This window comes from Pseudoduganella buxea (genome assembly GCF_009720835.1).
In the GTDB taxonomy this organism is placed as follows: Bacteria; Pseudomonadota; Gammaproteobacteria; order Burkholderiales; family Burkholderiaceae_D; genus Rugamonas; species Rugamonas buxea.
In genome coordinates this window covers 1-47,439 of the sequence record NZ_WNKZ01000043.1, presented here as the reverse complement: position 1 = coordinate 47,439, position 47,439 = coordinate 1, and the positions used below count along the sequence as shown (strand labels likewise).

Annotated in this window: 39 protein-coding genes; 24 read left to right on the top strand and 15 right to left on the bottom strand. The window is 67.4% G+C overall.

The features are described 5' to 3' along the window. On the top strand, nucleotides 1–3,187 hold a 3,187-nt coding region (locus GM672_RS28945), incomplete at its 5' end, for an exo-rhamnogalacturonan lyase family protein (protein ID WP_211517373.1). Nucleotides 3,188–3,205: 18 nt separating this feature from the next. On the opposite strand, the gene GM672_RS15555 is transcribed toward GM672_RS28945, so the two are convergent. Continuing rightward, nucleotides 3,206–4,219, bottom strand: a complete 1,014-nt coding sequence (locus GM672_RS15555; protein ID WP_155471449.1) for an AI-2E family transporter — start codon at nucleotides 4,217–4,219, stop codon at nucleotides 3,206–3,208. 29 nt (nucleotides 4,220–4,248) lie between these two features. Next, entirely contained in the window at nucleotides 4,249–5,253 is a 1,005-nt protein-coding gene (locus GM672_RS15550; RefSeq protein WP_155471448.1) for an MBL fold metallo-hydrolase, read from the bottom strand. 97 nt (nucleotides 5,254–5,350) lie between these two features. On the opposite strand from GM672_RS15550, the gene GM672_RS15545 reads away from it, so the two are divergent. The 11 genes from GM672_RS15545 to GM672_RS15495 all read left to right on the top strand — a co-directional run bounded on the left by GM672_RS15545 (nucleotide 5,351) and on the right by GM672_RS15495 (nucleotide 21,364). Continuing rightward, complete coding sequence (locus GM672_RS15545) at nucleotides 5,351–7,555, top strand: ATP-binding protein (RefSeq protein WP_155471447.1); 2,205 nt, start codon at nucleotides 5,351–5,353, stop codon at nucleotides 7,553–7,555. Between the two features lie 42 nt (nucleotides 7,556–7,597). Continuing rightward, entirely contained in the window at nucleotides 7,598–7,933 is a 336-nt protein-coding gene (locus GM672_RS15540) for a DUF5710 domain-containing protein (RefSeq protein ID WP_155471446.1), read from the top strand. 58 nt (nucleotides 7,934–7,991) lie between these two features. Continuing rightward, on the top strand, nucleotides 7,992–8,240 hold the full coding sequence (locus tag GM672_RS15535) for a DUF3297 family protein (RefSeq protein WP_155471445.1): 249 nt from the start codon (nucleotides 7,992–7,994) through the stop codon (nucleotides 8,238–8,240). A 260-nt stretch (nucleotides 8,241–8,500) separates the two neighbouring features. Next, nucleotides 8,501–11,185, top strand: coding sequence for a bifunctional diguanylate cyclase/phosphodiesterase (locus GM672_RS29750; RefSeq protein ID WP_170300088.1), 2,685 nt, complete (start codon nucleotides 8,501–8,503; stop codon nucleotides 11,183–11,185). A 136-nt stretch (nucleotides 11,186–11,321) separates the two neighbouring features. Further along, nucleotides 11,322–11,858: a gluconokinase gene (locus GM672_RS15525; RefSeq protein WP_229417755.1), complete on the top strand. Its 537-nt coding sequence runs from the start codon at nucleotides 11,322–11,324 to the stop codon at nucleotides 11,856–11,858. 80 nt (nucleotides 11,859–11,938) lie between these two features. Then, on the top strand, nucleotides 11,939–14,908 hold the full coding sequence (locus tag GM672_RS15520; RefSeq protein WP_155471443.1) for a TonB-dependent receptor plug domain-containing protein: 2,970 nt from the start codon (nucleotides 11,939–11,941) through the stop codon (nucleotides 14,906–14,908). Between the two features lie 7 nt (nucleotides 14,909–14,915). Continuing rightward, entirely contained in the window at nucleotides 14,916–15,803 is an 888-nt protein-coding gene (locus GM672_RS15515; RefSeq protein ID WP_155471442.1) for an alpha/beta hydrolase, read from the top strand. Nucleotides 15,804–15,825: 22 nt separating this feature from the next. Then, entirely contained in the window at nucleotides 15,826–16,638 is an 813-nt protein-coding gene (locus tag GM672_RS15510; RefSeq protein ID WP_155471441.1) for a ThuA domain-containing protein, read from the top strand. Nucleotides 16,639–16,796: 158 nt separating this feature from the next. After that, nucleotides 16,797–17,951 carry a UDP-galactopyranose mutase gene (glf, locus tag GM672_RS15505; protein WP_155471440.1) on the top strand — a complete coding sequence of 385 codons (1,155 nt, stop codon included), beginning with the start codon at nucleotides 16,797–16,799 and terminating at the stop codon, nucleotides 17,949–17,951. 287 nt (nucleotides 17,952–18,238) lie between these two features. After that, entirely contained in the window at nucleotides 18,239–19,381 is a 1,143-nt protein-coding gene (locus GM672_RS15500) for a sensor histidine kinase (protein ID WP_170300087.1), read from the top strand. A 78-nt stretch (nucleotides 19,382–19,459) separates the two neighbouring features. After that, nucleotides 19,460–21,364, top strand: coding sequence for a glycoside hydrolase family 2 protein (locus GM672_RS15495; RefSeq protein WP_155471438.1), 1,905 nt, complete (start codon nucleotides 19,460–19,462; stop codon nucleotides 21,362–21,364). Here GM672_RS15495 and GM672_RS15490 read toward each other — a convergent pair. Then, a complete protein-coding gene (locus GM672_RS15490) occupies nucleotides 21,331–21,801 on the bottom strand; it encodes a GFA family protein (protein ID WP_155471437.1) in 471 nt (156 codons plus the stop codon). The genes GM672_RS15495 and GM672_RS15490 overlap by 34 nt on opposite strands. A 334-nt stretch (nucleotides 21,802–22,135) precedes the next feature. Here GM672_RS15490 and GM672_RS15485 point away from each other — a divergent pair, with 334 nt between their 5' ends. Beyond that, on the top strand, nucleotides 22,136–22,915 hold the full coding sequence (locus GM672_RS15485; protein ID WP_229417754.1) for a PEP-CTERM sorting domain-containing protein: 780 nt from the start codon (nucleotides 22,136–22,138) through the stop codon (nucleotides 22,913–22,915). A gap of 143 nt (nucleotides 22,916–23,058) precedes the next feature. On the opposite strand, the gene GM672_RS15480 is transcribed toward GM672_RS15485, so the two are convergent. Both GM672_RS15480 and GM672_RS15475 read right to left on the bottom strand, forming a co-directional pair. Continuing rightward, the gene (locus tag GM672_RS15480; RefSeq protein ID WP_188916042.1) at nucleotides 23,059–24,162 is read right to left on the bottom strand and encodes an SGNH/GDSL hydrolase family protein; all 1,104 of its coding nucleotides are present in this window, start codon (nucleotides 24,160–24,162) and stop codon (nucleotides 23,059–23,061) included. A gap of 28 nt (nucleotides 24,163–24,190) precedes the next feature. After that, nucleotides 24,191–25,147, bottom strand: a complete 957-nt coding sequence (locus GM672_RS15475; RefSeq protein WP_155471436.1) for a LysR family transcriptional regulator — start codon at nucleotides 25,145–25,147, stop codon at nucleotides 24,191–24,193. Between the two features lie 91 nt (nucleotides 25,148–25,238). Here GM672_RS15475 and GM672_RS15470 point away from each other — a divergent pair, with 91 nt between their 5' ends. The 5 genes from GM672_RS15470 (at nucleotide 25,239) to GM672_RS15450 (ending at nucleotide 30,945) form a co-directional block, all read left to right on the top strand. Then, nucleotides 25,239–25,661: a PACE efflux transporter gene (locus tag GM672_RS15470; protein WP_155471435.1), complete on the top strand. Its 423-nt coding sequence runs from the start codon at nucleotides 25,239–25,241 to the stop codon at nucleotides 25,659–25,661. Between the two features lie 85 nt (nucleotides 25,662–25,746). Next, a complete protein-coding gene (locus GM672_RS15465; protein WP_155471434.1) occupies nucleotides 25,747–26,307 on the top strand; it encodes a DUF488 domain-containing protein in 561 nt (186 codons plus the stop codon). A 367-nt stretch (nucleotides 26,308–26,674) separates the two neighbouring features. Further along, nucleotides 26,675–27,883, top strand: coding sequence for a cation:proton antiporter (locus GM672_RS15460; RefSeq protein ID WP_155471433.1), 1,209 nt, complete (start codon nucleotides 26,675–26,677; stop codon nucleotides 27,881–27,883). 25 nt (nucleotides 27,884–27,908) lie between these two features. Then, a complete protein-coding gene (locus GM672_RS15455; RefSeq protein ID WP_155471432.1) occupies nucleotides 27,909–28,496 on the top strand; it encodes a DNA-binding protein in 588 nt (195 codons plus the stop codon). Between the two features lie 163 nt (nucleotides 28,497–28,659). Then, nucleotides 28,660–30,945 carry a hybrid sensor histidine kinase/response regulator gene (locus GM672_RS15450; protein WP_155471431.1) on the top strand — a complete coding sequence of 762 codons (2,286 nt, stop codon included), beginning with the start codon at nucleotides 28,660–28,662 and terminating at the stop codon, nucleotides 30,943–30,945. On the opposite strand, the gene GM672_RS15445 is transcribed toward GM672_RS15450, so the two are convergent. After that, a complete protein-coding gene (locus GM672_RS15445) occupies nucleotides 30,870–31,622 on the bottom strand; it encodes a helix-turn-helix transcriptional regulator (protein ID WP_229417753.1) in 753 nt (250 codons plus the stop codon). The two genes, GM672_RS15450 and GM672_RS15445, sit on opposite strands and share 76 nt — an antisense overlap. Before the next feature lie 112 nt (nucleotides 31,623–31,734). Between GM672_RS15445 and GM672_RS15440 the strand changes: the two genes are divergently transcribed. Then, nucleotides 31,735–32,151, top strand: coding sequence for a VOC family protein (locus tag GM672_RS15440; protein ID WP_155471429.1), 417 nt, complete (start codon nucleotides 31,735–31,737; stop codon nucleotides 32,149–32,151). Nucleotides 32,152–32,154: 3 nt separating this feature from the next. On the opposite strand, the gene GM672_RS15435 is transcribed toward GM672_RS15440, so the two are convergent. Further along, nucleotides 32,155–33,075: a LysR family transcriptional regulator gene (locus tag GM672_RS15435; RefSeq protein WP_155471428.1), complete on the bottom strand. Its 921-nt coding sequence runs from the start codon at nucleotides 33,073–33,075 to the stop codon at nucleotides 32,155–32,157. 99 nt (nucleotides 33,076–33,174) lie between these two features. On the opposite strand from GM672_RS15435, the gene GM672_RS15430 reads away from it, so the two are divergent. From GM672_RS15430 to GM672_RS15410, 5 genes are all read left to right on the top strand, one after another. Continuing rightward, entirely contained in the window at nucleotides 33,175–34,383 is a 1,209-nt protein-coding gene (locus GM672_RS15430) for an MFS transporter (RefSeq protein ID WP_155471427.1), read from the top strand. After that, nucleotides 34,380–35,381, top strand: a complete 1,002-nt coding sequence (locus tag GM672_RS15425; RefSeq protein WP_155471426.1) for an EthD domain-containing protein — start codon at nucleotides 34,380–34,382, stop codon at nucleotides 35,379–35,381. Before GM672_RS15430 ends, GM672_RS15425 begins: the two co-directional genes overlap by 4 nt. 110 nt (nucleotides 35,382–35,491) lie before the next feature. Beyond that, the gene (locus GM672_RS15420) at nucleotides 35,492–36,709 is read left to right on the top strand and encodes a YeeE/YedE family protein (RefSeq protein ID WP_155471425.1); all 1,218 of its coding nucleotides are present in this window, start codon (nucleotides 35,492–35,494) and stop codon (nucleotides 36,707–36,709) included. A 163-nt stretch (nucleotides 36,710–36,872) separates the two neighbouring features. After that, nucleotides 36,873–37,553, top strand: coding sequence for a type 1 glutamine amidotransferase domain-containing protein (locus GM672_RS15415; RefSeq protein WP_155471424.1), 681 nt, complete (start codon nucleotides 36,873–36,875; stop codon nucleotides 37,551–37,553). A gap of 46 nt (nucleotides 37,554–37,599) precedes the next feature. Then, the gene (locus tag GM672_RS15410; RefSeq protein ID WP_155471423.1) at nucleotides 37,600–38,205 is read left to right on the top strand and encodes a TetR/AcrR family transcriptional regulator; all 606 of its coding nucleotides are present in this window, start codon (nucleotides 37,600–37,602) and stop codon (nucleotides 38,203–38,205) included. Nucleotides 38,206–38,217: 12 nt separating this feature from the next. Here the strand turns inward: GM672_RS15410 and GM672_RS15405 are convergent, their stop codons facing one another. The 8 genes from GM672_RS15405 to fdx all read right to left on the bottom strand — a co-directional run bounded on the left by GM672_RS15405 (nucleotide 38,218) and on the right by fdx (nucleotide 46,935). Continuing rightward, nucleotides 38,218–39,186, bottom strand: a complete 969-nt coding sequence (locus GM672_RS15405) for an extracellular catalytic domain type 1 short-chain-length polyhydroxyalkanoate depolymerase (RefSeq protein ID WP_155471422.1) — start codon at nucleotides 39,184–39,186, stop codon at nucleotides 38,218–38,220. Between the two features lie 363 nt (nucleotides 39,187–39,549). Then, nucleotides 39,550–41,043 (bottom strand): aminotransferase class V-fold PLP-dependent enzyme, encoded by a 1,494-nt coding sequence (locus GM672_RS15400; RefSeq protein WP_170300086.1) that lies wholly within the window; start codon nucleotides 41,041–41,043, stop codon nucleotides 39,550–39,552. 133 nt (nucleotides 41,044–41,176) lie between these two features. Then, entirely contained in the window at nucleotides 41,177–41,524 is a 348-nt protein-coding gene (locus GM672_RS28380) for a hypothetical protein (RefSeq protein WP_170300085.1), read from the bottom strand. A 14-nt stretch (nucleotides 41,525–41,538) separates the two neighbouring features. Continuing rightward, nucleotides 41,539–41,793 carry a hypothetical protein gene (locus tag GM672_RS15395; RefSeq protein ID WP_170300084.1) on the bottom strand — a complete coding sequence of 85 codons (255 nt, stop codon included), beginning with the start codon at nucleotides 41,791–41,793 and terminating at the stop codon, nucleotides 41,539–41,541. 127 nt (nucleotides 41,794–41,920) lie between these two features. Next, the gene (locus GM672_RS15390; protein WP_155471419.1) at nucleotides 41,921–42,811 is read right to left on the bottom strand and encodes a JmjC domain-containing protein; all 891 of its coding nucleotides are present in this window, start codon (nucleotides 42,809–42,811) and stop codon (nucleotides 41,921–41,923) included. Between the two features lie 634 nt (nucleotides 42,812–43,445). Beyond that, a complete protein-coding gene (gene cueR, locus GM672_RS15385) occupies nucleotides 43,446–43,913 on the bottom strand; it encodes a Cu(I)-responsive transcriptional regulator (RefSeq protein ID WP_155471418.1) in 468 nt (155 codons plus the stop codon). A 13-nt stretch (nucleotides 43,914–43,926) separates the two neighbouring features. After that, nucleotides 43,927–46,434 (bottom strand): heavy metal translocating P-type ATPase, encoded by a 2,508-nt coding sequence (locus GM672_RS15380; protein WP_155471417.1) that lies wholly within the window; start codon nucleotides 46,432–46,434, stop codon nucleotides 43,927–43,929. Nucleotides 46,435–46,596: 162 nt separating this feature from the next. Next, nucleotides 46,597–46,935, bottom strand: a complete 339-nt coding sequence (gene fdx, locus GM672_RS15375) for an ISC system 2Fe-2S type ferredoxin (protein WP_155471416.1) — start codon at nucleotides 46,933–46,935, stop codon at nucleotides 46,597–46,599. Nucleotides 46,936–47,439: the final 504 nt, after the last annotated feature.

Below are 47,439 nucleotides of genomic sequence, written 5' to 3'. Positions count from 1 at the left end.
GGGCTGGCTGGACGGCACGCCGCCGCCCAGCTTCGCCGGCACCACGTGGGGCGTGCCGTGGCCGCAGGGCCAGGTGCCCGCGGATGCCGGCTTCACCTTGCAAGGTGTGGACGGCGCGGCGGCCCCGCTGCAATCGTGGCCGCTGGCCTACTGGCCGGACGGCTCGCTGAAGTGGAGCGCCCACGCGCTCGGCCCCGGCGCCGCCCGTGCCATCCCGTCGGCCCGCTATTGCCTGCTGCCCGGCCCGGCCCAGGACAAGGGCGCGGGCATGGTCACGCAGACCGGCGGCGCCGTCGTCGTCGATACGGACGCGATGCAATGCCGCATCGCTACCGGTGGGGCGCGCCTGTTCGACAGCGTGGCCCGTGCCGGGCAGCCGCTGCTGCAGGACGGCGAGCTGGTGGTGCTGACCGACGGCGGCCCCGGCGACGACGAGGCGGCGACGGCGGCGCGTCGCCGCTACCGCAGCGAGATCGCCACCGTCGCCGTCGAACAGGACGGGCCCGTACGCGCCGTCGTCAAGGTCGCGGGCACGCACCGCCATGCCGATGGCGCCACCTTGCTGCCGTTCACGATCCGCCTGTACTTCTACCGGGGCGCCTGCACCGTGCGCATCCTGCACACGCTGGTGGTCGATTTCGACCCGGCGCGCCATTTCGTGCGCGGCATCGGGCTGCGCTTCGGGGTCGCGCTCGACGGCGCGCCGCACGACCGGCACGTGCGCTTCGTCGGCGACAACGGCGGCGTGTTCGCCGAGAGCGTGCGGGGCATCACGGGCCTGCGGCGCGACCCGGGCCAAGCCGTCACGGCGGCCCAACGGGCCGGCCGGCCGCTGCCCCCCGTGTCAGCCCTGCCGGCGCCCGTCGCCAAGGGCCTGCAGTACATTCCCGCCTTTGGCGACTACCGGCTGCTGCAGGCCAGCGCCGACGGTTTCGCCATCGCCAAGCGCACCGCCGCCGGCCATGGTTGGGTGCACGCGGCCAGCGGCACGCGCGCGGCCGGCACCGGCTATGTGGGCGGCACTGCCGGCGGCGTGGCCTTCGGCGTGCGCCACTTCTGGCAAAGCCATCCTGGCCAGCTCGATATCGCCGGTGCCGCCACGAGCCGGGCCACCGTCACGCTGTGGCTGTGGGCGCCGGGCGCGCCCGCCATGGACCTGCGTTTCTACCACGACGGCCTGGGACAGGACACGCACGCGAAACAGCGCTACGCCCTGGACATCACCTACGAAGACTACGAACCGGGCTTCGGCTCGCCCGTCGGCGTGGCGCGCACGAGCGAACTGGAACTACAACTGCTGGCAGCCACGCCGTCCGACACGGACCTCGTGGCCATTGCCCGGCGCATCGCCGCGCCGCCCCGGCTGATGGCGCCGCCGGCCCGGCTGCATGCGGCCGAAGCCTTCGGTCCCTACTGGGCGCCTGCCGCCGCCACTGGCGGCGCGCGCGAACGCATCCTGCAACGGCGCCTGGGCGAACTGTTCGACTATTACCAGGGCCAGGTGGAACAGCGCCGCTGGTACGGCTTCTGGGACTTCGGCGACGTCATGCACACCTACGACGGGCCCCGGCACATGTGGCGCTACGACGTCGGCGGCTATGCCTGGGACAACTCGGAACTGAGCACCGACATCTGGCTGTGGCACTACTTCCTTCATTCCGGCCGGGCCGATGCGTTCCGGCTGGCCGAGGCGATGACGCGCCACACGGGCGAAGTCGATGTCTACCACCTGGGACAATTCGGCGGCCTGGGCACGCGCCATGGCGTGCAGCACTGGGGCGACAGCGCCAAGCAGCTGCGCATCTCCACCGCCCTGAACCGGCGCTTCCTGTACTACCTGGCGGCGGACGAACGGATCGGCGACCTGCTGGACGAACAGGTCGATGCCGTGCGACGCCTGCGCGACGTCGTCCCGGGCCGCAAGATCGGCCAGCAAGCGGCCGCCCAGCCGGACCACGCCAGCGTGGGGTTCGGCACCGACTGGGGCGCCATCGCGTCGGCCTGGTTCACGGCATGGGAGCGGCGCGGCGACGTGCGCCAGCGCGACCGGCTGCTGGCCAGCATGGCCACCATCGCGGCCCAGCCGCACGGTTTCCTGACAGGCAGCGCCGTGATGAACCTGGAGACGGGTGCCTTCCTGCCCGACACCCGGGGCCGGATCACCGTGTCGCACCTGTCGGCCGTGTTCGGGCTGACGGAAATCTGCGCCGAGCTGCTGCGCAACCTGCCGGAACCAGCCTTCCGCGACGCCTGGCTGCGCTACTGCCGGCTTTACAACGCCACGCCGGAAGAGCAGCGCGCCGCGCTGGGCCAGGACCTGGGCAAATTGAACCTGGGCCAGGGCCACGCCCGGCTGCTGGGCTTTGTCGCCGCGCAGGCGCGCGACCCGGCCCTGATGGCCCGCGCCTGGCGCCAGTTCGACGACGGCAAGGCGGGCCTGGTCGACGCCGATTTCACCATGCGCCGCGTGCGCGTGCCGCAGGTATTGCAGGACGTGGACGAGGCACCGGCGATTTCGACCAACGCCGCCGCCCAGTGGGCGTTGGGCGCCCTCGGCCTGCTGGCACTGGACCCGCTGGCCCGTGCACCCGGCCCCGTGCTGGTGCAGGACGATTTCCGTGCCTTCGATGCACGGCGCTGGCGCGTGGAGGCCGAACGCGACGCGCCGCAGGCGGCGGCCTATGTGAAGGACGGCGCCCTGCTGCTCGATGCCGGCGGCGGCCTGACCGTGTGGCTGGCACAGCCCCTGCGGGGCCATTACGAAATCGCGTTCACGCGCACGGTGCTGGAGGAAGGCGGTGCGCACGACCGGGTCTCGGACCTGAACGTGTTCTGGCAGGCGCAGACGGGCGGCAAGGCCCTGTCGGGCAAGCTGGCCGACTACGACCGCACGCCGATGTACTACGCCGGCATCGGCGGCAACGGCAACACGACGACGCGCTTCCGGCGGCTGGACGGCAGCGGCGAGCGCCGGCTGCTGCAGGAATATACGGCCGGGCCCTACCTGCTGCGGGCCAACCGGCCGTACCGCGTGCGCATCGTCGTCGATGGGGCGGGCACGCGGCTCTACGTGGACGGCGTGCAGTTCTTCGCCGGCGCCGGTGCCGTGGCCGACAGCGGCTGGTTCGGCCTGCGCACGACGCAGTCGCGCCAGCGCATCACGGACTTCGCCGTCTACCGGCTGTAACGCAGGGCGCGCGCCGGGTCAGATCAGTTCGCGCGCGCTCAGTTCCTTCTTCGCATAGGCGTAGAACACGGGCGCGGCGATGACGCCGGCAATGCCGAACAGGGTCTCGCCCACCAGCATCACCGTCAACAGCTCCCACGCGCGCGCATTGATATGCGAGCCGATGATGCGCGCGTTGAGGAAGTACTCCAGCTTGTGCACGACCACCAGGAAGGCCAGGCCCGCGATGGCCACGTGCAGCGACACGGAGAGACCCACCACCACCATCACGGTATTTGAAATGAGGTTGCCGATCACTGGCAGCAGGCCGGCGATGAACGTCACGGCCACCACGGTTTTCCCCAGCGGCAGCTGGACATCCGCCAGCGGCAGCACGACGAAGATGAAGAGGGCCGTGATGATGGTATTGATCCCGGAGATCCACACCTGGGCGAAGACGATATTGCGGAAGGAGTCGGCCAACAGTCCAAGCCGGCGCTCCAGCGCGGCGGCCAGCGGCCGGCGCGGCGGCGGCGGCAAGGTGTCGCGCAGGGAAGCCATCAGGCCGATGATCATGCCGATCAGGATGCGCGTGAGCGCCTTGCCCGCCTCGGCGCCGAAGGCCTGCGCCGTGGCGGCATGGTCGCGCAGCCAGGCCGTGACGGTGGCGCGCAGGCCTTCGGCACCGACCGGCAACCGGGCGCTGAGCCAGGCCGGGACCTGGTCGCGCGAAGAGTCGATGACGTCGGCCAGCTTGCGAAAGACATTGGTCAGGCTGTTCGCGTCGATCTTGAACAGCGCCACCATGCCCCAGATCAGGAGGCCCAGCAGCGCGATCAGGATGATGCCGATGGCCGCCGCCGCGATGGTACGTGCGCGCGCGTCGCTGATGCGCCGGCCCAGCGCCGGCGCGATCACGTGGATGAGCGAATACATCAGGAGGCCCGCGAACAGGGCGCCGAGCAGGCCCTTGACCAGCGCGAGGAAGAGAAACGCCGCGACCAGGATGTAGGACGCAATATTGCTGAGTTCTTTTTTTCTGTCGGGGGCCATGGCAGGGGATGGTTGGGGAGGCTGCGGCATTATGCCTGATGGGCGCGATCGGCCGCCACCGGCGCCACCGGCACCAGCGTGCCGTCGCGGTCCAGCCGGTAGCGCGCCAGGTCGCTCGCCAGCAGCAGATTGCCGCCGTAGTGCGCCTGTGCCTCGTCGCGCAGGGCGGCCAGGGTCAGGCCGGGCGGGCCGCCGTCGCTGTCGTCGTCCTGGTAGCGGGGGCTGAAGTGGGTCAGCACCAGGTTCGGCAGCTTAGCCTCCGCCGCGCACTGGGCCACCATGCGCGCGCTGCTGTGCTGCGGGCCCGGGCCCACTTTGGCCAGCACGGCGTCCGTGTAGGTCGCTTCGTGGACCAGCACGTCGGCCGCCGCCAGTTCCTGCGCCAGCAGCGCGGGCGTGTCGTTGTCGCCCGCGATGACGATCTTGCGCGCCTTGCGCGGTGCCTGCAGGTAGTCGGCGCCTTGCAGGATACGCCCGTCCGGCAAGGTCACCGTGTCGCCCTGCTGCAGGCGCCCCCACGCGGGGCCGGGCGGCACGCCGTCGGCGCGCAGGCGCGCCGTGTCGAGGCGCCGCTCCACCGCTGCTTCGGCAAAGCCGTACGCATACGAAGGCAAGCGGTGCGACAGGGCTGTGACGGACACGTTCACGCCCGACAGCGGCGCGCCGGCCTCGGCTTCGCCGACGCCGATGCAGTGGATCTCATAAGGCAAGTGCAGCGCGGTGGTTGCCATCACGCCTTGCAGGTAGGCGTCCAGCGGTGGCGGGCCCACCACCGTCAGCGGCTCGGTGCGATTGGCCATGCCGGCGCTGGCGAGAAGGCCCGGCAGGCCGTAACAATGGTCGCCGTGCAGGTGCGTGATGAAGACGGCGCGCAGCGCATGCAGCGACAGCGTGGTTTGCAGGATGCGGTGCTGCGTGCCTTCGCCGCAGTCGACCAGCAGCCAGCCGCCGCCGTCCAGGCGCAGCGCGACACCGGCGACGTTGCGCGTACGGGTGGGCGTGCCGGAAGACGTGCCGAGAAATTCCAGTTCCATGGTATGCAGCTTGCAAGTTTTCGATCGGGACCGACATTGTGCACCAGGCGCCGCCAAGCCGGCGCCAACCGTATAATGGGTTTTTGGAAGCTAAACCATGCGCGTGTTCCGTCCCTTCACGATTTCGCTACGCTCGCTGCTGCTGCTGCTGACGGCGCTCGGCCTGCTGCCGCTGGCGTTGCTGGGCGTATGGAGCATTCATACGGCAAGCCAGTCGCAGCAGCGCGAGCAGGAACGCGCGCTGCTTGACCTGGCGCGCGCCTTGTCCAGCGCGGCCGACGCCGAACTCGATGGCGTCGTTGCCACGTTGACGGGCATGGCCCGCACACCCGCGCTGGCCGCCGGCGACATCGCCGGCTTTTACGAAGTGGCACGCGCGCAGGCGCAGACCCAGCCCCAATGGCTGGGCGTGATCATGACCGATGCCGACGGCCGCATGCTGTTTCGGACCGGGGCGCCCTTCGGCGCCGCACCGGGGGCCATCGCCGATCCGGCCAGCCTGCGCGAAGTGCTGGCGGTGCGCCACCCGGTGGTCGGACGCGTCGCGCGGGGGCCGTCTGGCCGGGCCGCCGTGCCGGTGCGCATTCCCGTGTCCGATACCAACGGCCGGCTTTATGCGCTGACGGCGGTGATCCGGCCGGACCGGCTGCTGCGCGTGATCGAACGCCAGGTGGTGCCCGATGGCGCCGTCATTTCCATCATCGATGCGGACGGCATGCTGGTGGCCCGCTCGAGCAGGCATGCCGAGACAGTCGGTCACCCTACCAGTCCCACCCTGCGCACGCTGATACGCGCGGCCGGCCGCGAGAATGTCGGCCCCACCGTGACGCTCGAAGGCGTCCCCGTGACGTCGGCCTATACCACCTCCTCGCGCTTTGGCTGGGTCGTGGCGGTCGGCACGCCGTCCGCGCTGCTGCGTTCGGCCCGCATCGAAAGCTTCGCCACCTACGGCATCGGTCTGGTGATTTCGCTGCTGGTCTGCATCATCGCCGCCACCCTGCTGGCGGCGCGCATCGTGCGTGGCACGCGGCAGTTGCAGCTGGCCGCCGCCGCCCTGGGCGCCGGCGAAGGCGTCACGGTGCCGCCTTCGCGCATCCGCGAGCTGCGCACGATGGGCGAAGGCCTGGAGGCGGCGGCGCGCCAGCGCACGGCGCACGAACAGGAGCGCTCGACCCTGCTGGCGTCGCTGCGCGAGGCGCTCGACAAGCGCGAGCACGCTCTCGCCCAGGCGCGCGACGCCGGCCGCGCCAAGGACGAATTCCTGGCCGTGCTGGGCCACGAACTGCGCAATCCCCTCAGCCCCATCGTTGCCTCGCTCGACCTGATGGACCTGCGCGACGAGGCGGCCAACCGGCGCGAACGGGCCGTGCTGCGCCGCCAGGTGAACCACCTGCGCCGGCTGGTGGACGACCTGCTGGACGTCTCGCGCATCACGTCGGGCAAGCTGCAACTGGAGTCGCATGCCGTCAACCTGGCCGATCTCGTGCGGCAGGCGGTGGCCGCCTTCCCCACCCAGAAGATCGAGCTGACGGTGCCGCCCGCCGTGTGGGTGCAGGGCGACGACAGCCGCCTGGCCCAGGTACTGAACAACCTGCTGTCCAACGCGGCCCGCTTCGGCGGCACTGTCACCCGGGTCACGCTGGCGACCGAGGGGCGCCATGCCCGGCTGTGCGTGGCCGACAACGGTGTCGGCATGAGCCCCGAACTGCTGGCCCACGTGTTCGAGCCCTTCTTCCAGGCGCCCCAGCAGCTGGCGCGCCGCACCGGCGGCCTGGGCCTGGGGCTGGCCATCGTACGGCGCATCGTCGAGCTGCACGGCGGCCATGTGGCGGCCCACAGCGCCGGGCCGGGCCAGGGCAGCCGCTTCGACGTGATGCTGCCGCTGGGCCAGGAGGTCGCAGCGCCCGCACCGACGGAGCTGCCCGCCACGGCGCCAGGCCTGCGCGTGCTGCTGGTGGACGACAACGAGGACGCCGCCGTCACCAGCGCCGCCCTGCTCGAGGGCATCGGCCACCAGGTGCGCGTGGCGCACAGCGCGACCGAGGCGCTGGCCCTGGGCCGCCAGTATGCGCACGATGTCGCCATCCTCGATATTGGCCTGCCCGACATGGACGGCTACACGCTGGCGGCGGCCCTGCGCCGCGACGTGGCGCCGATGCGCCTGGTGGCGCTGACGGGCTACGGCCAGGCGTCGGACAAGGAACGGGCCGCGCGGGCAGGTTTCGACATGCACCTGACCAAGCCGGCCAGCGCCGACGACTTGCGCCGCGCCACCATGCCGGCCGCGCTGGTGCCGGATTAGGCCAGGGGCGCTTGCTATAATGCCCACCCCAGTTTCGACCAGATGCCGACCATGACCACCGACCTGCCGTTCGCCCCGCCCTATAAACTGAAGCTCGCCGGCGCCGACGGCGAGCGCTGGGTCGAGGTCCAGGCGGACGGCTCCCAGGTCGCCACCAGCGCGCCGGTCTGGCCTGCCGCCGGCGCGGCCTCGCCGTCGCCTTCGGCAGCGCGGCCAAAGCCGGCATCGACGCCCCAGGCGGCGGCCGTGCTGAAGGTGCCGTTCGCGGAAAAGGACGAAGCCAAGCGGCTGGGCGCGCGCTGGGACGCGGCCCGGAAGAAGTGGTATGTGCCGGCCGGCGTCGAGCTGGCGCCGTTTGCGCGCTGGATGGACGCTTGATGACGGGCTGCCGGGCGCGGGTTGTCGCCGGCGCGGTTCTGGCGGATAATTGGCGCCCATGAACGATACGACCCAACTCCCACCCCTGCCCGATCGCCTGTCGACCGACCCTCGCAGCCCCCATCACGTCGCCGCCGTGTTCGAACACGATGTCGGCATCCGCTTCAATGGCAAGGAACGCCAGGACGTGACGGAATACTGCATCAGCGAAGGCTGGATTAAAGTTCCCGCCGGCAAGACGCTGGACCGCAAGGGCCAGCCGATGCTGATCAAGCTGAAGGGCACTGTCGAGGCTTTCTACCTGTAATCCGTCGGCGGCCTCACCAGCCGCCATATCATTTCCGCCCGGGCCACCAGGAACCGGGTGCGCATCCCCCCGGCTGTTTCCAATCCACCACAATCCTCATTGCCGTCCGCCACGGCAAATGCCTGTTGCTGCGCCGAAAATTGCATTTCGCAAGCCGGCCGGGCTGTCTTTCATGGCAAAATCGAGTCGGGACATGACTCGTGATGCGGTGGCGCGCGATGCGCAGCCGGTGCCGCCGCACGCCACCGAAAGCACCTGCAATGACGGCAACCGTTCTCCGATCCTGGTCCGCAGTGCTGCGCGCCCTGCGGCCCTACCTGCTGTTCATCCTGCTGTGGCCGATGGCCGGGGCCGGCGTTGCCGCCGCCTGCTGGTTCATCCTGCTGGAAAACCTGGACAGCGAACGCACCGCCGTCGAGCAGAAGACCTTGCGCGCCACGGAGGACGCGGCGCGCAACCTGGAGCAGGCCATGAAGCGCAACCTGAGCATGGTCGACCAGGTATTGATGCTGATCCGGCTGCGCTGGCAGGCCACGGGCACGGTCCGGCTCGGCGATTTCAACAGCCTGCTCGACCCGGCCGGCCGCCCCTTGAACATCAGCATCTTCGGCAGCGATGGCAAGCTGCGCATGACCAACGCCCGCGACCTGTGGCCGCCCGGGCTGCTGGCGCGCGTGCCCACGCTGTCCTTTTTCACGACCCACCTGCTGCGCTCGGCCGACGATTTGTTCATCGGCATGCCCCAGGAGGACAGCATCGGTACCGGCAACGCCGTGCGGCTGTCGCGCAAGCTGCTCAATGCCGCCGCCGAATTCGACGGCGTGGTGGCCGTCTCCTTCGCCACCGATTCCCTGGTGGCCGATTACGACGAACTGCTGCTGGGCCAGCGCGGCTTCCTCGGCGCCGTCGACAGCGCCGGCGTGATCCGCGCCTTCAAGGTCGGCGCGCCGTTCGAACGGATGCGCGCCCTGCCCCGCTCCCTGGTGCAGGCGATGGCGGCGCCGCAGGGGAACGCCTTCATCGGCAGCGGTGACTTCAGCGACGGCAGGAACCGCTATGTCAGCTGGAAGGCGATCGACCAGTTTCCCTTGATGGTGGTGGCCGGGGCGGACCAGGAAGATGCGCTGGCCCTGTTCCGCGCGCGCGAGCGGGCCATGTACCAGACCGGCATCGGCGCCTCGTTCGCGCTGCTGCTGTTCGTACTGGCCGGCATGAGCCTGTCGGTGCGCCTGGCGATGCACCGCCACCGCGTCGACCTGGCCCAGGATGCCTACCGCAAGGCCACGGAAGCGAGCCGTGAAGGGTTCTTCATCGCCGCGCCCGTGTTCGGCCCGAACGGCAGGGTCATCGACTATATAACGGTGGACTGCAACGAACAGGGCGCGGCCATGTCGCACTCGACGCGCGAGCGCATGCTGGGGGCCCGGCTGTCGACGGTGGCCTCGACGATTCCGCTGGCGCCGGCCATGGCGCTGCTGGAACGGGCCATGGCCGGTGGCAGCGCGCAGGGCGAGATCGAGCTCGATGACGGCCAGGGCGAAGGACCGGCCCGCCAGGTCCAGGTCAACGCCGTGCGCGCGGGCGAGGTGCTGGCCATCACGGTGCGCGACGTGACGATGGAAAAAGCCCACCTGATCCAGCTCGAACGCAAGAACTTCGAGGACGTGCTGACGGCCCTGCCGAACCGGGCCTGGGTGGCCCGGCACCTGCCGCAGGCGGTGGCCCGGGCGATCGACGACGGCACGCTGGTGGCGCTGCTGTTCGTCGACCTGGACGGCTTCAAGTCCGTCAACGACACCTTCGGCCATGCCGCCGGCGACGAGCTGCTGCAGGTGGTGGCGAAACGGCTCAAAGTCGCCGTGCGGCCGGGCGACCACGTGGCCCGCATCGGCGGCGACGAATTCATCGTCATTTTGGAACACCTGCGCGACAGCGCCGAGGCGGCCCATGTGGCGGGCCGGATCGTGCAGGCCTTCCATGCCGGCATTTCCATCGGCGCCGGCACCGCCACGATCGGCACATCGATCGGCATCAGCATCTGCCCGGGCGACGCCCACGACGGCGACGCCCTGCTGCGCCATGCCGACATCGCCATGTACGAGGTCAAGACCAGCGGCAAGAACCGCTACAAGTTCTTCGATCCCGCCTTCTACGGCGTGCTGCAGCAGCGCCAGCTGCGCGAGAGCGACCTGCGCACGGCGATCCGCGACGGCCAGTTCGTCATGTATTACCAGCCACGCGTGCGCACGGCAACGATGGAAGTGTGCAGCGTCGAGGCGCTGGTGCGGTGGAACCATCCCACCGCCGGCACCCTGCAGCCCGACGCCTTCATTCCGCTGGCCGAGGAGACGGGCCTGATCGTCGCGCTGGGGGAACTGATCGTCGACGCCGTGTGCGCCCAGATCGCCGCGTGGCGCCGCGAAGGCTATCCGCCGCTGCCCGTGTCGATCAATGTGTCGAGCCGCCAGTTCAACGAACGCGACATGCATGCGCTGTTCGTCCAGGCGCTGCAGCGGCACGACGTGGCGCCCGAGTGCGTGGAAATCGAACTGACGGAATCGACCATGCTGCACGACCCCGGGCGCACGGCGCAGAACCTGCAGGCCATCCACGCGATGGGCATCAAGCTGCTGGTGGACGACTTCGGCACCGGTTACTCTTCGCTGTCGATGCTGCAGCAGCTCGACTTCGACATCCTGAAGGTCGACAAGTCGTTCACGCGCCGGCTCGGCGTGGACCGCCAGGGCGAGATCCTGTTCAGCGCCATCATCACCATGGCCCATGCACTGGGCATGAAGGTGGTGGCCGAAGGCGTCGAGCGGCGCGAACAGGTGGAACTGCTGGCGCGCCTGCAGTGCGACGAACTGCAGGGCTACTACGTTGCCCGCCCGGCCGACGCGGCCCGCGTGCGCAGCGACTGCATGCAGCGCGCCGCCTCGCTCTGAGCGTTTTTTCGTACGAAAAATACGACAGCAATTCGCCAAGCTGTCGCGTGATGCTGATAGCGCTATCTAAAACTATTTACAAAATTCGTATCTTCGTCCAGACTCGCCGTGATGATAGCGCTATCTAGGGGGCAGGATGACAGCAGCAGGGAGTTCGGAGGGGGCGGCCAGCCGGCAGCGCTGGGTGGCAATGGGCGTGTGCGGTTGCGGCAAGAGCACCGTGGGCGGCGCGCTGGCCGGGGCGCTGGGCGTGCCCTTCGTCGAGGGTGACGCCTTCCATCCTGCCGCCAACGTGGCCAAGATGTCGGCCGGCCGCGCGCTGGACGATGCCGACCGGGCAGGCTGGCTCGACGCACTGGCCGGCCAGATCGGCGCCGCGCGCGCGCAGGGCACGGGCCTGGTGCTGTCGTGTTCGGCGCTGAAGCGCCGCTACCGCGACCTGCTGCGCCAGGCCGACCCCGGCCTGCGTTTCGTGCACCTGCATGGCCCGCGCGAGCTGATCGCCGCGCGCCTGGCAGGGCGGGCCGGTCACTACATGCCGCCTGCCCTGCTGGATAGCCAGCTGCGCGACCTGGAAGCGCTGGAGCCCGGCGAGGCCGGCATCGTAGTCGATATCGCCCTGCCGGCCGGGACGCTGGTCGAACGCATCATCGCCGCTGCCGGCAGGCCTTGAAGCGGCATCACGACAATCGCAGTGCACGGCGCAGCCAACCACCAGAGGCGGCGCGCCATTCATGACCAATGGAGACAACCATGCGCATTTCGCTCAAGCTGCAAAGAACCCTGATCCAGTCCGCCGTCGCCGGCGCCTGCACCCTGCTGGCCCAATGCGCCCATGCGCAGCAAGCCGGCGGCGACCCCGGCGCCGTGGCCGGTGCTGAAACGCCGGCCAGCGGGGCTGCGCCGGAGGCCCCCACGGTGGTGCGCATCTCCGGTTCGCGCATCGCCGCGCGCGGCTTCACGCAGCCCACGCCGACCACCAGCCTGACCAGCGCGGACCTGGAAAAGGCGGCCAAGCCGAACCTGTTCAACACGCTGGCCGAGCTGCCGGCGCTGCAAGGCAGCACGGGCCGCACCACCAGCACGAACAGCACCAGCAGCGGCATCCAGGGCTTGAGTTCCCTGTCGCTGCGGGGCCTGGGCACGATCCGCACCTTGACCCTGCTGGACGGCCAGCGCGTGGTGGGCGCCAATGTCACGGGGGTCACCGACGTCAGCCAGTTCCCGCAGCTGCTGGTCAAGCGCGTCGACGTGGTGACGGGCGGCGCATCCGCGTCGTACGGCTCGGACGCCATCGGCGGCGCCGTCAACTTCATCACGGACAAGAAGTTCAAGGGCTTCAAGTTCAATGCCGAAGGGGGCCAGACCCGCTACCACGACGACGAGCACGGCACCTTGCAGGCCGCATGGGGCCGCGCCTTCGCGGGCGACCGGCTGCACGTGACGGTCAGCGGCGAGATCATGAAGGAAAACGGCATCGATTCGCCCGGCTTCGGCGAGGTGGGACCGAACGGGCGCACCTGGTTCAAGAACAGCGCCTACCAGATCCGGCCCCTGGGCCAGACGAACGACGGCCTGCCGCAGTACCGCGTCATCCATCACGCGCAGCAGTACCAGTACTCGAAGTACGGCCTGATCACGAACGGCCCGCTGCAGGGCACCGCCTTCGGCCCCGGCGGCGTGCCCTACCAGTTCCAGTACGGCTCGAACGGCGTGCCAACGGGTACGGGCGCCGTCACCGGCTGCGTCAACCCCTTTTGCGTGGGCGGCGATTTGTCCGGCAGCGTGGGCGCCGGCACCAACCTGGCGATGGACCTGAAGCGCCAGGTCGCCTACACGCGCGTGTCGTGGGACCTCGATGCCGACAACGAGATCTACTTCACGGCCAACTATGCCCAGGTCAAGTCGCACTTCTCGCCCAACCCGGGCGCGGCCAAGAACGCCAACCTGACGATCCGCTGCGACAATCCCTACCTGCCCGCGTCCATCGTGGCGGCCTGCGCCGCCAACAACATCACCAGTTTCCAGTACGGCACCGCCAACGCCATCTTCCCCGCCAATATCAACGTGCACCCGACCCGCACGCAGCGCCGCTTCGTCATCGGCGCCGACGGCCGGCTGCCCCTGTTCGGCAAGGAATGGTCGTACGACGCCTACGTCACGCGCGGCGAGAACACGACGACCATCGACGTCCATGACATCACCTTGAACGCCCGCTACAACGCCGCCATCGACGCCGTGCGCACGGCGGACGGGGGCATCGCCTGCCGCAATCCGGTGGCGGCGGCGTCGGGCTGCGTGCCCTTGAATATCATCGGCGACAATCCCGTCGACCCGGCCGCGTGGGCCTATATCGCGCCCCCCAATGGACCGCGCCAGCTCACGCGGCAAAGCCAGGACGTGGCCAGCTTCAACGTCAACGGCGAAGCCTTCGAAGGCTGGGCCGGCCCCGTGGCGCTGGCCTTCGGCGCCGAGTACCGCCGCGAGAAGTACAGCGTGCGGGGCGACGCCTATGGCGCCGGCGTCGACGCGAACTCGCCAAACGACGCGCGGTATCCGGCCGACCCCTTGCTGAACGGCCCCGTCGGCAACAACTGGTACGCGGGGAACTACCACAACGGCGACGGCAGCTACAACGTGCGCGAAGCCTACGTGGAACTGAATATCCCCGTGCTGAAGTCGGCCACGTGGGGCGAGGCGAACCTGAACGTGGCCGACCGGCAGATGAAGTACAGCACGGCCGGCAACGTCAACACGTGGAAGGTGGGCGCCACGTGGAAGACGCCCGTCGACGGCCTGCGCCTGCGCGCGGTGACGTCGAAGGACGTGCGCGCGCCCAACCTCTCCGAGCTGTATGCGGCGCCCGTCGTACTCAACAACGTCGTGCAGCACCGCGGCGACACCATCACCGTGCAGCAGCGCACCGTCGGCAACACGGCCCTGCGGCCCGAGGTGGCGCGCAATCACTCCTTCGGCATCGTGCTGTCCCAGCCCGCCTGGGCGCCCGGCTTCAGCGCGTCGATCGATTACTTCGACATCAAGGTCACGGACGTCATCTCGTCGCTGACTGCGCAGCAGGAAGTGGACCTGTGCATGGCCGGCAACCAGGAGATCTGCGCCGCGATGGTGCTCGACAGCCCGGGCAGCAATTACGTCACCTTGCAGAACTTCAACCTGGCCTCGCTGCACACGAAGGGCTTCGATATCGAGACGGCCTTCCGCGCCAACCTGGACAAGGTGAACCTGCCGGGCCGCTTCACCTTCCGCGCGCTGGCCACGCGCAACCTGCACTTCATCACCAACTCCGGCGTGGTGGGCACGATTCCGTCCGAAGGCGCCGGCGCCAACCTGGGCGGCACGCCGAAATGGAAGCTGCTGGCCCAGCAGACGTGGGAAAACGACAAGCTGAGCCTGACCCTGAGCGAGCGCTGGTTCAGCGACGGCGTCTACAGCAACGAGTTCATCGAATGCCAGACAGGCTGCCCCGTCTCGACCATCACCCGGCCGACGATCTACGACAACAGCATGAAGGGCGCCACCTACTTCGACTTCGGCGGCAACTACAACGTGACGAAGGCGCTGGCGGTCTACTTCAAGATCGACAACGTGACAGACCGCGACCCCGAACCGGCGCCGCAGGCCAACGCCAGCTTTGCCATCAATCCGACCCTGTACGACGTGGTGGGCCGCACCTACCGGGCCGGCCTGCGCTACAGCTTCTGAGCCGAAGATGGCAAACCTTCGCATGATGGCCGGCGCCCTGCTGCTCACGGTGGGCGGCGCGCTGGCCCAGCCGGCCGCGCCGCCGACGGTGACCTTGTGGCCGGACGGCGCGCCCGGCGCGGTGCGGCGTGGCGAGGCCGAGACGCTGCAGGATGTCTATGTCGGCAACGTCCACGCGCCGTCGCTGACGGTGCTGGCGGCCGACCCGCGCCACGCCAACGGCGCCGCCGTCATCGTCGTGCCGGGCGGCGGCCACCGCATGCTGGTGTTCCAGAACGAAGGCGTGGCGGCGGCGCGCTACCTGAACCGCATCGGCGTGACGGCCTTCGTGCTGAAATACCGGCTGGCGCGCGAAGCCGGGTCGACCTACACCATCGAAGGCGATGCGGCCGCGGACCTGCGCCGCGCCGTGCGCTGGGTACGGGCCCACGCGAGCGACCACGCCGTCGATCCGGGCCGGCTGGGCGTGATGGGTTTTTCGGCCGGCGGCGAACTGGTGGCCCTGGTGGCGGACAATCCGGCCCCGCCTTCGGCCGCGCGCGACGCCATCGACCGCACCGACGCCAGGCCCGACTTCCAGGTGCTGGTCTATCCCGGCCCGCTAGGGTCCCCCGCGCGCAGCCCGGCCGGCGCCCCGCCCGCCTTCCTCGTGGCCGGCTCACTTGATACCTGCTGCATGCCGCCGGCGCTGGGCCTGTACCAGCAATTGACGGCGGCCGGCGTGTCCGCCGAACTGCATCTTTACGCGGACACGGGCCACGCCTTCAACATGGGCCAGCGGGGCGAGAAGGTCGCCCTGCAGCACTGGCCCGACGTGCTGGCCGACTGGCTGGCCGATGGCGGCTGGCTGGTACCGCGAACGGCGCGCCCTCCCGGTGGCGTCACCGCCCCATGAACATCAGGACAATGGAGAACCGATGAAGCACGCCGCCGCGGCCCTGGCCGCCTGTGCCCTGCTGTGGGCGCCCGACACGCTGGCCGACAGCCAGTACAAGGTGCTGGTACTGGCCATGCCCGGCAAGTACCACTACGAATACATTCCCATCGCGCGCGATAGCCTGGAACGGCTGGCCCGGCTGCACGCGTTCGAGCTGACCTACACGCACCGGCCGGAAGCCTTCGACGGCGACCTGGCCCGTTACGCCGCCGTGATGTTCCTGAACACGCCGGGGGAAGAACTCAATGCCGCCCAGCGCGCGAAATTCGAAGCATATATGCGAAGCGGCGGCAATGCCATCGTCGTGCACCGCGCCGCCATCACGGCGCCCGGCGCGTGGCCGTGGTACGAGAAGATGGTGGGCCGCACCGTCGGCGTGCACCCGATGCTGCAGACGGGCGTCGTCACGGTAGTGGACCGGGGCTTTCCCGCCACGTTCGGACTACCCGAGCGGTGGATCTGGAGCGACGAGTTCTACGTCACCACCAATCCCCACGCCATCGCCGTCGAACCGGTATTGAACGTGGACGAGCGCAGCTATGACCCGACCAGGATCTGGCCCGGCCAGGTGGCACGCGGCATGGGCCGCGACCATCCCGTCGCGTGGCATCACCGATACGAGGGCGGCCGCGTCTTCGTCACCACCCTGGGCCACAACGCCGAAATGTACCGCGACCCGCAATACCTGTCGCATCTGATGGGCGGAATATATTGGGCGACGAGCGGGGTAACAAGCAGGGCCACAAGCGGCGTCATAAGCGGCCCCGGCCAGAGTGGCGGGGGCGCCAAATAACATCTTTTGCTCTACCGCTACTGAACGTCACTTTATCGCGCCACATGGTACGCTTGCCCCAGACGTGTACCGCATTGCCGCTGGCGGCCGTACACATTCGGGGAAGCGTATGCAGCACTCATGACGCACGCAACATCAACTTATAACGAGCAGGCACGATGAATAAAAACGTTGCAATTATTGGAGCCGGTTTCTCCGGCGCGGTGATCGCCAATCAGCTTGCCAAGGCAGGCTACCAGGTCGAAGTGTTCGAATCGCGCTCACACGTGGCCGGCAATTGCCATTCCGAACGCGACAAGGAAACCGACGTGATGGTCCACGTATACGGACCGCATATCTTCCATACCGATAATGAGCGGGTCTGGGCCTTCGTCAACGAATTCGGCAAGTTCAATTCGTACACGAACCGGGTCAAGGCCATCACGAACGGCCGCGTCTATACGCTGCCGATCAACCTGCTGACGATCAACCAGTTCTTCGGCAAGACCTTCCGCCCTGCAGAGGCGCAGGAATTCCTCGCTTCGCTGGGCGACAAGACGATCGAGAACCCCCTCACCTTCGAAGACCAGGCCTTGCGCTTCGTCGGCCGTGAACTGTATGAAGCCTTCTTCAAGACTTATACCGTCAAGCAGTGGGGGCTGGAGCCGACCCAGCTGCCGGCCAGCATCCTGAAACGCCTGCCGGTGCGCTTCAACTACGACGACAATTATTTCAGCCACAAATACCAGGGCATGCCGGCGGACGGCTACACGTCCATCGTCGAGAAAATGCTCGACGTGCCGGGCGTTACGGTGCACCTCAACACGGTATTCGATCCCGCCTTGAAGGGCGATTATGCCCACGTGTTCTACAGCGGCCCCATCGACGCCTGGTTCAATCACCAGGAAGGCCGCCTGCCGTATCGCACCCTGGACTTCGAAGTGCTGCGCGAAACGGGCGATTACCAGGGCAATGCCGTCATCAATTATTGCGATAACGCGCAGCCTTATACCCGCATTACCGAGCACAAGCATTTCTCGCCGTGGGAAAAGCACGAAGGCACCGTTTGCTATGTCGAGTACTCGCGCCAGTGCACGGAAAAGGATATTCCGTATTATCCGATCCGCCTGGCCAACGACAAGGTGCAGCTGGAACGCTACCTGCAACTGGCCCAGAACGAAACGAATGTGACGTTCGTCGGCCGCCTCGGCACCTACCGCTACCTCGACATGGACGTAACGATCGGCGAAGCGCTGGACGCGGCCGAAAAGTTCCTCGCCTGCGCCAGCGAAAACAGCCCGATGCCGGCCTTCGTCGTCAACCCGCTGGGCTGATCGCCCTGTCGTGCCGGGGCGGCCCAGCATGCCGCCGCCCCGTTTTAGTCCGGTTCAACCGGCCGCCTGCCCCCAGCAGGCGCTTCCCCGCCCCGGGGGATGACCGACGCATAGCCGACCGACGTCAGATAATCAGCAACTGACGGCCCGATATGTGTAATATGCGTTCGGCAACCAGCCGTTCGCCCTGCCCCCGCGACGGCCTCCAGCGCTATTCGAGCGCACAGCTTCGCAGTTCCCGGCCCAAGCATCGCCGCGGAAAGCCGGGCTTCAGTGAGGAATATCGCATGACACTGGCTTCAGACCAGAACCCGGACGAACTCGGTCTATCGAGCACGTCGCGTCAATTCATGGGCATTCGCGAAGACGTGATGGCGCGCTGGGAACGCGAGACCCGCGCGCGTGTCGAGGGGGCGCAAACGCTGCTCAGCCCCGTGCTGACCAATATGCTGCCGGCCTTCCTCGACAATATCGCCGAGGCCCTGAGCCCGAACCATCCGCGCCAGAGCGGCACCAGCAACAACAGCGCCGCCGCCGCGCACGGCGGCGAACGTGCGCGCATGACACGCTTCGGTCCGGACCAGATCGTCCACGAATACCAGATCCTGCGCGAGTGCATCGCCTTCGTGGCGGCGGGCCGGGTCGCCCTGACGCACGCCGACTGGGCCATCATCGACCTGTCGATCAACGCGGCCGTGCGCGATGCCGTGCGCGAATTCGCGTCGATCCAGGAAGAACTGCGGCGCAAGCTGGCAGCCGCGCTGTCGCACGATATGCGCACGCCGCTGGGCGTGGTGCTGAACGGCGCGGAGCTGGTCGGCGTGGCGCCCGACCTGGAGGTGGCGCGCCGCGCAGCCGGCAAGATCGCCGCCAGCGCCGAACGCCTGGGCCAGATGATGGCCGAGCTGCTCGACGCGCTGATCTTCCAGGGCGGTCCGCGCCTGGCGCTGTCGCTGTCACGCTTCGATATCGCCGACCTGATGCACGAGGTCTGCCAGGAATACAGCCAGAAGGCGGGCGTGCGCTTCGAGGCCGGCGGCGAGTCCGTGCCCGGCTACTGGTGCCGCAGTTCGATGCGCCGCGCGCTGGAGAACCTCGTCAACAACGCCATTCGCTACGGCGACGGCGAAAGCGTGCGGCTGCAGGCCAGGCAAGCGCATGGGCGCCTGATGCTGACGGTGCATAACGCCGGCGCGCCCATTCCGCCGGAGCAGCACGGGCGCATCTTCGAATACCTGCCCCGCGCGGGCGGCACGGCGTCCGGCGGCGGCTGGGGCATCGGCCTGCCCTTCGTCAGGAGCGTGGCCGAGAACCACGGCGGCAGCGCGGCCGTGGACAGCTCGCGCGAAACGGGCACCACCTTCATCATCGACGTGCCGGTCGATTGCCGCCCCTTCGCGGGCGACACCCCAGGCGCGGGCCAGGCGTAAGCACTCAACAACATGATCGCCGGCGCCACGGGTGCCGGCCTATACTCGGACCGATGCCATTTTGGTCCCTGTCCGATCATGAAAAACCCCGCGTTCCAGGTGTCGATCCTTGCCGGCTGGGCCATTGCCTGCCTGTGCGCCGCGCAGGAAGCGCCCTCGCCCGCGTCCGGCCCCGCGCCTGTCCCCGCACCATTGCGCCCGGCCTTCCTGCTGACCGCCGCCGTGCACCGCGATGGCGAAGAGCTGTCCGGTCGGTGGACGTATTCCAGGGACCTGTACCGCACCGGCCTGACCGATATCAACGGCTGGGTGGCGAAGTCGCGCATGCAGCGCTTTCGCGACATCGACATTGCCGCCAGCGAGCGCCGGGGCGGCACGGACTTCTTCGAGTTCGACCTGGACCGGGGCCCCGCCATGGCCATTCCGGGCGCATGGAATGCGCGCGAGCCGGAGCTGCGCTACTACGATGGCCTGATCTGGTTCCAGCGCAAATTCAATGCCGCGCCGCGCCCGGGCCGGCGCGCCTTCCTGCGCTTCGAGGCCGTCAACTACCGCGCGTGGGTGTATGTGAACGGCAAGGAGGCCGGCCGGCATGAAGGCGGCTTCACGCCCTTCGTCGTGGAAGTCACGAACCTGCTGCGCGAGGGCGAGAACCGCCTGACGGTGGGCGCCGACTCGAGCCACGATGCCAAGTCGATTCCCACGCCGATCACGGACTGGGACCTGTACGGCGGCATCACCCGGCCCGTGCGGCTGGTATGGACGCCCGCCACCTTCATCGACGATGCCACCCTGAGCCTGGGCACCGACGGGCGCATCACGGGCGAAGTACGCCTGCAGGGGCCACACGCCGCGAAGCAGAAAGCCGAGATCGCCATCGGCACGCTGGCCAGCGTCAGCGCCGTCACCGACAAGGACGGACGCGCCGCCATCGACCTGCCGGCGCCAGGCGCGCTGCGCCGGTGGACGCCCGACCAGCCGACCCTGTACGACGTGCGCGTGACGGCCGCCGGCGACCTGCTGCGCGAGCGCATGGGCTTTCGCACCATCGCCGTGCGGGGCAAGGAGCTGCTGCTCAATGGCGAGCCCCTGTTCCTGCGGGGGATCTCGCTGCACGAGGAGGAGTTCGGCCCCAATCCGGCACGCGACATGACTGCACCGCAGGCGCGCGCGCTGCTGCACGAGATCAAGCACGGCCTGCATGGCAACTACGTGCGCCTGTCCCACTATCCCCACTCGGAAACCACCTTGCGCCTGGCCGATGAAATGGGCCTGCTGGTGTGGAGCGAAATCCCCGTCTACTGGACGGTGGACTGGGACAATCCCGCCGTGCTGCGCAAGGCCCTGGCGATGCAGGCAGAGACGGTCTACCGTGACCGCAACCGGGCCGCCGTCATCCTGTGGAGCGTGGGGAACGAGACGCCCGTGTCCGGCCCGCGCACGCGCTTTCATGCAGCCATGGCGGACAATGTGCGCGCCCTCGACCCCACCCGGCTGGTCAGCGCCGCCCTGCTGGTGGAACGCCGCTCGGCAGGGGGCAAGGCCGTGATGGCGATCCAGGACCCGCTGGTGGACAAGCTCGACGTGCTGGCCGTGAACACCTACGCCGGCTGGTACGGCGCCGATACGCTCGACGCCCTGGCGGGCCTGGACTGGCAGCTGCCGGCCGACCGGCCGCTGGTGCTGTCCGAATTCGGCGCAGACGCACTGGCCGGCTACCGCAGCGGGGACCGGCGCAAGTTCACGGAACAGTACCAGGCCGACTACTACCGCGCCACGTTGGCGATGGCCGGGCGCATGCCGACCCTGGCCGGCTTGTCGCCGTGGATATTGAAGGACTTCCGCTCGCCCCGCCGCGAACACCCCGTGTTCCAGAACGGCTGGAACCGCAAGGGCTTGTTGTCCGAGACGGGCGTGCGCAAGGAGGCGTTCGGCGTGCTGGCCGATTATTACCGGCGCAAGGCGAACCAGGGTGGGCACTGAAACCGGCAGCCGGCATCCCGGCCAGCGCCGCGAGGCCGCCCGGACTGGTCGATGTGTTCGGCGCCCGCTGGCGGTACGACCCAGCCGTGCATGCGCGCCTCGTACACCGACACTGTCGGCGCAGGAAACGCCGGATCGGCAAAGGCACCGACGGGAATGGCGACGAAGGCGTCCAGCCCCTCCATGCCGTACCAGGCCGTGGCGCCGCAACGGGGACAGAAATGGAAGGTCGCGCGTGTGCCGTCATCGCCGACCCGCCCGTAGGTGGTGGACTGCCCCGCGAACGTCACGGGTGCCCGCGCGAAGCGGGCCTGTTCGCCGAAGGGGCTGCCGGTGCGGCGCTGGCATGCCAGGCAGTGGCAGATCGAAATACGTACGGGTTCGCCCGAAACCCGGGCCGTGAGCTGGCCGCAGTTGCAGGCGGCGGTTCGTACCATGGTTTTTCTCCCCGATCGCGGTGCTGGTCGACGCAGTTGTCGCGTCATCTCAAGTTGCATCCTCTGATGCTTCTGGCCGGATCCGTTGCGGATTCGCCCAGGCATGGACTTCAAGATTCAGTTCCTCGTACCCCGCGCCCGGTACGTCGCCAAGAGCAGCGAGCCGGACGGCGAGCGTGCCGAGGGTAAGCATACCCGGACCGCCGGCAGCGGGCATAGGGGGTCCATGTTGGGTGGACTATATTTTGTAATGGTGATTTTTCGTGAGTATTACGGCGCGGCGCCACTGCTAATATCATTGTCTTTTATTCACTCTTCACTGCGGAGAACGACAATGCGCAAGATATCTGCTGCACTCATGTTGAGTGTGCTGGCACTGGGCAGCTCGACTGTGCACGCCGCGACATCGATTACAACCGAGGGATTCGGTATCGCCATCCAAGGAAACGGCCTGGCGGACGAGATGGCGTTGCTGTCCAGTGAAGCAGGCACGAGCCGCTTCAACCTGGATTTACGCAACAACGAGCTGGGCGTTCCCCTCACGCTTTACAGCATATCGGGGAGCAACGATTACACTCTTGGGTACAACCGGTATTCGCTGCAGCTCGGCAGCAACTTCACGATCGACCTGCACGACGGCTATCGCATCGACTCGATCGCGGTCAGCGGCACGATCTACGGTTCGTTGAACCCAGGCATACCCCCGGCCGCCGAATACCCGAGCTTCAGCAAGATCGGCGAGGTGACGAATTCGTTCGACGTCAGGCTCCGGATGGGCGAGTCTCCTTATCCGACACTCGCAGCACAGACCTACGACGCGATACAGGGCGACCGCTCCGTCCTGGTAGCGTCGAACCAGGCATTCTACGACGACTTGATGTTGAGGCTGGATACGGAATTCGAGCTGACCGCCCAGGCAGGTGCTTATTTCGGCTACGCCGGCCCTTATGACGACCACTACATCAGCACATATGACTCCAGCGTGACCTTCGGTGTTCGCGACCTCGTGCTGACCGTGCAAGTCTCGCCCGTTCCCGAACCATCCACCTGGTCCATGCTCGCCGCCGGCTTCGGCCTGCTGGCCATGGCGGCACGTTCCCGTCGCAAAGCCTGACATCCCACGTGAAAAGGCAGGCCGGCAGGTCCGGCTTGCCTGTTGCACCGCATAAGTTCCCCCGATACCGGAACTGTCACTAGGCCGCGCAAACTCAGCGGACAGTCTTCCGGTCGCAGCCGGTGGAGGACGGCACCACCGGCCTACCACCCCATCTTCCGCCGAATGAAGGCCGTCAGCAGCGCCGCGTTTGCCTCGTGCTGCGCCACCCGCGGATGGCCGTTGAAGCCCGTATAGGGAAACAGCACCATGCCGATGCGCCCATCGCCCGCCCCGTTCAGCTGTCCCACGGCCGCGCGCACATGGCCGGGCCACTTCGAACCCGGCTCGACGGCGTCCATGCTGCCCAGTGCGCAGACGATGTAGGCACGCGGGTACTTCGCCCGGATCGTCTCGACGAAGCGCCGGTAGCTGCGCACGCGTTCGGCGTCGCTTGGCGGCGGCTGCACGCGTCGTTCGCGGTCGATCAGCCACTTGTCGTTCTGCAGCAGGTTGATGACGACGACGTCCGGTGTCCACGCCTTGAAGTCCCACTGTGTATCGTTGTTGCCGGCCGCGTCGAGCTGGTCGAAGTAATCGGGCATCGTGAACGGGAACCAGCTGATCGTCACGCCGATGCCGCTGTGCGAGACCAGGTGGGCTTCGGCGTCCAGCGCGCGCGCCGTGATCGACGCGTAGGAACGGTAGCTGTTCTTGTCCTTGCCCAGGTGGTCCGGGCCGTCCGCGGGCGACTCGTTGCCCATGCCGCTCGTGATCGAGTCGCCGAAGAACTCGATGCGGCGCGCCTTGCGCGGGGGCGGCGCCAGCAGCTCGCCACCATCGGCCAGTTCCAGGCCCTGGAAGGTCGTGGCGCCCTCCTCACCCTCGGTGCGCTTGACAAGCAGGAAGCCGTGGCGGCCCGGCGCCAGGTCGTCGGCGATGCGGTAGCTGCGGCTCCCCTGGCTCGCCGCCACCAGCCGGGGCCGCGCCAGGTCGCCGTCGATGTAGACGTCGAAGTAGTTTTTCCCCAGGCGGTCGTCGAGCCGGATGGCCAGCGACGTGCCCGTGAAATTACCGGCGATGGTGCTCGCGGGCCAGGACAGCACGGGCGCGGCGGGCTGGCGAAAATCGATGCGGCCCGTGTACTGCAGCCGCGCGTCGTCGGCGCCAATCGTGACGGCCGCCATCGCGGGGCAGGCCAATGCAAGTGCCACGCCGAACAGGGCAAGGCCACGCTTGAGGGTTGCGGAAATGCTGGTAGGAGTCATGGGGTCGGCGGCTGTCATGGTACCGCCATCATAGACAATCCGGAGCCTGTATGGAATCCGGCGCGGCTGCCGGCGCGGGCACGGGTCCGACCACGTCCAGGCCGGAAAAATCCTTCATCAGTTCGATCAGGCGCCGCGTGCCCAGGCCCATGGGGCGGTCGTTGATCCACACCAGGTCCACCCACAGCCGCACCTGGTTGCTCATGTGGGCGAACTCGATGGCCACCAGCTCGCCGGAAGCGATGAAGGGCGCGGCCAGCCGCAGCGGCAGGAAGGCCCAGCCCAGGCCCGCCTGCACCAGGCCCAGGGTGGCCAGGTGGCTGTCGGTGCGCCACAGCTTGCGCGAGATGACGGTGCGCCCGTCGTCGCCCGCGCCGCTCTTGCCGGCGATGGCGATCTGGCGCAGGTCGATCAGGTCCTGCAGCTGGAAGCCCTTCTCCCGCTCGCGCAGGTCCGGATGGTGCGGCGCGATCACGGCCTGCAGCACTTCGCTGCCCAGTTCCTGGAAGCTCTCGCGCTCGTCGACCTGGGGCCGCTCGTACATCAGCGCCAGTTGCGCCGTCCCGTCGTGCAGCATGCGCAGCGCTTCGGCCTGGGTCGCCGAACGCACTTCCACTTGCAGCGACGGGAACTGTGCGGCCAGCCGCGCCAACGGCACGCTCCACGGCACCGACAGCAGTTCCGGCGCCACGACCAGGGTCAGCGAGCGCTCCAGGCCACCGTGCAGCGACAGGGCATGGGCCTGCAGCCGGCGCAGCTGACCGGCGAACTGGCGCGCTTCGGCCTCCAGCGCCCGCGCCACCTGCGTCGGCCGGGCGTCGCGCGAGCTGCGGTCGAACAGCTGCAAGTCCAGTTCCGCTTCCAGTTGCGCAATGGCCATGCTGACGGCGGACGGCACGCGCTTGAGCGACCGCGCGGCGGCGGAGAAGGAGCCATGATCGAGCACGGCCAGGAAGACGGTGACGTTGTCGCTGGAAAAGGCCATGCACCATCTTATCAATAAAACTGATAACGGCTGTCTTTTCCGATCAGCCGGACTCACGGAAAATGCAAACTCATCCACACAGGAGCATGTCATGCAGGGCCTGAAACGCAAGATCGTCTATGTATCGTTGTTCGAACTGATTGCCATCGGCTGCACCACGGCCCTGCTGGCCTTGCTGGGCCACGAAACGGGGGCGGCCGGTACCATTGCCGTGACGACGTCGCTGATCGCCGTCGTGTGGAACTTCGTCTATAACTCGCTGTTCGAGGCGTGGGAGTCGCGCCAGGCGCGCAAGGGCCGCAACCTGGCGCGGCGCATCGCCCATGCAGTGGGCTTCGAAGGGGGCCTGGTGCTGATCCTCGTGCCCCTGTTCGCGTGGTGGCTGTCGATCTCGCTGTGGCAGGCGTTCGTGCTGGACCTGGGCCTGGTGATCTTCTTCGTCGTCTATGCCTTCGTGTTCAACCTGGCCTTCGACCGGGCCTTCGGCCTGCCCGCTTCGGCACTGCCGGCCTGACCCGGCATCGCCGCAAGACCAGTCCTACCCCGCATGCCGCCCCGCGCCGACAGATGGCGCACCCCCGATTCGCTACCATGGCGCCATGCAAACCGTCTACACCATCGGCCATTCGACCCGCCCCATCGAGCAGTTTATCGAGCTCCTGAAGGAACAGGAAGTGAAGCGCCTGCTCGACATCCGTACCGTGCCCAAATCGCGGCACAACCCCCAGTTCGGCCAGGACGCGCTGGCCGGCGCGCTGGCACAAGCGGGCATCGAATACCGGTATATTGGCGCCCTGGGTGGCCTGCGCCGCGCGCGCAAGGATTCGACCAATGACGGCTGGCGCAACCAGTCCTTCCGGGGCTATGCCGACCATATGCAGCAGATTGACTTCAACGCCGCCGTCGACGACGTCGCGCGCATGGCCGGCACCACGCCCTGCGCGCTGATGTGCGCCGAAGCCGTGCCGTGGCGCTGCCACCGCTCGCTGGTCGCCGATGCCCTGCTGGTGCGGGGCATACGGGTCGAGCACATCATCAACCCGGGCAAGACGCGCCCGCACGTGCTGACCCCGTTCGCCCAGGTGGCAGGCCGTTCGATCACCTATCCCGCACCCGCCGCCCCGGCCGCCGGGACGGCCGACGCGTCGTTGCACGGCTGAGCTCCTGTCAACATCGGGGTCAGGCACGAAAACTGACACGGGCTGGGCGGTTATGAGGGAATGTGGGACACCTGCCAGGCCGAACCCGTCCGATCGGCCCGTTGACCTGGCCTCCTTGCGTGTCGCTTGCTCCACAAGCCGATTGATCCTGGCCTGTCGCCTGTTGCAAAAGCTCGTCACTCCCAGATACGCGTTGCTCACCCAGCAAATCCCTGCCGAGGCCTTCGGCCTGTGGAAACGGTACCACAGCGCCATGAAAAGCTTTTCATGGCGTTAATTGTTCGCTACTATCGACCTCGGTACGTAATTACATAACGAACAAGAACTGAGCGAACAAGAACCGATCGAACAAGAACCGAGGAGACCCATGAGTACCACCGAAATCTTCCTGATCGCCATGCTGCTGATCTTCGTGGCGCCCTACCTGGTGTGGCGGCTGGGGCGGACCGACTATGTGGCCCCGCTCGTCATCGTCCAGATCATCATGGGCATCGTGCTGGGCCCGGGCGTGCTGGGCGCATTCTTCCCCGCGTATCACAAGTTCGTCTTCAATCCCGACGTCGTCAAGACCTTGAACGGCATCGCCCAATGGGGCGTGATGCTGTTCGTGATGCTGGCCGGGATCGAGCTGGACCTGAAAAAAGTGTGGCAGTACCGCCGCGAAAGCAGTGTCACGGCGGGACTGTCGCTGACAATGCCGCTGCTGTTCGGCTGCGGCGCAGCCGTGCTGCTGATGAGTTACCCCGGCTGGATGGGCCCGAAGGCGGCCACGTGGCAGTTCCTGCTGGGGACCGGCATGGCCTGCGCCGTCACCGCCCTGCCCGTGCTGGTGCTGCTGCTGGAAAAACTCGACATCCTGCGCCAGCCGATGGGCCAACGCATCCTGCGCTACGCCAGCCTGGACGACGTGGCCATCTGGGGCGTGCTGGCCCTGATCATGCTGGACTGGGAACGCATCGGCCGCCAGCTGGGCTTCATGCTGGCCTTCGCCTTGCTGACGGTGCTGTTCCGACGGCTGATGGCGCGCCTGCCGCAGAGCGACCGCTGGTATGTGGCCCTGATCTGGCTGATCGCCTGCGCGCTTGGCGCCGACTGGGCCGGCCTGCACTTCATGGTGGGCGCCTTCCTGGCGGGCGTCGTGATGGATGCCGACTGGTTCGGCCAGGACAATCTCGACACGCTGTTCAAGAATGTGCTGCTGGTGCTGATGCCCGTATTCTTCCTCAGCACGGGCCTGCGCACCAAGTGGGACCTGGGCGGTTACGCCGTCTTTTTCGCGGCCGGGCTGCTGCTGGTGGCCTCCGTCGGCGGAAAGCTGGCCGGCGCCCACCTGGCGGGCCGCGTGCTGAAGTGGCAGCGCGGCGAAGCAACCATCATCGGCTGGCTGCTGCAGTCGAAGGGCCTGATCGAAATCATCTTCGCCAATATCCTGCTGGACAAGGGCATCATTACCAGCGAAACCTTCACGGCCCTGCTGCTGATGGCTGTCGGCAGCACGATGCTGACGATCCCCGTCGTGCATCCGAAGCTGCACCGGGCCGGCAACCGCGGCCTGATCGGCCAGGCCAGCTCGTGACGGCGCCACGTCGACGGAGGGGCCCATGGCACGCAGCGGCCTGACGAAAGCCCAGGTGCGGGCCTGCCGCGAAGCGTTGCTGGCCCAGGGCTGCTACCCGTCCGCTGACGCCGTGCGCCACGCGCTGGGCGATACGGGCTCGAAGTCGACCATTCACCGCTACCTGAAGGCGCTGGCCGGCGAGGAAAGCCCCGCCGCCGGCCGCGACGACACGGCGCGCACTCTGCTGGCGCTGGTGGAACAGCTGGCCGAACGCCTGCACGACGAAGCCGAAGTGCGTCTGCGCGCGCTGCGTGAACAGCATGCGCTGGCGCTGGCGGAAAAGGATGCCGAACTGGTAGCGCTGCGCGCCCGCGTCGCGGCACTGGAAGACCGGGCCATGCCGCCGCCGCCCCCCGCCCCGCGGGCAAGGCCGACACCGCGCACCAGCCAGGGTATTGGCGGGTTCGGCCGCTTCAGCGGCCCCCTGTCCGACTCGCGCGGCGGCCGGCAGGACGGTTCGCCGTTCAGCACCGCGCTGGCGGGCGGGCGCACCGACATCTTCGATTTCGACGGCGGCTGGCCGCCCTCGACGGGGGGGCGCGCGGCCGGCGATCTGCCGGGCGCGACGTAAACGGCAGCGTTGGTACACTGGCTTTTTGGAGAGGAGCAGCGATGCGACACGAAGCCAGAGCCCACCAGCGCCGGACCCACGGAGCAAGCCGGGGCCGGGTCGGCTGACCTGCCCTGTCCCGTGCGAACTCCACCCTTGCGCCACGCCCGGAGCGGACCCCGCGATGTTCAGTAACGCCCGCATCATGCGCCGCATGGCCTCGCTCGGTACTGGCGCGCGCTGGGGCGGCGCCACCGTGCTGGCGGGCCTGTCCGTCGGCCTGGAGCTGTTGCAATGGTCCTTCGACGGCGGCCGCGCGCCCTTCCTCATCTTCAGCCCCTGCCTCGTCTTTGCCGCCGCCGCTTTCGGGCGCGGCCCGGCCATGCTGGTCTACGCCGCCGGCCTGGCCAGCGGCAGCTGGCTGCTGGCCAGGCACGATGCGGTGGCCGGTTGGGAAGGCGAGGAGCCGGCCGCCATCGCCGCCTTCGCCCTCGTTGGGCTGCTGTCGATCTACCTGGGCGGCCTGGGGCGGCTCTACGCCGGGCGCGGCCTGCGCGCCGAGCAGGCCCTGGCCGACACCCGCGTGGCGCAGAGCGAAGCGCAGCGCGATCACCTGTACAAGCTGCTGCTGCAGGCACCCGGCTTTGTCGTCATCCTGCGCGGGCCGGCCCACCTGATCGAATTGTCGAACGTCGATTTCGAGACGCTGGTCGACCGCCGCAACCTGATCGGCCTGCCCTTCGCCGGCGCCGTGCCCGAACTGGCCACGCCTCACCTGATGGCGCAGCTGGACGCGGCCCTGAGCAGCGGTACGCCGTATGCGGCGCGCGAGACGCCGATCTACGCCGGCACGGCCGGCAGCCTGGCCGAACGCCTCCACTTCGTCGACTTCGCGCTGCAACCGCTGGTGGGTGACGGCCGGCCGTCGGGTGTGTTCCTGTCCGGCGTCGACGTGACGGAGGCGCGCCGCGCGCGCGAGGCCCTGCTGCTGAACGAAGAGCGCCTGAAGGACGGGCTGATGGCGGCGCGGATGGCCGTGTGGGAGCTCGACATCGAGCGGCGCGAAGTGCTGTTTTCCGACAGTGCAACGGAACTCTTCGGCGCCACCCTGGACGAACTGCGCCAGCCATGGCACCTGGTGCATCCGGACGACCTGCCGCCGCTGGAACAGGCGCGCAAGGCCGCCGTCGACAGCGCCGGCGAGTACCAGATGATCGTGCGGGCCCGCCGCGCCGACGATGGGGCCACCATCTGGCTGGACCTGCGCGGGCGGGCCATCGCCGAGTCCGATGGCCGCGTGCGCCGGCTGCGCGGCGTCACCATCGACGTCACCGCGCGCGAGGTGGCCGAACAGGGCTTGCGCACGGCCGAGCGGCGCAAGGACGAATTCCTCGCCATGCTGGCGCACGAGCTGCGCAACCCGCTGGCGCCGATCAGCGCGGCCGCCACCATCATGCAGGGCGACATGGCACAGCCGGCCCAGATCAAGCATGCCGCCGCCATCGTCGCGCGGCAGGCGTCCCACCTGACCCGGCTGGTGGACGACCTGCTCGACGCCGCCCGCATCAGCCGCGGCAAGATCGAGCTGGTGCCGCAACCCTTCGACCTGCGCCTCGCCATCGAGGACGCGCTGGAACAGGCGCGGCCCCTGCTCCAGGCGAAGCACCAGCAGTTGCAGGTCGACCTGCCGCCCGCGCCGCAAGGCGTCAACGGCGACCGTGCGCGGCTGACGCAGGTCGTGGCCAACCTTCTCAGCAACGCCGCCCGCTTCACGCCGGCTCACGGCACCATCGGCGTTGGCCTGGCGCGGGCCGGCGACCAGGTCGAACTGACCGTGACGGACAACGGCTGCGGCATCGCGCCGGAACTGCTGCCGCACGTGTTCGGCCTGTTCACCCAGGGCCAGCGCGGCGCCGACCGCTCGCAGGGCGGCCTGGGCATCGGCCTGGCCATCGTCTCCGGCCTGGTCGCCCTGCATGGCGGCACCGTGCAGGCATACAGCGAAGGTTCCGGCACGGGTGCCCGCTTCGTCGTCGGCCTGCCCCAGACGGCACTACGCAGCGCGGCGCCCGCGGGGGCCCCTGCGGAAGCCCCCGCACGGCGGGTAGAGCTGCTGGTGGTGGACGACAACCGCGACGCGGCCGACATGCTGGCCGTGCTGCTGCGCGGCGCCGGCCATGATTGCGAAGTCGCCTACGATGCCGAGTCGGCCCTGCGGCGGCTGCAAGGTGGCCTGCCGATGGCCTGCATCCTCGATATCGGCCTGCCCGTGATGGACGGCTACGCGCTGGCGCGCACGATCCGCGCCCGCAGCACGGACATCGTGCTGTTCGCCCTGAGCGGCTATGGCCGCAGCGAAGATCGGGAAAAGGCCGCGGCGGCAGGCTTCGACCGCTATTTCGTCAAGCCCGTGCCGCCGGGCGAATTGCTGGAAGCACTGGCGGCGGCGATCATGGCGCCCCCGGCGTGAGAGCCGGCGCGGCCCGCCCATTCCAGCGCCGCCAGGTAGTCACGCAGCAGCGCGGCCCGCCGTGGCCGGAAGCTGGCGCCGGTGGCAGCCACCGTCAGTATCCGGTCGGTGCGAAACATCCGGAAATCACCGCGCAGACAACAACGTGCCAGCACCACCAGCATCGCGTCGAGATAGACGATGGTCAGCGGCCAGATCGTGCGCACCGTTTCGACACCTTTACTGTCACGGTACGTGATGGCCAGCGCCTCCTCGCGCCAGCAGCAGTGCCTGATCAGGTCCATGTCCGGCAATACCGGGTAGCGCTGCGTGAAACGGTGCGCCTTCGACACCGCGTGCAGCAGGTGCTGCTGGCCCACTGACGGCAGGGTTGCCGCCAGTTTCCCCAGCACGGCCGCGGCGGCGCAGGCCAGGGCCGGGTCGCCCATTTGCCGCACTTCCGCCAGTCCCAGCACGAGCGCATCGAGCTCGATGCGGCTGAACGCCCGGGGCGGCAGGCTGCCGTCTTCCACCAGCGTGTAACCGTAGCCCCGCTCACCTTCGATGGTGGCACCGCCGGCACGCAGGCTGTCGATATCGCGGTAGATCGAGCGTGGAGAGACGCCCGTTGCCGCGGCGAGCTGCGCGGCCGTCACGGGCGGTGGCGCGTCGCGCAACGCCTGGAGAAGGATGAACAAGCGGTCGGATCGGGACATCGGCAACTGACGGAAACTGGCAGCAGGGCTGGCTATAGTAGCACCCCGTGGCCGGCCGGTTGCGGCTCACGCCCTCATCATCCAAGGAGCAATTATGACGATTCAAACGGTGACCCATCTCAATTTCGACGGCCAGGCCGGCGCGGCGCTGCACTTCTATCACGCGGTCTTCGGCGGGGGAGTCACGGCGGCGACCTACCGGGATGCCGGGCAAGCCGACACCGATGCCGATGCCGCACGCATCATCTGGGGACAGGTCCGGGCCGACAACGGTTTCCACATCATGGCCCACGACGTCCCCACTGGCACGACGTGGCACCCCGGCGACAAGCCGTTCTATGTCTCCGTACGGGGCGACTCGCCGGCGCAACTTCAGGACTTTTGGCACAACCTCGCCGCCGGGGGAGAAATCCTCCACCCCCTGGCGCCGGCGCCGTGGACACCGCTGTATGGCATGTTGAAGGACCGCTTCGGCGTGACGTGGGTGCTGGACGTGGCCCGGACGGCTTGAGCGTCACCCGGCAGGTGGCCGGATCGCCAGCGCACCGCGCAGGTGGGCCAGCAGCGCCTGCACCTTGGGCGAATGCTGGCGACTGCGCTGCCATACAAGGTACAGCGGCAGGCCTTCGGTGGCCAGTGCCGGCAGGATGGTTACCAGCGTGCCGGCACGCAGCTGCTTCTCCACCAGCCACGTGGCCATCTGCGCGACGCCCAGTCCCGCCGCCACGGCCGCGGCCTGGGCCTCGGCCTGGCCGAACACGGCGCGGGCGGTAACCTGCTGCCGCACGGGCGGTCCGTCGCCGGTGGCGAGCAGCCACGGGCTGACGCCGCCGTCGGCCCGGCCATACAGAATGGCATCGCGTTCGAGCAGTTCGGCCACGTTCGCGGGCGCCCCATGGGCCGCCACGTAAGCTGGCGAAGCGCAGAAGACCAGTTCCTCGCTGCCCAGGTATTCGTGCGCCAGCGCGGCCGGCCAGGTGCCGTCGCCGCCGATACGCACCACCAGGTCCAGGCCCTCCTCGACCAGGTCGACGAAGCGGTCGGTAAACGCAATGTGCGGCACCACCTGCGGGTGGGCCGCCGCGAAGGCCATCAATGCCGGCAATGCGCACAAGCGGCCGAAGGTGGCTGGCAGGTTCACGCGCAGCGGCCCGGCCGGCTCCGGCCTTTGCGAGGAGAGCTCCCGCTCGGCCCCTTCGAGTTCCTCCAGCACGCGCACGCAGACCTTCAGGAAGGCCTCGCCCGCCTCCGTCAGCGCCAGCCGGCGCGTGGTGCGCTCGAACAGACGGTTGCCCAGCCGGTCTTCCAGGCGGGCGATGCTCTTGCCAACGGCGGAATTGGTCAGGCTCAGGCGCTGGGCGGCGGCCGTGAAGCTGCCCGCTTCGGCAACGGCGACAAAGGTTTCCAGCCCTTTCAGGCGTTCCGTCGGGTGCATGATTTAAGACTTTTCTTCCAGTGTTATGGGAAAGAACATCCGAGATAAGAAATGCTTTCCACTATAGCATGACGACTTGTCTACTTCCGCCGAGCCACCATGCCGTCTTCCTCCACCGTTTCCGCTGCCCCGGCCCTGCCCCACCCGGGCAGCAGCCTGTCGATCGCCATCCTTGCCATCGCCGCCTTCGTCATCGTCACGACGGAATTCCTGATCGTCGGCCTGCTGCCGGCCCTGTCCCGTGACCTGGCCATTTCCGTCACGACGGCGGGCCAGCTGGTGACCTTGTTCGCCGTCGTCGTCATGGTCTCCGGCCCCTTCCTGACGGCCTTGCTGGCCAATGTCGACCGCAAGCGGCTGTTCGTCGCCATCCTCGTGCTGTTCGCGGCATCGAATGCGCTGGCCTCGGTGGCATCGAATTACTGGGTGCTGCTGGTGGCGCGTTTGCTGCCGGCGCTGGCCCTGCCCGTGTTCTGGGGCACCGCCAGCGACACCGCGGCCCGCATCGCCGGCCCCGGCAAGGGCGGCAGCGCCGTCTCGACCGTCTACCTGGGCATCTCGGCGGCCATGCTGTTCGGTATCCCGCTGGGTACCCTGGCGTCGGACGCCCTGGGCTGGCGCGGCGCGTTTGCGCTGCTGGCCGGCCTGTCGCTGCTGGTGGCGATCCTGATGGCCGTCACGATGCCCGCCGTCCGTTCTGACAAGGCCGCCGGCCTGAGCAGCCAGGCGCGTATCCTGAAAAGCCCGTTCTTCCTGGCCAATGTGGCGCTGTCGGTGCTGGTCTTCACGGCCATGTTCACGGGCTACACCTATCTGGCCGAGATGCTGGAAAAGTCCGCCGGTATCGCCCCGGGCCGCGTGGGCTGGTGGCTGATGGGCTTCGGCGCCGTCGGCCTGGCCGGCAACTGGCTGGGCGGGCGCTGGGTCGACCGCAGGCCGCTGGGCACGACCGCGCTGTTCTGCATCATGCTGGCGCTGGGCATGGCGGCGACGATGGCCCTGGCCGGCAATGGCATGGCGTTCGCCATCGCGCTGGGCGTCTGGGGCATCGCCAATACGGCGCTGTATCCGATCTGCCAGATCCGCGTGATGAAGGCGGCCACGGGCGCGCAGGCACTGGCCGGCACGATCAATGTTTCGGCGGCCAATGGCGGCATCGCCCTGGGCGCCCTGGTCGGCGGCCTGGGTATCTCGGCCTGGGGCGCCAGCCATGTCGGCTACGTTTCCGCCGCCATCGCGCTGCTGGCCGCGCTGGCCGTGCCGGCCGTCGCCGGACTTGCCCCCAACCCTACAGGAGAACGTCCATGAGCACCGATTTCGACCGCGCCGACAACCAGCACCGCCCGCCGCTGGCATCCGTGAGGCCGTCCACCGACCGGCCCCTGATCGTCACGCCCACCTTCGTCAGCCGCGTCGATGCCACGCCGCGCGCCGAGCGGGCGCAGGACCCGGGCGCGTCGCGCGACCGGAGCGGCCGGGAAGTGCGCGAGCCGGACCGCCATCCCGGCGCGCTGGCGCTGGAGGGTACGCCCAACCTGGCCTTCGAGCACTGGGATGAATACTGGCGCAAGGTGCACGGGCCGAAATTCGCCTGGGACGAGCCGGGCAGCAGTTCCGACCTCGTGCTGCGCTACGACCAGGTGCACCGCATCGCGTCGGGCCCGTCCTGTTTCGCGCGCCCGCCGTACCGGGCCATGATTGGTGGCGACGGCCTGCTCCCGGCCGATCCGCAGCGCCACGTGCCGGCGCTGCGCCGCCCCCGCTGGGACGGTTTCGCCTATATCGCCTACGCGTCGGAAGACGATATCGGCCGCACGCTGCAGCAGGAAAAATTCGCCGAACGCATCGTCGCCGACGAGCAGGTGGCCTTTCGCATGGTGACGCGCGAATTCGCCCGCGAATACCTCCTGATCCCCAGCGAGCGACACCGCGATCCCATCAGCCTCGTCAAGATCCACGTGCGCGCGCCAGGCCTGTCGCGTGCAGCGTTCCAGCAAGCCATGCTGGACGAGCATGCGGCCCTGGTACTGGCCCAGCCGGCCACGCGCGAGCTGGTGCGGCGCTACGCCCAGCTGCACAACGCCGGTTCGACGCAGGAAGATCCCGAAGGCAGCCGCATCGACGCCGTCTCCGTGCTGTCGTTCGCGTCGATGAACGACGTCGAGGATTTCGTCGTCAGCGAGGCTTTCGCCGTCATCGAAGCTGGCGAAAACGCGCTGACGGGCGCAGGCTCGGAATGGTGGACGGCGCTGAACTACAGCATCATCAACCGGCTGGGGCCCGAGCTGGTGACGCAAAGGCCCTGATTCCCGCGCCCGGCGCATGCCGCTGGCGCGCGCGTTTCGCTGGCGCGCCGCCTGCAGGAAAACCGGAAACACGAGAAAATGCCTGCCTACGTCTTTACTGCCCTACTGCCATGTCCCTTGCCGCCTCCCCTTCCCTGGCCTCGCGTGCCACCATCAATCCGCGCCCGCTGGGCGTGGCCCTGCTGCTCATCGTGCTGGGCGCCTGGTACCTGGCGCAGGCCGTCGGACCACGCCAGGCCGCGCTGTATGGTATCGGTGCGCTGCTGGGCGTGACCCTGTATCACGCGGCATTCGGCTTCACGTCCGCTTGGCGCGTCTTCATCGCCGACGGCCGTGGTGCCGGCCTGCGCGCGCAGATGCTGATGCTGGCCGTCGGCGTGGCCCTGTTCTTCCCGGCGCTGGCGGCTGGTGAACTGTTCGGCAATCCCGTGCGGGGCCTGGTCTCGCCTGCCGGCACCTCCGTCATCGTTGGTGCCTTCATCTTCGGCATCGGCATGCAGCTGGGCGGCGGCTGTGCCTCGGGCACGCTGTACACCGTCGGCGGCGGCAGCACGCGCATGCTCGTCACGCTGGTCGCCTTCATCGCCGGCTCCGTCATCGGCACAGCCCATATGCCGTTCTGGACGTCGCTGCCGCAGCTGGCGCCCGTCTCCGTGGTCAAGACCCTGGGCCTGGCGCCGGCGCTGGCCGCCAACTGGATCGTCTTCGCGCTGATCGCGGCGCTGACGGTGCTGGTGGAACGGCGCCGGCACGGCCGCCTCGTACCGGCCCACGTGCAGCCGGCGCACGATTCGCCCTGGCTGCACGGCCCGTGGCCCCTGGTGGCGGGCGCGCTGATGCTGGTGCTGCTCAATTTCGCCACGATGGCGCTGTCCGGACGCCCGTGGGGCGTGACGTCGGCCTTCGCTCTGTGGGGCGCCAAGGCAGCATCGGCCCTCGGCATCGACGTGGCCAGCTGGACCTACTGGTCGGCCAAGGCCAATGCCGCCGCGCTGGCGGCGCCCATCGCCCAGGACGTCACGTCCGTGATGGACATCGGCATCGTGCTGGGCGCCATGCTGGCCGCGGCGCTGGCCGGGCGCTATGCCCCCGTCTGGCGCTTGCCGCTGCGCTCGCTCATCGCGGCCGTCGTGGGCGGACTGTTGCTGGGTTACGGCGCCCGCCTCGCCTACGGCTGCAATATCGGCGCCTATTTCAGCGGCATCGTGTCGGGCAGCCTGCATGGCTGGCTGTGGCTCGTGTGCGCGTTTGCCGGCAATGTGCTGGGCACGCGGCTGCGGCCCCTGTTCGGACTGGAAGTGGAACGGGCCAGGCCGACGGCCTGCTGAGCCAGGGGGCAGCCCCCCCCCCACTCCACGCCCCGCTCCGGCACGCATCGAAATCACTAGACGACTGGTCTACTTGATGTTATCGTGGATGCATCGGTCGGGAAACGGTGCAACTGGGCCCCATTCTAGACGACCGGTCTAATTGATCTTGAAGGAAATAGCGATGAAAAAAGTACTGATGGTCCTCACCTCCCACGACAAGCTGGGCGACACCGGTCGCAAGACGGGCTTCTGGCTGGAAGAACTGGCCGCGCCGTATTACGCCTTCAAGGATGCCGGCGCGCAGATCGTGCTGGCCTCCCCGGCCGGCGGACAGCCGCCGCTGGACCCGAAAAGCAATGAACCGTCGTCGCAGACGGATGCGACGCACCGCTTCGAGGCGGACGCGGCAGCCAAGGCCCAGCTGGCCGACACCGTACGGCTGGACAGCGTCGACCAGGCCGACTTCGACACCGTGTTCTACCCGGGTGGCCACGGCCCCCTGTGGGACCTGGCCGAGGACCGCCATTCGATCGCCCTGATCGAGGCCTTCCTGGGCGCCGGTAAACCCGTGGCCCTGGTCTGTCACGCACCGGGCGTGCTGCGCCACGTGAAGGCGCCGGACGGCCGCCCGCTGGTCGAAGGCAAGCAGGTCACCGGTTTCACCAACACGGAAGAAGCAGGCGTGGGGCTGACCGATATCGTGCCCTTCCTCGTCGAGGACGAACTGAAGGCTAAGGGCGGCGTGTATTCGAAGGGAGAGGACTGGGGCTCGTACGTGGTGCGCGACGGCCTCCTGATCACGGGGCAGAATCCCGCTTCGTCGGCTGCCGCCGCCAAGCTGCTGCTGGAACAGCTGGGCTGATCCATGACGCCTAGCCGACCGGTCTGATCTTTGGTAGAGTGCCGCGATGGCCAAAGCACACAGCAACGACGCATCCGACGCCCGGGAAACCATCCTGGCCGTCGGCCGGCGCATCATGTCCGGCAAGGGCTTCTCGGCCGTCGGCTTGAACGAGATCCTGACGGCGGCGAAGGTGCCGAAAGGCTCCTTCTATCATTATTTCGCGTCGAAGGACGCATTCGGCGAGGCGCTGCTGGCGCACTACTTCGATGCCTACCTGGCAGAGATGGACGACACCTTCGCCCGTCCGGGGCTGACGATGGCCCAGCGCCTGGTGACGTATTTCGACATGTGGCGGGACAATCAGTCCTTCCAGGATTGCCAGGGCAAGTGCCTGGCCGTCAAGCTTGCGGCGGAAGTGGCGGACCTGTCCGAATCGATGCGCGCGGTGCTGGACGACGGCACCTCCGCCATCGTCGCCCGGCTTGCCGCCGCCATCGAAGGCGGCGTTGACGAAGGCTCGCTGGCCATCGACGAGCCTCCCATGCAGGTGGCGCAGGGCCTGTACCAGCTGTGGCTGGGCGCGAGCGTGATGGTCAAGATCGTGCGCGCCACCGGGCCCTTCGACACGGCCATGGCGACGACCCGCCGCCTGCTGCACCTGAAGGGGTGAACGGGCGCGCCCCTATTGTTCCGTGGCGGCCGGACCGATAAAGAAGCGCAGCATTTCCCTGCTGGCGTCCGGACCGCTGGCGTCGGTATAGCTGCCGCGTGCGCTGCCGCCGGACCATGCGTGGCCGGCGCCGTGCACGGTCCACTGCTCGGCCAGCACTTCGCCGCTGGCGCCCCGGTGGACGATGCGGGTGAATGCGCGCTTGGCGTTGCCGGCCTGCTCGGACCGGTGCACCTTCGCGCTGCCCCCGCACAGCCGGGGCGACGCCATCGACTGCCGCACCACCCCATCGCTGTTATCGAGGTGGACGGTCGTATCCCTGTCGCCATGGAAGACGATGGTGGGCACGCCCGCCACCGGCGTGGCCTGCTCCAGCGGCGCCACGTCGACGCCGTTGCGCATGGCCAGGATTGCGCCATGGCTGTCCGTGGCGCTGCCATGGGCCAGGCCCGAATGGCAGCCGACGGCCGTGAACAGGTCCGGATACGTGCGGCCCATGATGACGGCCATCGCACCACCGGCCGACAGGCCGCCGACACCCACGTGGGCGGGATCGACCGCGTAGTCTTGCATGATCTTGCGGGTGACACCCGCGATCAGGGCGGGTTCGCCCTGATCGCGCACCTGATTCGCCTTGTCGAACCAGTTCCAGCAGCCATGCCAGTTGGCGCCGCGCGACTGCTGCGGGTAGGCGATCAGGCAACCGAACTGCTCGGCCAATTCGTTCATGCCCGTGCCCAGGGCGAAATCGTCCGCGTCCTGGCCGCAGCCATGCAGCATGACGACCAGCGGCATTGGCGTGCCGTCATAGCAGCTGGGCACGAACAGCTTGTAGGCCAGCGAGCCGACGTCGCTGTGGAACTGGCCGGCGATAAAGCGGCCCGGGACATCGGCCGCGGCAGGCATGGAATATGGGAGTGGCGTGGCCGGGACCTTGCCGAAGGCAAGCGAGGTCCAGGCATCCATCATGGTTAGCAGCATTTCGGACTCCTGTCGTTCATTTTGGAAGTCTCCGGTTCTTTTCCTGCATTATCGGGCGATGCTGAGTTGCAGCATGTCAGGAGCGACCGCCTTGCGGCGTAGGAGTAAGCGCTGAGCACGCGTCAGCGCCATTACCCTGCCCCGGGCCATGTTTCGTGAGCTGCCCGACGAGCTTTCAGCATGCCGGTGCGCTTTGGCGCCGTCCGTACGGTCGATTACATAAGCCAGCCGTTGGTGGACGGGCCGCCGCCCGCTCCCTGCGTGGCCAACAAAAAACCCCAGAAGCCGGTATCCGGCTTCTGGGGTTCGTCTCGAACGGGGCTTAATTCAGTACGGTCACTCGTGGCGAGCGCCCTCGCTCCCTCAGAGCGCGAACGTGGGATCGACTTCGTCGATCGACACCTTCACCGACTGGATTTTCTTCGCCAGTTTCTGCATCACGTCGATCAGGCGGTCGATATCGCCCTGCTCCACCCACAGTGGCGTGGAAATCCGGATGCCCGAACGGACCTGGCCGTCGGACGGCAGCTTGACGGCACGCACGATGAAGCCATGGGTGTCGCGCAACTGGTCGACGAACAGCTTGTAGGCCTTCGGCTTGCTTGCCAGCGGTGTATCGGCGAAGGGATCGAAGGTGGTAATCCCCGACAGCAGTTCCGGGTCGGCCAGCGGCGAACGCAGGCTGCTCTGTCCCCACGCCTGCTCGATACGCGACTTCAGGTAGGCCCCCAGCGACAGCGAATAGGCTTCGATCTTGCTGCGGCCGATATCGTCCCACAGCGAACACGATGCGATCAGTGCGTCGAACTTGGCGACCGACGACACGCCGGCCTTGCTTACCTCGGCGCCGAAGCCGAGGCTCGGGCCGAACGCCTTGCCGCTGCTGCGCTGGCTGTTGGTGGACCAGATGCCCGCCAGCCGCGGATCGCGCAGCAGCGCCGCCGTAAGGCTCGGTCCGCACTGCCATTTGTGGCCGCAGGTGGAAAGGAAGTCGACATCGAGGCGGGAGAAGTCGATCGATGCCATCCCCATCAGGTGCGCCGCGTCGCAGACGGAAACCATATCGTATTTGCGGGCGATGGCCGCCATCCGCGCGATCGGCAGCATGACACCGGTCTGGTAGGTCGGCGAGGACCATACCAGGGCGCACAGGCTGCGCTTCGCCGGCCGGTGGCGCGCCACCTTCGCTTCGACGGCCGCGGCGATTTCGGCGGCGGACACGCGGGCCGACGTGGGCAGCGTGATTTTCACCGGAACGATCTTGGAAACGAATTCCAGCGACTTGATGACGGAAATGACGTTGGGATGTTCATGATCCGTATAGAAGATCATGTCGCCGGCCTTCCAGTTGAAGCCCGACAGGGCATGCATGATGCCGTCGGTGGCGCCGTTGACCAGTGCCGTGTCATCCGGCGCGGCGCCGAGAATGCTGCCAATGGTGGCACGCTGCGAGGCCAGTGTCGTGAAGCCGCCGGCGATGACGCCCTTCTCGACGACGCTGCTGTCCCGGTTCAGGGCGCGCAGGGCCAGTTTCGGCGCAACGGAGCCGGCATCGACGTTCAGTACCACGTCCGATGTCGACCGGATGAAGGAATCCTGGATCGACGTCCAGAAGCCATGGTCGTCGACCAGGGCGCTGGCCCGCGTCGTGGCGGCGACGCCCGCCGAGCCGTCGGTGCCGGCGGCCAGGGCGCTTCGTCCACAGGCGAATGCACCACCGATGATGGCGCTACCGGCGCCGATGGAAAGGAAGCGAAGGAAGGACCTTCGGTCGTGTTCGCGCGCCGGATGGTCGCTGGCGCCTGCATCCGAGGACAACTGATTCTGTTTCGACTTGCGATCGATTTCGTTATTCATGGATATCTTCTTTCTATGCGGTTGATCACGGCGCCCCCTGGAATGGGTGCGCGAAGTATGTGGCTTGCATTTGCATGAGCTTGCGGTACATTCCCCGACCAGCACAGCGGGCCGGCGGCCCGTCTTTGCCGGCTCACGGGGGCGACCTGAGAAGAAGAGATTGCAAACAGTAAATGCCAATGCCCAGGAAAAAGCCCGTCGGTCCCACCTCGCCGCTTGTCGCATACAGGACAAGCGCACCGGCGATCGACAGCACTGCCAGGGCAATCAGCCAGCCTGCTTGTGTCAGCCTTGGCTGTTCGTTAAGGACGCCCTTGACGACAACTCCATAGGCTTTCTCCAGCAGCGCGGCCCCCACGGCCCCACCGATGGCCAAGGCGACGATCAGGACGATTTTCGGCGCCAGGAAATAGCCGGCGCATCCGATCAGCAGCAAGGCTCCGTACATCGAGGCCAGGTAATAGCGCGCTCTTTTACCCATCTGCCATCGCTCCGTCAGCAGATATACGAATCGCCGTCCTCGTACGTCCGGTTCACATAATGGGTGCAACCGTACTGGGCAAGCTTGGCGGCCAATGTGCCCAGCAGCGGATTCATCGAAAACGAGGTTACCATCATGCCGACACCGGTCCCGATCACCATGCAGGACACCCACGTGCCGGAGTTCCAGAACATGACGTTTTCGCCCGCGCTGTTGAAAATGCTGATCGACGTACTGTTATTGGCTTCCAGGGTGGACTTGACGGTCATTCCCATTGGCATCGTAAAGGAGTAAGTATCCTCGCCTTCGGGAGCCGTCGTGCACCCGCTCGACGCTGCACTCATTACTTCGCCAACTGCATAGTTATTTCCGCTCAATATACGCATTGTATTTCCCTTATTTGAAGATGGAGTCGAAATCTATATAGGGTTTTTCAGACAGTGAGATGTTCAGGGCATTTAGGTACTCCTCGAAGGTTTCGCTACTGGTTGAACTACTCGTCAGCAGCTCGCACGCCTGCGCCATGCTGCCGGCGTCCAGCCTGGTGAGCGCCATGGTTTCCCTGAACTCCTTATTGGCGGACATCTTGTGGATCAGTACCCACTTCAGGTAATCGAGCACCTTCGGCGTGTGGATGCCGACGGCGATATGCAGGGACGGCTGGTCGGCGAGGGGATTGACCGCATGCCACCATCCACGCGGGATGTAGAGCACATCGCCCGCTTCGAGAATGCCGTCGAAGACCATCTCCGTGTCCGTCGGCGGGGCTTTCGCAAAGCCGTTCTGGGTGCTGAGCGGCAAATCGACTGTGGGCCGGAACACCGTCCAGTGCTTCTTGCCGATCAACTGGACCGCAAAGACGCAGTGGGAATCCCAGTGTTTGCCGAACGTTCCCGTGCCGCCCTTCGTCGCGTATGCGTTGCCGACCGTCGCATGGCCGCTGTAATCGGACAATTCCCGGCACAGTGCCGCCACGTACCTGCTGGACTTTTCAAACCGGTTCACCACCATCGAGCCGCCGTTGTTCAATATATTGGCGAAGCTCGCCTCGTCGAACTTGAAGCCGACCTCCTCGTTATTCTGCGCGGCATGCTGGTACACCTGCCGATCGACCCGGCCATCGCGGTAAAGCCGTACCGTTCCCAAGCCCGGTTCGATCGAAAAAAAATCGTTACCAAAATCCTCCCAGTCATACCGGGCGGGATCGAGGCAGGATTTCATATGAAGGAGATTCTTTTCGAAGAATTCCTTTCTAAAGCACTCTTTATCGATATTAAAGTTGTTCATGATGGCTTGGCATAATGGAATTGAGCGTCAAAAATTTTACTTCGAGAAATATCGAATATCCTGGCGGCGGCTCTCCACGCCCGCCGTAATGATAGGCGTTCGCATCTGGCAAATATGCTATCACGGCGCCGGAATGTTTCAACATATGCCGTGACTTTTAATTTGATAGTTGATGTTTTTTTGACATGCAAGAATAAAGCCACTGCTTGCACGCAAGCCAGTTTTATGCTTTTTTTGACGGCCGCGCCTTATCGGATTCTATTTTCCGGTGGATTACTACAAGTCGCGGCCTTGAACAACGCGTAAGTCTGACAGGGTGATTGAAGTGAAGCGGATTAATGCGGGTTTGAAAGGACGTGAAACGGGCAGATAATCCGCTGCACACGCTGCATGCAATGAAGATGCGTTCGGCCCGACGGCAGCGGAGGATGGGGATGGGGATGGGATGGCCCGGCTCGCTCAGAGCGCGCCGAACACTTGCGCGGGCGCGCTCGCCTTCAATCGTTGGGCCGGCCGGACTGGCTTGCGCGGAAAAACGCCCTGGTGCGCCGGGTTGGCGCTGGGCCGCAGGTGGGGATTCGCCGGGCCCGCCGATGGTGACGGGAGCAGCCTTGAAGGCGGACTGGGTCGGCGCCTACTGGTCCAATACCTTTCGGCGAAGGCCGGTACTGGCGGGATTGCGGCCACGTACCCGTGCCGGCGGTGCGTCCTCTTCCGGCAGCTCCAGCGTCGCCAGGATCGGACAGTCCGGGCGCTCGTCGCCTGCGCAGCAGCTGATAAGTCTCTGCAAGGTGTCGGCCATCTCGTCCAGGCTCTTGATGCGTTCGCGCAGTTCCGCGATATGGGCCTGCGCCAGCCGCTTCACGTCGGCACTGTGGCGCGACCGGTCGTTCCATAGGCCCAGCAGTTCCCCGATTTCGGAAACGGAAAAGCCAAGGTCGCGGGCCCGCCGGATGAAGCGCAGGCGGTGGGCGTCATTGACGCTGTAGGCGCGATAGCCCGATTCCTTGCGCGCGGCAGGCGGCACCAGCCCGATTTCCTCGTAATAGCGGATCATCTTGGCCGATACGCCCGAGGCTTTTGAAGCTTCGCCGATATTCATATCCATTCTCCTCTCACTGGTCATGCAAAAGCGGCGGCTTGAACCTGCGCAGGCGCAATGCATTGGCAAGCACGAACACGCTGGACAATGCCATCGCGCCTGCGGCAAACACCGGGGACAACAGCAATCCGTACAGTGGGTAAAGCATGCCGGCCGCTACCGGTATCAGCGCCGTATTATAGGCAAAGGCCCAGAAAAGATTCTGGTGAATATTCCCAATCGTCGCCTTCGACAAGGCGATGGCGTTGGGCACGCCGTGCAGGCTGCCCGACATCAGCACGACGTCGGCCGCCTCCATGGCGACGTCGGTCCCGGTGCCGATCGCCAGTCCCACGTCGGCTTCCGCCAGGGCCGGCGCGTCGTTGATGCCGTCGCCGACGAACGCCACGGCGCCATACGCTGCGCGCAGCCGTTTGACAGCCTCGACCTTGCCTTCTGGTAGCACTTCCGCCACGACGTCATCGATCCCAAGCTGGGAGGCAATGGCATTCGCGGTGCGCCGGTTGTCCCCCGTTACCATCGCCACCTTCAAGCCCAGCCGGTGCAATGCGGCGATGGCGGCGGCCGTCCCGGCCTTGATCGGATCGGCCACCGCCACGATGGCCGCGAGACGACCGTCGATGGCAACGTAGAGCGGCGACTTGCCGTCGCGTCCCAACTGTTCGGCCGCCAGCGCGAATTCCACCACGTCCAGCCCCAGGTGCCGCATATACCGGTCGGCGCCCACTTCCACCCGCCTCCCACCGGCCACCGCGTACACACCCATGCCCGTCACGGAACCGAAGCCTGTCGTGGCAGGGCGTTCGACGCCCTCCCGCTCGGCGGCCTCGACCAGCGCACGGGCAATCGGATGCTCGGAGTGTGCCTCCACCGCTGCAACGAACGCAAGCACTTCCTTGCGCTCGTACCCTGGCGAAGTTAGCAGGTCCGTCAACGTGGGCCGCCCCTCGGTCAGGGTGCCGGTCTTGTCCAGTGCCACCACGCTGGCGTCGCGCAGCGACTGCAGCGCCTCCCCCTTGCGAAACAGCACGCCCAGTTCCGCGCCCCGCCCGGTGCCGACCATGATCGATGTCGGTGTCGCCAAGCCCATGGCGCAGGGGCAGGCGATGATCAGCACGGCGACGGCGTTGACGAGTGCGAAGCCCAGCGAGGGCGCGGGGCCGAAGGCGAGCCACACCAGGAAGGTCAAACCGGCCGCGACCATCACGGCCGGAACAAACCACATCGTGACGCGGTCGACCACCGCCTGGATCGGCAGCTTCGAACCCTGGGCCTGTTCGACCAGCCGGATGATCTGGGCCAGGACGGTTTGTGCCCCCACGGCCGAAGCACGCACGGTGATCGCGCCCTGCTGGTTGACGGTGCCGCCCACCACCCCGCTGCCGGGCGTCTTCCTGACAGGCACCGGCTCGCCACTGAGCATCGATTCATCGACGTAGGTGTCGCCCTCGATGACGTCGCCATCCAGCGGAATGCGTTCGCCGGGCCTTACCTGGAGGACGTCGCCGACAGCGACGGCATCGACGGCCACATCGGTAAAGAGTCCGTCACGCAGGACATGCACCACCTTCGGCTGCAGGCCGACCAGCCGCTGGATCGCCTGCGACGTACGGCCTTTCGCCTTCGCCTCCAGGAATCGCCCCAGCAGGATCAGCGCGATGATGACGGCCGCCGCCTCATAGTAGACATTGACCGTGCCGGCGGGAAGCAAGGCTGGTACGAACGTGGCGATCACGGAGTAGGTGTAGGCAGCCAGGGTGCCGAGCATGACGAGCGAATTCATGTCCGGCGCGAGCCGCAGCAGCGCCGGCACGCCCTTCACGTAGAAGCGCCGGCCGGGCAGCACCAGCACCAGCGTGGTCAACACGAATTGTAGATACCAGCTTGGCGCCATGCCGATGGTGTCCATGACCCACCGGTGAATAGCCGGCACCAGGTGCGAGCCCATTTCGAGAACGAACACGGGCGCGGCCAGGGCCGTTGCCAGCAGCAGATCGCGCCTGAGCGCCTCGCGCTCGGCATCCTGCCGGGCCGACGCCAACCCGTCGGCGGCGGCCTGGGTGCCGCTGGCGCCGCCCGTCATCCTGCCACTGTAGCCGGCCCTGTCCACGGCGGCGAGCAGCGCCTCGGTCGCGGCCCCCCCTCGCACGGTCGCGCGCTGCGTTGCCAGGTTGACCGCCGCCGTGTCGACGCCGGGCACGGCCCGCAGCGCCCGTTCGACACGACCGACGCACGAGGCACAAGTCATCCCTTCGATCTCGAACTCGACCGTCTGTGCAGGCACTTCATAACCGGCTTTTACGACCGCCGCCACGAGCGCCGCGCGGTCGATGTCGGAGTTCCCGCTCGGCTCGATCACGGCGCGCTCGGTGGCCAGGTTGACGGCAACCGTGCCGACACCGGCGACCTTGCGCAGTGCCGCCTCGACCCGGCCGACGCACGAAGCGCAGGTCATGCCCTCGATCGGCAGGCTGATCGTTGCGCCGCCGGCAGTCGACGGCCTCAAATTTGCGCTATGCATATTGATTCCTTATACATTCAGTTTGCCATGCCGACACCCTACACCTTGATACGGTGGGAAGGTCAAGGCCTGCCGCCTATCGAACGCCATGGCGCGTCCATGGCATGAAGGCCCGGACGGCACGGCGGACGTAGTCGCTGTCGCTGTCGGCAGATCTTGCGGTCAAGTGTTTTCCTTCGCGTGATTGATCGAGTAGCGCGGCAGTTCCACGGTCAGGTCGGCACTGTCGACGATCGCCTGGCACGACAGCCGCGACCCCTGCTCCACGCCCCAGGCCCTGTCGAGCATGTCTTCCTCGTTGTCGCTTGCCGTGGCCAGGGAATCGAAGCCCCGTCGCACGACGACGTGGCAGGTGGTGCAAGCCCCGACCTTGCCGCACGCGTGGTCGATGTCGATCCCGTTGTCGAGCAGCGCGTCGCAAATGCTGGTTCCGGCGGGCACGTCGATCTCGGCGCCCTCGGGGGCCACTTCCGGATGCGGCAGTAGCGTGACCCTCGTCATGACGGCTCCGCTGCCGGCCTGGACGGGCGCCGATACCGCGCCAGCAGGCACTCGGCCCCGTGCGTTCCCGCGGCGGCAGGCGCCGGCCCGGCGGCGTGCTTTGCATCGCTCCGCGGCCCCGATCCGGCCCCGCCGCGTGCATCCATGGCCGGATCGTTCCCGGCGCGCTCAAGACATTCGCTCACCTTTGAAGGCATCGGCAAGGCTGTGAAACGTGGTGTTAAGTCGGACATTTGCGTCTCCTCGGATTCGGACCAGTTCACGATAAGCCTTCCCATCGCGGGAAGGTCAAGCGGCACCGTGCACGTTTCAAAACATTGCCGGATCACGCCTGTTTCAGGGATGCGGAGAGGATGGCCAGGGGGTGGCAAAAAAATAGGTTCTTCACGGATTGACGTGAAGGCGAGGCTGAAGTGAGGAAAGCGGTGAAGAAGAGATAGACTTGTTGTGCGACCAACAGTTCTTAACTCAACCCACCGCTTTCATGGCAAATCATAATCTTGA

Coding starts and splice junctions, on each gene's coding strand:
- GM672_RS15485 (WP_229417754.1), top strand. CDS start 22,136: ATGCGCAAGATATCTGCTGCACTCATGTTGAGTGTGCTGGCACTGGGC.
- GM672_RS15555 (WP_155471449.1), bottom strand. CDS start 4,219: ATGGCCCCCGACAGAAAAAAAGAACTCAGCAATATTGCGTCCTACATC.
- GM672_RS15425 (WP_155471426.1), top strand. CDS start 34,380: ATGAGCACCGATTTCGACCGCGCCGACAACCAGCACCGCCCGCCGCTG.
- GM672_RS15475 (WP_155471436.1), bottom strand. CDS start 25,147: ATGGCCTTTTCCAGCGACAACGTCACCGTCTTCCTGGCCGTGCTCGAT.
- GM672_RS15390 (WP_155471419.1), bottom strand. CDS start 42,811: ATGAACAACTTTAATATCGATAAAGAGTGCTTTAGAAAGGAATTCTTC.
- GM672_RS15480 (WP_188916042.1), bottom strand. CDS start 24,162: ATGACTCCTACCAGCATTTCCGCAACCCTCAAGCGTGGCCTTGCCCTG.
- GM672_RS15465 (WP_155471434.1), top strand. CDS start 25,747: ATGCAAACCGTCTACACCATCGGCCATTCGACCCGCCCCATCGAGCAG.
- GM672_RS29750 (WP_170300088.1), top strand. CDS start 8,501: ATGACGGCAACCGTTCTCCGATCCTGGTCCGCAGTGCTGCGCGCCCTG.
- GM672_RS15550 (WP_155471448.1), bottom strand. CDS start 5,253: ATGGAACTGGAATTTCTCGGCACGTCTTCCGGCACGCCCACCCGTACG.
- GM672_RS15415 (WP_155471424.1), top strand. CDS start 36,873: ATGAAAAAAGTACTGATGGTCCTCACCTCCCACGACAAGCTGGGCGAC.
- fdx (WP_155471416.1), bottom strand. CDS start 46,935: ATGACGAGGGTCACGCTACTGCCGCATCCGGAAGTGGCCCCCGAGGGC.
- GM672_RS15495 (WP_155471438.1), top strand. CDS start 19,460: ATGAAAAACCCCGCGTTCCAGGTGTCGATCCTTGCCGGCTGGGCCATT.
- GM672_RS15405 (WP_155471422.1), bottom strand. CDS start 39,186: ATGCTGCTAACCATGATGGATGCCTGGACCTCGCTTGCCTTCGGCAAG.
- GM672_RS15520 (WP_155471443.1), top strand. CDS start 11,939: ATGCGCATTTCGCTCAAGCTGCAAAGAACCCTGATCCAGTCCGCCGTC.
- GM672_RS15540 (WP_155471446.1), top strand. CDS start 7,598: ATGCCGACCATGACCACCGACCTGCCGTTCGCCCCGCCCTATAAACTG.
- glf (WP_155471440.1), top strand. CDS start 16,797: ATGAATAAAAACGTTGCAATTATTGGAGCCGGTTTCTCCGGCGCGGTG.
- GM672_RS28380 (WP_170300085.1), bottom strand. CDS start 41,524: ATGGGTAAAAGAGCGCGCTATTACCTGGCCTCGATGTACGGAGCCTTG.
- GM672_RS15455 (WP_155471432.1), top strand. CDS start 27,909: ATGGCACGCAGCGGCCTGACGAAAGCCCAGGTGCGGGCCTGCCGCGAA.
- GM672_RS15545 (WP_155471447.1), top strand. CDS start 5,351: ATGCGCGTGTTCCGTCCCTTCACGATTTCGCTACGCTCGCTGCTGCTG.
- GM672_RS15450 (WP_155471431.1), top strand. CDS start 28,660: ATGTTCAGTAACGCCCGCATCATGCGCCGCATGGCCTCGCTCGGTACT.
- GM672_RS15470 (WP_155471435.1), top strand. CDS start 25,239: ATGCAGGGCCTGAAACGCAAGATCGTCTATGTATCGTTGTTCGAACTG.
- GM672_RS15500 (WP_170300087.1), top strand. CDS start 18,239: ATGACACTGGCTTCAGACCAGAACCCGGACGAACTCGGTCTATCGAGC.
- cueR (WP_155471418.1), bottom strand. CDS start 43,913: ATGAATATCGGCGAAGCTTCAAAAGCCTCGGGCGTATCGGCCAAGATG.
- GM672_RS15535 (WP_155471445.1), top strand. CDS start 7,992: ATGAACGATACGACCCAACTCCCACCCCTGCCCGATCGCCTGTCGACC.
- GM672_RS15435 (WP_155471428.1), bottom strand. CDS start 33,075: ATGCACCCGACGGAACGCCTGAAAGGGCTGGAAACCTTTGTCGCCGTT.
- GM672_RS15380 (WP_155471417.1), bottom strand. CDS start 46,434: ATGCATAGCGCAAATTTGAGGCCGTCGACTGCCGGCGGCGCAACGATC.
- GM672_RS15440 (WP_155471429.1), top strand. CDS start 31,735: ATGACGATTCAAACGGTGACCCATCTCAATTTCGACGGCCAGGCCGGC.
- GM672_RS15490 (WP_155471437.1), bottom strand. CDS start 21,801: ATGGTACGAACCGCCGCCTGCAACTGCGGCCAGCTCACGGCCCGGGTT.
- GM672_RS15510 (WP_155471441.1), top strand. CDS start 15,826: ATGAAGCACGCCGCCGCGGCCCTGGCCGCCTGTGCCCTGCTGTGGGCG.
- GM672_RS15430 (WP_155471427.1), top strand. CDS start 33,175: ATGCCGTCTTCCTCCACCGTTTCCGCTGCCCCGGCCCTGCCCCACCCG.
- GM672_RS15525 (WP_229417755.1), top strand. CDS start 11,322: ATGACAGCAGCAGGGAGTTCGGAGGGGGCGGCCAGCCGGCAGCGCTGG.
- GM672_RS15400 (WP_170300086.1), bottom strand. CDS start 41,043: ATGAATAACGAAATCGATCGCAAGTCGAAACAGAATCAGTTGTCCTCG.
- GM672_RS15395 (WP_170300084.1), bottom strand. CDS start 41,793: ATGACCGTCAAGTCCACCCTGGAAGCCAATAACAGTACGTCGATCAGC.
- GM672_RS15460 (WP_155471433.1), top strand. CDS start 26,675: ATGAGTACCACCGAAATCTTCCTGATCGCCATGCTGCTGATCTTCGTG.
- GM672_RS15410 (WP_155471423.1), top strand. CDS start 37,600: ATGGCCAAAGCACACAGCAACGACGCATCCGACGCCCGGGAAACCATC.
- GM672_RS15420 (WP_155471425.1), top strand. CDS start 35,492: ATGTCCCTTGCCGCCTCCCCTTCCCTGGCCTCGCGTGCCACCATCAAT.
- GM672_RS15515 (WP_155471442.1), top strand. CDS start 14,916: ATGGCAAACCTTCGCATGATGGCCGGCGCCCTGCTGCTCACGGTGGGC.